This is a genomic window from Pseudodonghicola xiamenensis DSM 18339, from assembly GCF_000429365.1.
GTDB classification, from domain to species: Bacteria; Pseudomonadota; Alphaproteobacteria; order Rhodobacterales; family Rhodobacteraceae; genus Pseudodonghicola; species Pseudodonghicola xiamenensis.
The window spans coordinates 2,238-59,908 of sequence record NZ_KE386894.1 but is presented as its reverse complement, the minus strand read 5'-3'; the positions used below and the strand labels follow the sequence as shown (position 1 = coordinate 59,908).

The 57,671-nt window shown below is 64.7% G+C and carries 47 protein-coding genes (1 of these 47 only partly in view); 11 read left to right on the top strand and 36 right to left on the bottom strand.

What is annotated here, in order from left to right; genetic code table 11:
- The 17 genes from cas7e to G455_RS0122855 form a co-directional block, all read right to left on the bottom strand.
- Window positions 1-273 carry the beginning of a type I-E CRISPR-associated protein Cas7/Cse4/CasC gene (gene cas7e / locus G455_RS0122940; protein ID WP_028095716.1) on the bottom strand. The gene continues 792 nt to the left of window position 1, outside the view, so 273 of the gene's 1,065 nt are visible here — the first part of the coding sequence; it begins with the start codon at window positions 271-273; the stop codon falls past the left edge of the window.
- Window positions 270-761: a type I-E CRISPR-associated protein Cse2/CasB gene (casB, locus tag G455_RS0122935; RefSeq protein ID WP_028095715.1), complete on the bottom strand. Its 492-nt coding sequence runs from the start codon at window positions 759-761 to the stop codon at window positions 270-272. Before casB ends, cas7e begins: the two co-directional genes overlap by 4 nt.
- Window positions 758-2,209, bottom strand: coding sequence for a type I-E CRISPR-associated protein Cse1/CasA (gene casA, locus G455_RS0122930; protein ID WP_028095714.1), 1,452 nt, complete (start codon window positions 2,207-2,209; stop codon window positions 758-760). The genes casB and casA overlap by 4 nt, the downstream gene beginning before the upstream one ends.
- 73 nt (window positions 2,210-2,282) lie before the next feature.
- Window positions 2,283-4,778: a CRISPR-associated helicase/endonuclease Cas3 gene (locus tag G455_RS25395; RefSeq protein WP_035367257.1), complete on the bottom strand. Its 2,496-nt coding sequence runs from the start codon at window positions 4,776-4,778 to the stop codon at window positions 2,283-2,285.
- Between the two features lie 319 nt (window positions 4,779-5,097).
- Window positions 5,098-7,032, bottom strand: a complete 1,935-nt coding sequence (locus G455_RS0122915; protein ID WP_028095713.1) for a vWA domain-containing protein — start codon at window positions 7,030-7,032, stop codon at window positions 5,098-5,100.
- A gap of 10 nt (window positions 7,033-7,042) precedes the next feature.
- A complete protein-coding gene (locus G455_RS0122910) occupies window positions 7,043-8,419 on the bottom strand; it encodes a serine/threonine-protein kinase (RefSeq protein WP_035367255.1) in 1,377 nt (458 codons plus the stop codon).
- Between the two features lie 9 nt (window positions 8,420-8,428).
- On the bottom strand, window positions 8,429-8,701 hold the full coding sequence (locus G455_RS0122905) for a hypothetical protein (RefSeq protein ID WP_028095711.1): 273 nt from the start codon (window positions 8,699-8,701) through the stop codon (window positions 8,429-8,431).
- Window positions 8,702-8,710: 9 nt separating this feature from the next.
- Complete coding sequence (locus G455_RS25390) at window positions 8,711-10,378, bottom strand: formylglycine-generating enzyme family protein (RefSeq protein ID WP_051312719.1); 1,668 nt, start codon at window positions 10,376-10,378, stop codon at window positions 8,711-8,713.
- Window position 10,379: 1 nt separating this feature from the next.
- A complete protein-coding gene (locus G455_RS0122895; protein ID WP_028095710.1) occupies window positions 10,380-11,570 on the bottom strand; it encodes an ABC transporter permease family protein in 1,191 nt (396 codons plus the stop codon).
- The gene (locus G455_RS25385) at window positions 11,567-12,289 is read right to left on the bottom strand and encodes an ATP-binding cassette domain-containing protein (protein ID WP_051312718.1); all 723 of its coding nucleotides are present in this window, start codon (window positions 12,287-12,289) and stop codon (window positions 11,567-11,569) included. The genes G455_RS0122895 and G455_RS25385 overlap by 4 nt, the downstream gene beginning before the upstream one ends.
- Complete coding sequence (locus G455_RS25835; protein ID WP_051312717.1) at window positions 12,286-13,617, bottom strand: trypsin-like peptidase domain-containing protein; 1,332 nt, start codon at window positions 13,615-13,617, stop codon at window positions 12,286-12,288. Before G455_RS25835 ends, G455_RS25385 begins: the two co-directional genes overlap by 4 nt.
- Window positions 13,614-14,756 carry a serine/threonine protein kinase gene (locus G455_RS25375; RefSeq protein ID WP_051312716.1) on the bottom strand — a complete coding sequence of 381 codons (1,143 nt, stop codon included), beginning with the start codon at window positions 14,754-14,756 and terminating at the stop codon, window positions 13,614-13,616. Before G455_RS25375 ends, G455_RS25835 begins: the two co-directional genes overlap by 4 nt.
- A gap of 8 nt (window positions 14,757-14,764) precedes the next feature.
- Entirely contained in the window at window positions 14,765-16,105 is a 1,341-nt protein-coding gene (locus tag G455_RS25370) for a PP2C family protein-serine/threonine phosphatase (protein ID WP_051312715.1), read from the bottom strand.
- Window positions 16,106-16,108: 3 nt separating this feature from the next.
- Complete coding sequence (locus G455_RS25830; protein WP_051312714.1) at window positions 16,109-16,723, bottom strand: FHA domain-containing protein; 615 nt, start codon at window positions 16,721-16,723, stop codon at window positions 16,109-16,111.
- A gap of 41 nt (window positions 16,724-16,764) precedes the next feature.
- On the bottom strand, window positions 16,765-18,321 hold the full coding sequence (locus tag G455_RS25825; RefSeq protein ID WP_084437180.1) for an FHA domain-containing protein: 1,557 nt from the start codon (window positions 18,319-18,321) through the stop codon (window positions 16,765-16,767).
- Window positions 18,322-18,395: 74 nt separating this feature from the next.
- Complete coding sequence (locus G455_RS0122860; protein ID WP_154664481.1) at window positions 18,396-18,815, bottom strand: hypothetical protein; 420 nt, start codon at window positions 18,813-18,815, stop codon at window positions 18,396-18,398.
- Window positions 18,816-18,929: 114 nt separating this feature from the next.
- Window positions 18,930-19,556: an RND family efflux transporter gene (locus tag G455_RS0122855; protein ID WP_161629418.1), complete on the bottom strand. Its 627-nt coding sequence runs from the start codon at window positions 19,554-19,556 to the stop codon at window positions 18,930-18,932.
- Window positions 19,557-19,858: 302 nt separating this feature from the next.
- Between G455_RS0122855 and G455_RS0122850 the strand changes: the two genes are divergently transcribed.
- The 3 genes from G455_RS0122850 to G455_RS0122840 all read left to right on the top strand — a co-directional run bounded on the left by G455_RS0122850 (window position 19,859) and on the right by G455_RS0122840 (window position 23,048).
- Window positions 19,859-20,476 carry a hypothetical protein gene (locus G455_RS0122850; protein WP_154664479.1) on the top strand — a complete coding sequence of 206 codons (618 nt, stop codon included), beginning with the start codon at window positions 19,859-19,861 and terminating at the stop codon, window positions 20,474-20,476.
- A gap of 2 nt (window positions 20,477-20,478) precedes the next feature.
- Window positions 20,479-21,234: an FHA domain-containing protein gene (locus G455_RS0122845; RefSeq protein WP_028095705.1), complete on the top strand. Its 756-nt coding sequence runs from the start codon at window positions 20,479-20,481 to the stop codon at window positions 21,232-21,234.
- 92 nt (window positions 21,235-21,326) lie between these two features.
- A complete protein-coding gene (locus G455_RS0122840) occupies window positions 21,327-23,048 on the top strand; it encodes an alpha/beta hydrolase (protein ID WP_240474641.1) in 1,722 nt (573 codons plus the stop codon).
- 69 nt (window positions 23,049-23,117) lie between these two features.
- On the opposite strand, the gene G455_RS0122835 is transcribed toward G455_RS0122840, so the two are convergent.
- The 11 genes from G455_RS0122835 to ectA form a co-directional block, all read right to left on the bottom strand.
- Complete coding sequence (locus G455_RS0122835) at window positions 23,118-24,155, bottom strand: zinc-dependent alcohol dehydrogenase family protein (protein ID WP_028095703.1); 1,038 nt, start codon at window positions 24,153-24,155, stop codon at window positions 23,118-23,120.
- 134 nt (window positions 24,156-24,289) lie between these two features.
- A complete protein-coding gene (locus G455_RS0122830) occupies window positions 24,290-26,086 on the bottom strand; it encodes a sigma-54-dependent Fis family transcriptional regulator (RefSeq protein ID WP_051312712.1) in 1,797 nt (598 codons plus the stop codon).
- Between the two features lie 106 nt (window positions 26,087-26,192).
- On the bottom strand, window positions 26,193-27,497 hold the full coding sequence (locus G455_RS0122825) for a sigma-54-dependent transcriptional regulator (protein ID WP_028095701.1): 1,305 nt from the start codon (window positions 27,495-27,497) through the stop codon (window positions 26,193-26,195).
- Window positions 27,494-29,287: a sensor histidine kinase gene (locus G455_RS0122820; RefSeq protein WP_028095700.1), complete on the bottom strand. Its 1,794-nt coding sequence runs from the start codon at window positions 29,285-29,287 to the stop codon at window positions 27,494-27,496. The genes G455_RS0122825 and G455_RS0122820 overlap by 4 nt, the downstream gene beginning before the upstream one ends.
- Window positions 29,287-29,658: a DUF1850 domain-containing protein gene (locus G455_RS0122815; RefSeq protein WP_028095699.1), complete on the bottom strand. Its 372-nt coding sequence runs from the start codon at window positions 29,656-29,658 to the stop codon at window positions 29,287-29,289. Before G455_RS0122815 ends, G455_RS0122820 begins: the two co-directional genes overlap by 1 nt.
- Window positions 29,655-31,751: a TRAP transporter permease gene (locus G455_RS0122810; protein ID WP_028095698.1), complete on the bottom strand. Its 2,097-nt coding sequence runs from the start codon at window positions 31,749-31,751 to the stop codon at window positions 29,655-29,657. The genes G455_RS0122815 and G455_RS0122810 overlap by 4 nt, the downstream gene beginning before the upstream one ends.
- Before the next feature lie 69 nt (window positions 31,752-31,820).
- A complete protein-coding gene (locus G455_RS0122805) occupies window positions 31,821-32,768 on the bottom strand; it encodes a TAXI family TRAP transporter solute-binding subunit (protein ID WP_084437179.1) in 948 nt (315 codons plus the stop codon).
- 334 nt (window positions 32,769-33,102) lie between these two features.
- Window positions 33,103-34,527 carry an aspartate kinase gene (locus tag G455_RS0122800; protein WP_028095696.1) on the bottom strand — a complete coding sequence of 475 codons (1,425 nt, stop codon included), beginning with the start codon at window positions 34,525-34,527 and terminating at the stop codon, window positions 33,103-33,105.
- 10 nt (window positions 34,528-34,537) lie between these two features.
- Window positions 34,538-34,930: an ectoine synthase gene (locus tag G455_RS0122795; protein ID WP_028095695.1), complete on the bottom strand. Its 393-nt coding sequence runs from the start codon at window positions 34,928-34,930 to the stop codon at window positions 34,538-34,540.
- A 31-nt stretch (window positions 34,931-34,961) separates the two neighbouring features.
- Window positions 34,962-36,248: a diaminobutyrate--2-oxoglutarate transaminase gene (ectB, locus tag G455_RS0122790; RefSeq protein WP_028095694.1), complete on the bottom strand. Its 1,287-nt coding sequence runs from the start codon at window positions 36,246-36,248 to the stop codon at window positions 34,962-34,964.
- Window positions 36,249-36,280: 32 nt separating this feature from the next.
- Complete coding sequence (gene ectA / locus G455_RS0122785; RefSeq protein WP_028095693.1) at window positions 36,281-36,835, bottom strand: diaminobutyrate acetyltransferase; 555 nt, start codon at window positions 36,833-36,835, stop codon at window positions 36,281-36,283.
- Window positions 36,836-37,060: 225 nt separating this feature from the next.
- On the opposite strand from ectA, the gene G455_RS0122780 reads away from it, so the two are divergent.
- Window positions 37,061-37,561: a MarR family winged helix-turn-helix transcriptional regulator gene (locus G455_RS0122780; protein ID WP_028095692.1), complete on the top strand. Its 501-nt coding sequence runs from the start codon at window positions 37,061-37,063 to the stop codon at window positions 37,559-37,561.
- Between the two features lie 37 nt (window positions 37,562-37,598).
- Here G455_RS0122780 and G455_RS0122775 read toward each other — a convergent pair whose 3' ends face one another.
- The 6 genes from G455_RS0122775 to G455_RS0122750 form a co-directional block, all read right to left on the bottom strand.
- Window positions 37,599-38,780, bottom strand: coding sequence for an MFS transporter (locus G455_RS0122775; protein ID WP_028095691.1), 1,182 nt, complete (start codon window positions 38,778-38,780; stop codon window positions 37,599-37,601).
- Window positions 38,777-39,244, bottom strand: coding sequence for an ArsR/SmtB family transcription factor (locus G455_RS25355; protein ID WP_240474640.1), 468 nt, complete (start codon window positions 39,242-39,244; stop codon window positions 38,777-38,779). Before G455_RS25355 ends, G455_RS0122775 begins: the two co-directional genes overlap by 4 nt.
- Window positions 39,245-39,263: 19 nt before the next feature.
- A complete protein-coding gene (locus G455_RS0122765; RefSeq protein ID WP_028095690.1) occupies window positions 39,264-39,851 on the bottom strand; it encodes a zeta toxin family protein in 588 nt (195 codons plus the stop codon).
- A complete protein-coding gene (locus G455_RS0122760; RefSeq protein ID WP_028095689.1) occupies window positions 39,848-40,204 on the bottom strand; it encodes a TA system antitoxin ParD family protein in 357 nt (118 codons plus the stop codon). The genes G455_RS0122765 and G455_RS0122760 overlap by 4 nt, the downstream gene beginning before the upstream one ends.
- A gap of 190 nt (window positions 40,205-40,394) precedes the next feature.
- Window positions 40,395-41,906, bottom strand: a complete 1,512-nt coding sequence (gene adiC, locus G455_RS25350) for an arginine/agmatine antiporter (RefSeq protein ID WP_035367251.1) — start codon at window positions 41,904-41,906, stop codon at window positions 40,395-40,397.
- Between the two features lie 12 nt (window positions 41,907-41,918).
- Window positions 41,919-44,219: an Orn/Lys/Arg family decarboxylase gene (locus tag G455_RS0122750; RefSeq protein ID WP_028095688.1), complete on the bottom strand. Its 2,301-nt coding sequence runs from the start codon at window positions 44,217-44,219 to the stop codon at window positions 41,919-41,921.
- 415 nt (window positions 44,220-44,634) lie between these two features.
- Between G455_RS0122750 and G455_RS25345 the strand changes: the two genes are divergently transcribed.
- Window positions 44,635-45,666: an alpha/beta hydrolase family protein gene (locus G455_RS25345; RefSeq protein ID WP_035367250.1), complete on the top strand. Its 1,032-nt coding sequence runs from the start codon at window positions 44,635-44,637 to the stop codon at window positions 45,664-45,666.
- Here the strand turns inward: G455_RS25345 and G455_RS25340 are convergent.
- Window positions 45,663-46,763, bottom strand: coding sequence for a helix-turn-helix domain-containing protein (locus tag G455_RS25340; RefSeq protein ID WP_051312711.1), 1,101 nt, complete (start codon window positions 46,761-46,763; stop codon window positions 45,663-45,665). The genes G455_RS25345 and G455_RS25340 overlap by 4 nt on opposite strands.
- Before the next feature lie 112 nt (window positions 46,764-46,875).
- Between G455_RS25340 and G455_RS0122735 the strand changes: the two genes are divergently transcribed.
- From G455_RS0122735 to G455_RS0122715, 5 genes are all read left to right on the top strand, one after another.
- Window positions 46,876-48,390, top strand: a complete 1,515-nt coding sequence (locus tag G455_RS0122735; protein WP_028095687.1) for an alkaline phosphatase — start codon at window positions 46,876-46,878, stop codon at window positions 48,388-48,390.
- Window positions 48,391-48,495: 105 nt separating this feature from the next.
- Window positions 48,496-48,915 carry a hypothetical protein gene (locus G455_RS0122730; RefSeq protein WP_028095686.1) on the top strand — a complete coding sequence of 140 codons (420 nt, stop codon included), beginning with the start codon at window positions 48,496-48,498 and terminating at the stop codon, window positions 48,913-48,915.
- Window positions 48,908-49,606, top strand: coding sequence for an ATP-binding cassette domain-containing protein (locus G455_RS0122725; protein WP_051312710.1), 699 nt, complete (start codon window positions 48,908-48,910; stop codon window positions 49,604-49,606). Before G455_RS0122730 ends, G455_RS0122725 begins: the two co-directional genes overlap by 8 nt.
- Window positions 49,603-50,928, top strand: coding sequence for an FtsX-like permease family protein (locus tag G455_RS0122720; protein WP_229861810.1), 1,326 nt, complete (start codon window positions 49,603-49,605; stop codon window positions 50,926-50,928). Before G455_RS0122725 ends, G455_RS0122720 begins: the two co-directional genes overlap by 4 nt.
- Window positions 50,925-51,422, top strand: a complete 498-nt coding sequence (locus G455_RS0122715; protein WP_084437178.1) for a copper chaperone PCu(A)C — start codon at window positions 50,925-50,927, stop codon at window positions 51,420-51,422. The genes G455_RS0122720 and G455_RS0122715 overlap by 4 nt, the downstream gene beginning before the upstream one ends.
- A 201-nt stretch (window positions 51,423-51,623) precedes the next feature.
- On the opposite strand, the gene G455_RS25820 is transcribed toward G455_RS0122715, so the two are convergent.
- A complete protein-coding gene (locus G455_RS25820; protein ID WP_154664478.1) occupies window positions 51,624-56,375 on the bottom strand; it encodes a cadherin-like domain-containing protein in 4,752 nt (1,583 codons plus the stop codon).
- A gap of 245 nt (window positions 56,376-56,620) precedes the next feature.
- Between G455_RS25820 and G455_RS0122705 the strand changes: the two genes are divergently transcribed.
- A complete protein-coding gene (locus G455_RS0122705) occupies window positions 56,621-57,493 on the top strand; it encodes a LysR substrate-binding domain-containing protein (protein WP_028095682.1) in 873 nt (290 codons plus the stop codon).
- The last annotated feature ends 178 nt before the right edge of the window (window positions 57,494-57,671 follow it).

Below are 57,671 nucleotides of genomic sequence, written 5' to 3'. Positions count from 1 at the left end.
GGCCGCGGCCCGCGCAGCGGTGTCGGACGCGCCGCCCTCGATCAGCTTGCTGAGCAGACGCTCATAAAGCCGCTTGGTGCGCACGCCCATATTGCCCTGCAAATCCAGCGCAAAAAACGCGCTTTCCCTGAGCGCCCGTTTCACCGATTGCGACGACATCCGCAGCCGCGGCGCCCCGCCCACCATCGCCTGCTTCGGACGCCCCTGATCGTCACGGTTCGGGTTCGAGGGGCCGTAGCTTGTCAGCAGGTGGAATTGCACAAAGGTCGTCATTCGGTCGTCTCCTTGACTGCGTCGGAGGGGGCCTCGGCCCCGAAATAGTGAAAGCACCAGCGGATGCGGGTCGCATCGTCCCAGCGCCAAAGGTCGGTGGCCAGGGCCGCCACATTACAGCGCCGGTCCGCCATCGCGATGGCCCGGCGCAAAAGCGCGTCCCGTTCCTCCCCCTCGGCCCGCATGAGCCGCTGGAAGCGCAGTTCTGACAGCACGCCATCGCCCAGCCGCCGTGCCAAGGGCGCGCTGTCATGCTCGCGGATCTCGGCCAGAAGCCGCACCAGACGCGCCAAGGCTTCGGCCTGCCGGGGCCCGGCGTGGATCTGCTGCGCCAGGTCTTGCACCGCCCGCTCGCTCAGCGCCTCCACCGGCCCGGCACGGCGCAGCCTGGCGGCCAAGGCACGGGCCTGCGCGCTGTCGCGGGCGCCGATATGGACGCGCCACCAGCCCAACACCGTCTGGCCGAAACTCTTGTGATCCTCGCTCATGCCGCCTTCCCCTTTTTCGCCACCGGAACCTCAAGCCCCAGTTGCCCGAACATCTCTTTGCCCAGCTTGCCGTAGCCTTTGAATGCCGTGGCCAGAAACTTGCGGGCCTCTACGATCTGCTCCATCCGCTTGGTGTCGCGCAGGGCCAGCTCCGGCAGCGCCAGCGCCTCGAACTGCGTCAACGCCTGCGCCCGCAGATCGGCCAGCCAGAGCGCGGACACATCCGCCCCCGCGATCATCGCATCGACCCGCTGCCGGAATGCGCCCTCGGTCGCGGCAAAGAACGCCTCGCGCTCGGCCTCGCGGGCCTCGCCGCCCGCCAGGACCGGCTCCAGCGCCCCGCGCAGGGCAACCGCCGCCGCCTCAGCCGCGCGCACCATCCCTTCAAGCCGCCACTCGGCCTCGGGCTCGAGACGCAGCAGCGGCTGCTCCGACCAGATGAAATCGCGCGGCTTCATGTTGTCCATCGCCCAACCCGCCACCACCACCGTGCCCGCGCCACCGCGTTCACGCAGCATCAGGCCCAGCTCTCGTGTCTCGCTGGTGGCCGACCCGGCGATCACGCCCAGCCAGTTGCGATAGCCAAATCGCCCGGCACGCGGATGCACAGGCAGCCATTCCTCGCCCGGCTTCATCCGGTAATAGGGGCTGAGCGGATGCTTCCATTTGGCGTAATTCGTGCCCCAGGGCCGCTGCACCACCCCAACGATCTGCCCGTCTTCCGCCACCAGGCGCAACCGGCGCGGCATCCCGAAGAATGCCTCAACCCCATAGGTCTTGCCCTCGGGCGGAAAGGTCTCAAGCCCCTTGTCGGAAACCCGCGTGGGTCGCATCCACGGCAGGTCCTGAACCTCTCCCGGCGCGCCGTAGGGCACGTTCGCCCAGATCAGCGGCCAGAGGCCCGCTTGCGGGTCGATCAGCGTGACCAGCGGCCCGCCCCCCCGCATCGAGGTGCGGTTGCCCGCCCCGCCCGAGGGCGCGAAGGCCTGGAAGGCAAAAAGCGCCATCGCCGCAAACGGCAGATCGAGCGCGCCGTAGCGGCCGCGATGCACCATCAGGTCGGCGTTGTTCTTCGCCGTGCTGGCGCCGGCACTGTCGATGAACAGCATGTCCACCGCATTCGGCGCGCCCTCCAGCGGTTCCAGATCCTGCAAGAACCTCGGCCCCTCTCCCAGCAGGTTGAAGGCGGGCGCATAGGGCGCAAGCCGCGCCTTCAGCCGCGCCGGATCGGGGTCCTGGCGATCCTCCCAATCCTCGACATCCCGCGGCGGATCGGCCAGAAACAGCAGCCCGATCAGCAGCTCATAGCAGGCCAGGTTCAGATCCGGGCGCGGCCAGTCGGGCCGCAGGATCGCCGTATCCGCCATCTGCCAGGGGGCAATCACCCGCCGGGTCCCATCCATGCAGATCACCGGGATCCAGGCGTCTTCAATCAAATTCAGCGACATGAAAACCTCGCGCTATGATTGAGAAAAAACCACCTCGCTCGCCTATAGTAAAGCTGAGGATTATCTTGCGTGGTCAACTTTTTACCTCCAGGACCAAGCCCATCTCAGTCTCATAACGCAAGCCCGGGCAGATCGTGCCGTCGCCGGCCACCGGGCAAATCCGCAAGGCCGCGCGCTTCCACTCCGGCCAGTCCCGGGTCAGCGCGACGATCTCGGGGGCATCCTGATCCGGCAGGTCGAACCGCGCCAGACGCTTGCGACTGGCTGACACTTCGGACAGGGCCCAGCCCTCGGACCCCGCGATCCAGGGCTGCAACCCGCCTGCCCCGTCGTACCGCGCCAGCACGAGAGTCTGTTGCTCTTCTCCAAGCCGGGTGGGATATCGGGCGTCATCATTCGCCCGCCCGCCAGCACGATAGCCGGCGGCGAAATCGACGATGTTCTGCGCCGCATGGCCGCGGGCGGCAGCACCCTCCCCTTCGGTTCGGAGCTCAGCAGCCTCCAGTGCCTGCGGCACATCGCGCGCGCCGGCGCCATGCACAGCCTCGATCAACGCGCGCAGCCCCGAAGGCGCGGTGATTTCGCCCACACGGAACAGATGATCCGCCGTGCGCCACTGATCCGCCAGCGGATAGACAAAGGCCCCGCCACCCAGGACACCCTGAAGCCAGCGATCATCGGACACCTGCGCCGGATCGGGCGCCAGCACGTGCAAGATCGGTGCCGGCACCGGGCGTATGGCCTGCGGGCGTTCGGCCATATGCCGCCACAGCCGCCCGGCCCGCTGCACCAGCGCCGCCATCGGTGCCAGATCACTCACCATCACGTCGAAGTCGAAATCGAGCGAGGATTCCAGAACCTGGGTTCCGACCAGCACCCGACCCGCGCGGCCTCTGCCGTCTTTCCCGAACCGGCCTCGGGCCGCCGCCTCGATGCGCTTGCGATCGCCAAGCGCAAAACGCGCGTGCAGCAGATCGGCCTCGATCCCAGCCTCCTGCAGGGCCTGTACCGCCGCGATCGCATCATCCACGGAGTTGCGCACCCAGACACAGGCCGCCCCGCGCGCCGCCGCCCCGGAAATCACCTCGACAGCCTCGTCCATCCGCCCGAGCCGCACCACCCGGACCGGCCCCTTCGACCCGGTCGCCTGTGGAAAATCCGAGACCGCCGCGCCCCCCGCCACGGTCAAGGCCGGATAGGTAGGGCTCGGGGCCTGTCCGTCATAGACCGCCAGCAGCTTTGCCCGCTGCGCCACGGGCAGCGTCGCAGTCAGCAGGATGGCCGAGCCACCCGCCGCCCGATGCATCCGCAACAGCGCCTCCAGCTCGGCCCCGATATAGGGCTCCCCCAATTCATGCACCTCGTCGACGATCAGGATCTTGGACGACAGCCCGAAATAACGCAGTGTCTGGAATTTCACCGGCAGCACCGCCAACAAGGCCTGGTCGATCGTGCCCACACCGACATCGGCCAAGAGCGCGCGCCTGCGGCTCTGCGCCAGCCAGTCGGTACAGGTCACATCGTCGGGGCTGTCGGCGCGGCCCTGCTGGATGTCCCGGAACGCCACCGACAATCCCGCGCGCCCATGCGCCAAGGTCACCCGAGGCGCGTCGAACATCCGCCCCACCACCCCAGCCGCGCGTTCGAACATTGCATCCGCCGTGGCCATCGTCGGCAGCGCGAAGAACAGCCCCCGCCCCTTGCCCGCGGCCAGCATCCGCTGCGCCAGCAACAGCGCGGCCTCGGTCTTGCCGGCACCGGTCTCGTCCTCGATCACCGCCAGCATCGGTCCCTCCGGCAGCGGCACCTGCGCGCAGGCCTCCTGCATCGGACGCGGCGCGAAATCGAACAGCGGCCCCTGGCGCAGATCGCAGCCACCAAGCCCCGCACCTTCCACCGCCTCGACCGCCGTCAGGCGGGCCTGGGCAAGATAGGCAGACAACGGCATCGCCTGCGCATTCGGCGCAAACCAGTCCGTGTTGGATCCGATCCAATCGGCGGTGGTGCACAGCCCTGCAAGCCACCAGCTCAGCCTCTGCGCCTGTTCCAGGGACAGCCCATCGAGCGAAGCCCCAGGCCAAAGGGCCGCAAAGGCCGCGATCACCTCGCGCGCAACGGCCACGCCGGTTCCAGCCAGTTTCAGCGCCACGTCTTGCGGACCATGGCGGGCCGGATGGTGGCGCCCGATCGGCAAGGCCAGATCGGAAGGCCGCCCGTGGTGCCCCGCCACTGCCGCATAAAGCGCGGCACGGCGATGGGGCGCACAGCCGAGACGGGTTGCGAGCAGATCATCGTGATGGCGCAACAAGACCTCGCTCACCTGCCAATGACGAGGGCCCCCACCTGCCGCCTCGCCGCGCAGCATGGCACGAAACCCTTCGCTGATCTTGCCCAGATCGTGCAGCGCGATCAGGAACACCAAGGCGTCCCGCTGGGGAGCATCAAGGCCAAAAGGCGCGATCAGCCGTTCCGCCACCGCAGCCACATCCAGCATGTGATAGACCGCTGGATGCTCCACCCCGCCCACATCCGGGGCGCTCTTGCCCGGCCAGTTCAATAGGTCCCGCATGTCAACGCCCCTTCAACCCCAGGGCGAACCTAGGCCCAAGCCCATACCCATCGCAAGCTGATCGCCAGGGCAAGGACAGTCATCGGATGGAAACCATAGAGCTTGGCCCTGTGACACCGGCCAGCCGTTATACAGACCATCAGCAGGGCCAGATGAAAACCGCCGGCCCTTCGCGCGCGGCCATCTGCGGGCTGGCCGGGTCAGAATGACAGGTGAACTTGGTCCGAACCTCATGAGTACCGGCAAAGGCCGCCTGCCTGAGGCTATCGGCACAATCGCGGATGGCACGGGCCGCGCATCCCTCAATCAACGTCATGGATCAGGGCAAATCGTCCAGCGGCATCGGATAAACCAGCGTCGCGGCGTCGCTGCCTGCCCCCATGTAATCGACCCAGGCATCCGTTGCCTCGTTATAGCGCCGATAGCGTTCGATCTTTTCGTAAAGCTCATTCACCACGGTCTGTTGTTCCGAGATCGACATCCTCACCCAGTCATCTTCGGTAATCGCCATGATCCGCGATTTATAAGGCAACCCGTCGAGATATTCGTCGATCGCCACCGCCTGTGCGAGACTGCCCGTCGCCCGTCCGGCGATCTGCTCGGGACGACGGCTCATGTCCGCAGCCGCGCCCAGAACCTGGGCAAAAAACTTGTCCGGGTCGATCACATTTTCCTCGGCCTTTTCGATGATCAGCCGCAGCGCCTGCTCAAGATCGCTCAATTCCAGTTTCGAGATCAGCAGCCGGATCGACAGCGGCTTCAACCCCGTGCGCTCGAAATCCCGATCGGCGACGACCGCCTCGAAGACATCGGGCGCCCTCACCCTGGTCTGGGTTCCAAGATAGGCAAGCTGCATCGACCGGCCGACCGAGGCCAGCGGACTGTCATCGGCGCCACGCGGCTCCGGCGCATCGCCGGGCGGGCCCCGGAACCCGACAACCTGATCCACGATCAACTGCGCCACCCCGCGCGCGCTATCGCGGTACTTGTCCGGATCGCCCTTTTCGATCGGGAAATAGAGCGGCGGCAGATTGGGCAGGCTGGTCAGTTCTCGATATGCCGCCTCGGCGCTGGCATGATCGTTCTTGCCCCGCGGCGTGCGCAGATGCATCACCGCGATCGCGGCACCGAGCCGTTCTCGGACGATGGAATTCAGGCCCGCCGCGCTCAGGCCCGTGGTGGACAACTTATCGTTGGCCTCACGCGGGCCGGCATCGGTGACCAGCACGATGAAGCGCGCTCCGAAGCCCTCCCAGTTCATCGCCGAGAGCGCGTAGTCGACCCCGGCATAGGCGTCTTCCCGGAAATTGACCGAGCTCTCGCGCGCTTCCGCCATCCGCGAAATCCCTTCACGGAACTTCTGGGGTGACTGCCCGTCCTGCAGGTTCACGAAGGTCTTGGCATCGTATTCCAGCCCCGGCGCGGCCTTGAGGTTGTCCCGATACCCGATCAGCCCGAAGGAAATCACATCCCCCGCATTCGACCTGCTGACCTGATCGAATATATCCTCAAGCGCGTCGCGCGTCGCGTTGATATAGGGCTGCATGGAAACCGTGGTATCGACCACGAACACCACCGCGGCCCGGTAATTTTCCCGGATCGCCCCCTCTCCCTGCGGCGCCGGGGCGATCAGCGCCCTGTCGGCCGGAGCCGCCCGCGCCACGGCAACCTTCAGAAGATTGACGAAGGCACCGTTTTCGAACACCGCCTCCTCGGACTCCAAAATCGGCATGACATAGAGGTTCTTGCGCAGATCGACCAATTCGCGCGGGCCCAGAGCCACCAGCGTCTCGGACGGTGCACCGCCACGTTCCGCGATCTGGGCCTCTTGCCGCAATTGCCCCGCGTCGTACCCCGGCTCTTCGGATTCCACCACATCATAGGCACTGTCGAAATCCTTGAAGAACAGCACCCGACCGACGTTTTCCGATCCTTCAAAGGTCGCGACGATGTTCTGTTTCCAGTCGATCACCGCGGTCTCGGGCAACCAGAAAAGCCCGGCGCCGCCATCGTCCGGGCCCACCTGTACCCAGCCCTCCTGACGGCCATAGACCCAGAGCGCCTGAAGCGACAGCACGCTGCCCCCGCCACTTGTTCCCGGCGCCGCATAGCGCGGGCTGCCTTCGCGCACCAGGACACGCTGATACAGCGTCGACTTCCCTTCCATGATGAGAGGGGTCTGGGCCTGCGAAGCCACTGGCACCACGCCCTCCATCAGCGAGATCAGCAGGGTAACCAGATGAAGACGGCGCATGATGTATCCTTTACTGTGAAAGCCGGCTGAGGGCGCGCTGCGCCTCGTCCGAGCCGAGAGCCGCGGCCAGTTTGTAATAGCGGCGCGCGGCGGCCGGGTTCGGCGCCGCGAACGGCGAACTGGCCGTGTCGTAGGTTGCCGGGTCATACATCCGGGCGATCAGGATCGCGGCGCGCTGACGATCCGGCATCGGATTGGCCGCATCGCCCTGGTAGGCCATCAAGGCCGCCAGAGCCGCGTTCAGATTCTCGGTCGTTCCGCTCTGGATCAGCGTCGTGACCTCGCGCAGCGGATCGTCGGCCGCAAGGGCCTCACGCGCGGTTTTGACATCCTCGCCTGGTCCGCTCTGCGCCCGGTCCAGAGAGAGCGTCACGCTGCCGACCAACACCGCGGCCACCAAGCCCGCCACCACCAGGACCGGGATCAATATCCGATCCCTCGGCACGGCGCGGCCCGTCGCCTGGGCCTGTTCCGGCGCCGTCATGCCCTTGTCCCCGGCCGGTTTGGCACTGTCCTTGCGCGGAGGTTGCGCGCCGAGCTGTCGCTTTTCCTCATCCTCGAGCGCGGTGGTGAACAGCGCCGACAGCTCGGTCACTCGATCCGCCGGATCCGCCTTCAGCATGGCCTCGAGCGCACGCGCCAGAACCGGGGAGATCCGCGGATCCGAAATCTCGATGTCCGCGCGCCGGAATTCCAGCGCAGAGAACCCCTTGCCCTCGCCCGGCACCGCCAGCCCCGCGGCCTTCATCAGCACCAACCCCAGAGCGTAGACATCGGTCGCGCCCTGGGCCTTGTTACCGAACAGACCAAGCTGTTCGGGCGCGCAATAGCTGAGTTTGCCGGCGAAACTATCACCGATGATCGACTTTTCCGATCCGACATCACTGGAGGCCAGACCGAAGTCGATCAGCTTGGCGTTTTTTATATTTTCGTTTACAATAAGTATGTTGTCCGGAGCTATATCGCGATGAACAATGCCAAGCGCATGGATCGCCTCAAGCCCACCGGCCAGCCGCAGCCCCAGAGCGAGAACATCGGCCGAGGCCAGCCGGGCGCCTTTCTTGATGTAATAGGACAATGGCTTTCCATCGGCATATTCCATCACCAGAAACAGCCGGCCATCATTGTCCAGCAATGTGGTCTCATAACCGATTACCGCGTCATTGCGCACCGACCGCAACAGGTTGGATTCCCGCCGAAACAGATCTACCGCACGCTTGTTGGCCGCGAAGGCCGGCGTCATGACCTTGACTGCCACGGCATGTCCCGTCGCCACATTCGTTGCCCGAAAGGTGGCGCCCATCCCCCCTTCGCCAAGCAATGACTCGATCCGGTAGGTATTCTGGATCAACACCCCCGGCTTCAGACCAAACACCGAATGTTCCATCATTTTTCCTTATCCCTGCGGCCGCCCACGCAGGGCAAAGGCCGCATGTTTGGTGAAACGTCGAATATCCATGATTTGAAAACAGATGCCGGCAAAAACGCAGGACATGGTAATTCCGAATACAATGAAAAGTATGCCACCCAATATCTCAAGAACACCGGTCCCGGGCACCGACGCAATACCGCGGATAATCATTGCCCCCACATAACATGACATCAGAACCATTATCGCGGTCGCAATCCAGATCAATATTTCAAGAGACTTATTCAAAGCATCGCGCATAGACGCCTCCTATTCCTGCTTTGCAAATTCGATGGCGACATCTCTGAAAGCGCCCGAAATGACGGAGGGATCGGCAAACCCTTCGCGGCGGCGCAAATCGAGATGTTCTTCAAGCAACGTCATGCACGATACCCGGCGCGCCGATCTCTGCCTCATGTCCGGCCACATGAAATCCAGTTGCCGCTGCAACAGATCGGCGGAATATTCCGAGGCGAGCCCTTCGACGAAATTGGCGTAGTCGATCACATTCCCCATCGCCTTGCCATCGAGCGCGTTGAACTGATCCAGCGCCGCCTGCCGCTGCTCGCGCACCTCTTGCAGCAGTTGCGGATCGGCACTGTTCAGCGCGTCGCGTTCCATCAGATCGTAATCGGGCAGCAGCAGGCCGATCGCCAGCGCGTTGAGATAGCGCTGAACAGCCTGATCGCAGACCAGAACCGAAGAGGACATGATCAAGCGGATCGACCGGTCGCGCTGGGTGTTGCGTTCCGCCTGCGCCGCATCGAGAACCGCCCGGATCCGTGCGATCTGGCCCCGTTCGCGTGCACTGGTGGCCCTGTCGGACAGATCGGCCAGCAGCGCCAGCGCCTCCTGTTCCGTGGCGGCGGCCTGCGTCCCCGGATCCGGCTGCGCCAGAGCGTCGAGCGCGGCAATCATCGCCTCGCCCTGCTCGGGCGAAGTGATCGCCAGCCCGGACAGGACCAACCGGGTTCCCGTATACCGATCGGCGGTAGGCTTACCCGAGATGGTATCATAGGGGGGCACCTCGAACCGGGTGGCCAATGTCAGGCTGCCGATCGGTGTCCGCGCATCGCCGCCGCGTTTGACATATCCGCCGACCTGGCCGTGCAGCCGCCCATGCCGCACCATGGAAAACGGCGTCTCGACTATTTCCGCGGCATTCCCCAGCATGTCGTGCAAACCGATCGGATTTGGTTTCAGCGTCCCGATAATCTGGAGCTTGCCGCTGGCGCTGTCAGCGCCACCATAAGCGACATATTCTGAAATCTGTTCCCCCTCGCCCAGCACTGGCAACGGAGACCGGAACAGCGCATCATCAAGTGTCAGTCCACCCCGGGCCGCATATTCCCATTCGTCCTCTGATGGCAGACGCAAAAACGCCCGCGTCTGCCCCACCATCGGCAGGAAATCTGGATTTTCCGCCATCAACCACAGGGTATATCTTTGCGCGAAAAGGTCATAATCCAGCTTTGAATGATCAACCGACGGAACGAAATCACGTTTTCTCGGCTTTTTCTCCGGACAGGTCGATTGCATCACAACGTCGTATTGCGGCGCGGCCAATTCATATTTCGACATATAGAAATACCCCTTGGCCAGACCGCCCCCATCCGAAAACGGTCCAGAGACGAAACTGCGGCGCACTCCGTCCAGAAACGGCTGGGCCTCGTCCTGCCGCCCCAGCACGACCGTGACATCGCCGATGGCCCCGTCTGGATTGGGCGTATCAACACGCCGGAACGCCATCGCCCCGCCACAGGGCATCGGCAGGATCAGATCGGTTTCGGCAGGTTGGGGATTGTAATAACTGTCCTTCCACTCGACATCCTGGGCGCGCGCCGCACCGCCCCAGATGGCGAACAGGCAAAGGCCCGCCGCCACAGGACCGAACGCGCGCGGCCCCAGGTATTTCACCACCGATCCCGGACCGAACATCCTATCCCTCCGTCAATATCTCTGCCGCGTCGATGCCGTCGATCGCGCGCATGGCCCAAACGGCGGCCGACACCGCGATCAGCCCGCCAAGAAGAAGCGTCGCCGCAATATCCGGCCCGCCCAGATGCGCGACCGCCTCGGCGCTCGATCGCCGGAACACCCCGTTGATCCCCAAGATGATGAGCTCGCACAGCGCCAGCGTCAGGATGATCGCCCCATTCACCAGCACGACCGCCTGCACCAGCGGGATCATCCGGCGCGCCAGGGGCCGCATCCCCAGCAGGGCCAGCAGGCTGAAGCTGGGGCGCTGACGTTCGACCATCCCGCGCAGATTGGCGGCAGTGGCGGCCCAGAAGCCGGCCAGCGCCAGCGTGGCAATCCCGGCGTAGAGCATCGACAGCGTGCTTCGAAATCCAAGCAACAGAACCGCATTGGTCGCCCGCGGCCGGGTTTCAATCCCCTGTGCCCGCAAGTGCTGCGCCAGAGGTTCCAGATCCTCGAGCCCACGCGCGAACAGGCGAAACGAGGCGAAAGTGTCGGGCAGCCGCCGCGGTGCCTGCCAGTCCTCTACCGACACGGCGGCGTCGTCGCGAAAGCGCTCAACAGCCACCATATCCTCGAGCGAGACAAGCGCCAGATCGCGCCCGTAGCGTTCTGGAGGCAAGATCGCCACCACGCGCAAAGGCGCCCTTGCAGTCTGCCGGTCGCCACCGATATCCCGACCGATCAACAGTTCAAGGTCCTGCCCGGCACGGATGTCCAGACGTGCCGCCAACGGGGTGGACAGCGCCACTTCGCCTTGTCCCACGATACGCCCGGCGCCGACCAACGGATCCCCCGGCGCGGTCGGCATCAGGGGAACCGATCGTTCAAGCCGATGCGCCAACGGATTGCGCATCGCATCCGCCAGGGCGTTGATGCTGCGCGTCGCGGGCATGACGAACCCCACCTCGCGCCGCGCGGCGAGTTCCTCGAAGAATGCCGCATCGTGACGCCCCGAACCGACGGCAATGATTTCACGATTCATCGGATCCTCGACCAACCGGTCCACCATCGCGTCGATCACCCCGTTCTTCAGTGCGAGGATCAGCAGAAGCGGGGTCAGCCCGCCGATCAGCGAAGCCACGAAACACAGCGCCGCCAACCAGTCGCGCCGCATTTCACAAACCGCGATATGGATCAGATACCTCATGCCGCGATCTCGCCCTGAAGCTGGTCGGAGAACACGCTGAGCAGCACATTCGAACTGTCGCGCTCCAACCGATGGTGCAGCTTGGGAAGCGTTGCGAACACGCCCTCTCCAACCCGGTGCGAGGCGAGGAGCACGGCGGAACCTGCCTCCCGCGCGAGGCGTGAGATGATGCCTTCGACTGCCTCGACATTGGCCGGATCAAGCGCTGAAACCGGTTCGTCCAGCAGCACCAGCGCCGGCCGGGCCAACAACGCCCGCGCGATCGAGACCCGTTGCCGCTGCCCGACCGAGACCTGATCCGGAAACCGCGCGCACAGCGCCGTTATGCCCAGCGTTTCCAGCAGATGCCCGCGCCACTGCGCATCTGGCGAGGCATTGGCCAGCCGCAGCGGTAGATCAATATTCTCGCTCAGCGTCATGAATGGCACCAGACGCGAGGTTTGCAGCACCAAGCCCAGCCGATCCGGCGGCGTCAGTTCGGCCCGCCGCCGCGACACGTCTCCGATGTCGAGATTTTCACCGCAGAGCCGCAGCCTCCGTCCCGGCAGCTCCCCCGCGGGGATGGCTCCGGCGAGCAGCCCCAGAACCGTGCTTTTCCCGGCACCGCTGGGCGCGCTCAACTGGCGCAGTTCTCCCCGCGCAAGCTGCAGATGTTCGACGACAACCGCGAATTCCCGCCCCAGCCGCACCCCGAGATTGCGCGCCTCGAGAACCGTCATTTGCCGCCCCCCTGCAGGCTGCGCAGCCGGATGTTCAGCCCCCCCAATGCGATCCGCGCACAGGAATTGATCTGACACGGCTGATGCGGGGCCAGACGCTTGCCGTTCACGAAAGTCCCGTTGGTCGAACCCAGGTCACTCAGCGACAGTCTGCGTCGATCAAGCCGCAGCTCCGCGTGGTTCCGGCTGAGCATTTTGTGATCCAGCCGGAGCTGCGCCTCCGCGCCGCGCCCGATCACCACCCCTTTGCGCAATTGCTCCGGGCCCAATGATCGCGTCTCGCCGGTCTCGGTCTGCAGCTCCAGCACGGCATGGCCCGCGACCGGGTCGCGGCGCCTCTCGGCCCGCACCCCGGAGCTTGCCCCAGTCTCTCCAGTCGCCGTGCCCCGGCGCGCCACCGCGATGGCGCCGCCGGTCAGCACGATCAGCCCGATCATTCCCGCCACGATCCAGACCGTCCAGCTCCGCGCCTCTCCATCCGGCGTATCCGGCGCGGTAACCAGGACACCACCGGCCTCGGGCACCGCCATCGCTTCGGCCTGCCGGCACGTGTCGGCGCTGCGCGCGAACGGCACATGCTGGCGCTGCAGATAATCGAGGATCGTCGTCGAGGAAGACGCCCAATAAGTATCATTCGCCGCAATGCCATCGTCGGTGGAAAAGGTCGCGACCTGCGTATTCAACCCGATGACCTGGCCACAGAGATCCAGCAACGGACCGCCAGAATTGCCCGGATTCAGCGCCGCAGTGTGCTGCACGATATCCAGCGCCTGGCCACGCCGTCCCTCCCAACTGGCCGTCATGAGCTTGGAGACCGTCCCGGTGGTTAGCGTGGTTTCGAAAAAGGCCACATTGTCCAGGCTGATCCCCAGATTGTCCGAGGTGCCGGGATATCCCAGCGCTGCCACCGTCTGCCCCTTGCGCGCCTCATACCCGGCGATCGGCAGGGTCCTGAGCCGGTGCCCCTTCTGGCGGGGTTCCAGCGCGCTGAGCCGCAATACCGCAAGATCCAGCGGTTGAGACACCTGCGCCAACTCGGCCTCATAGGCATAAAGAACCCCATCGTTCATGAAACCGACGAGCAGCTCCCTGGCGCCGCGAACGACATGGGCATTGGTCAGATAATACCAGCCCTCCCCGTCGCGGGTCGGCGCCAGAACAAAGCCCGAGCCCATCGCCATCTTGTCAGCGCGCCGAGCGAGGATCCGCCCCATCGCCGGGTCGGCCCTTCTGACAAGTTCTTCGAACCCCTCAGCCTGGGCGCGCCCGGGCAGAGAACCCAGCAACAGCATCCCAACCAGCGACAGGAAACGCATCATGATCTTCATCGCGCCGCACTTTCGGGAAACAGGGCCAAAGCCGCGGAAAAGAGCGCCAGGCCGAGGATCAGCCCGACCACCAGAACGACCCTTGGGTCGCCTCCGGACCGTTTGACGGCGGGCGGCGGCAGAACCGGCGCCACAGACGGGCCATCTGCAGACAGGCCATCCGCAGACGGGCCATCTTCGGACAGGGAGAACCGCCCGACCGCCCCTGCCGTCATCCCCTCAAGCCACTGCCGGTAGGCCCGCGCCGACTGCGGCCGCTCCGCCGGCCAAAGCGCGCATCCGCAATCTATCAGTTCCAGCAGCCTGTCACTGTAACCAACGGCAACGCGGTTCCGCTTCAAGGCGCTGCGGATCGGCACATAGGGATCTGCGCGCGTCTCGGCCATCGCCTGCATCCGAACCAAGGCGTTCGGCGGCGCGGCCCGGGTGATGATCTCGTAGATCATCACCGACAGCGCATAGAGATCGGTCCATGGCCCCTCTTTGAGCCCGACAAAACGACGTCGCAACGAGACCGGGAACTGCTCCGGCGCGGCATAGGTCCGGCTGAGCATCGAGCCCGCACCGCGCCCGGTATCCCCCCGGGCCCGCGCCGCGCCGAAATCAATCAACACTGGCATTCCCCTGGGGTCGATCATCACATTCGCCGGTTTGATGTCACGGTGCAGAAACCCCGCGGCATGAACCGCGCCGAGCGCCCGGCACAGGGTTGCGATCAGATCAAGGATCAGCGGTTCGGGAATATGGCCCCGCGCCCGGATCAGCCGCGCCACGACGCGATCCAGCGGATCGCCGCCAACGAAATCCATGACACAATAGGCGGTGCCGTGCTTTTCAAAGGCACTGCGCACCCGCACCAGCCCCGGCTGGCGCGGCAGATCGCGCAGAATATAGGCCTCTTCCAGAAAGGCCCGCAGCCCCATGTCGAACAGGCGCCGCGCGGCGGGGGTCGGCAGCGCCGCCACCCCGCCCCCCGCGATCCGCCGCGCCGTATCCGACGGGAAATATTCCTTGATCGCAAAGCGCCCGCTGCGGCCCGGCAAGGTCGCCAGATAGGTGATCCCGAAGCCGCCCTGCCCGATTGCCTCGCCCAGGACGAAACCGCCGATCATGGTGCCCGCTGCCAGGTTCTCAGACATCCCCCCTCCTAATCAACAACTCGGCCCAAGTCGCCCGCCGCCCCGGCGGCAAAGACCGGCTCGCGCCCCTCACGCCCGGGCCGCAGCATCGGACGCGGCGAGGTCCGTAGCCCGGCCTCGACATCCCGCCCCTCTGCGCCCTCCACCGCCTCGGGATCGCCAGGATTGTCCGGCCGTTCCGTGGTGTCAGAACCGGTGGCGGCGTCGGGGCTGTCGTGGGGGGCGGATCTGTCCAGATCGGTCGCCCCCGGTTGCGGCCGACCCGCCGGCGCAACCGGCACTGCACCGTCCTTCACCGCGTCAGGCGACACCTCCGTGCCGGTGGGGGGCCTGGCGCTGTCCTCGCCCTTGATGATCGTCTCCTGCGCTGCGTCAGCCTCGTGACCGCCAGCGATCACCCGACTGTCGGGCCCCGGATCGGTGGCGACGACCGGCGGCGCCGGCACGCTCGCCGGCCCTGAGAACACCCCCCAGAGCATCACCAGCACCGCCAGCACCGCCACGCCGATTGCCAGTCCCCAGCGACGCGTCAGACCTGTCGGCGCGCCCTCGGGCAAGGCGAACAGGCTGTTGCTTGACGCGCCGTTGCCGCGACCCGGATCATAGCGATAGACCACCACCGTGGTGTTATCCTGCCGCGGCTGCCCCGCCGCTTCGACCGCGTTGAGAAAATCGGCGCAAAGCTGCGTTGCGCCGGTACGATCCTGCTGCGACAGCACCTGAACCATCTGGCGTTCTGACAGGGTTTCGATGCCGTCGCTGGCCAGGACCACCACGTCGCCACGGCGCAACTGGATCGCATTGCAATCGACCAGAGAGATGGCATCGCCGATCAGCGCCGAACGCAGGGCATTGCGCTTGGGATGGCTCTGCGCCTCCTGCGCGGTCATCTGACCGGCGCGCACCAGCTCGGTCAGTTCGCCATAGACCGAATGATCGGCATTCAAACGGCGCAGCCCCCCATCGCGCCACAGATACAGCAGGCTGTCACCGACACTCAGCCAACTCAGCCGGTCTCCCAGCTTGATCACGCTGAGCAGGGTCGAGCCCATTCCGGCAAGCCCAGGCTCCTGGCGGACCCGCCGCGCCAGGGCGGCATTCGCAGCCTCCATCGCCTCGGTCATGCGTTGGCGCGGATGCGGGGTGCTCGATACCGCGATGCAATGATGCTCGAAGGTCTCAAGCACCAGGTTGGATGCGATTTCTCCACCGACATGGCCCCCCATGCCATCCGCCAGCAGGATCAGCAGATCCGTGGCGCGATCGACCGGAGGCGGGGGAACGATGCGGAACGCATCCTCCTGAGCGTCCCGCGCGCCCAGGCTCTGCATGCCTGCGACAATGTCCATGAATTAACCGTCGGCACCGGGCTTGGCGTCGATCACATCGGTCCAGTCGAAATCGGTATTGCAGAAGGCGACAAAGCGCACGCGGGTCACCTTGCTCAGTTGCAGGGTCGTATAATTTTCCAGAGGCATCGGCACCGCAACGATCTGCCCATTCATCCGCGTGACATTCTTCCCGGTGCCCGGCACGATCAGAAAGCTGCGCGTTTCGTCATCATAGATGATCCTGACATGATCGGTCGCCGAAATCAGCGTATCGCCGAAGGGCAAGGAAACCCGTTCATCCGACGACCGACCGACCGAATTCATGCCCGCCCCGATCGAGGCCGCATGCCCGGTTCCGGGCCCGGCAATGACAACCAGCCAACCGGTCACCGGATCGGTGACATGGTGCGGGTCCAAGCTTTCGCGCCCGAGGCCACCGATCGCGATCATCGTCTTGTCGGCCCCCTCATCGGCCAGAAGCTGGGTCTTTCCCTCGCCGATCGTGCCCTCCTGGGCTCCATCGCCCCAGCCCTGCACCGTTTCGGTGAATTCGTCATGCCCCACGCCAGTGTCGAAGTCGGCGTCATCATCATGTTCCAAACCTTCGAGCCAACTGGTCTTGTCGTTTCCGCTCATATCGGTCTCCTCGAATATTGCGGTGGGGAAATTGCGGCCACTCAGGCCTGGCTGAAGCGCAGCTTCACCGCCCCCAATGTGATCACGTCCCCAGCCCGCAGGGGGCTCGCCGCAGTCAATTTCTTGTCGTTCAGCTTGGTGCCGTTCAGGCTCCCGGCATCGGTCAATACGAAATGCCCGTCACTCTGCTCTCGGATTTCCGCATGCAGACGCGATACCGAGTCATCGCCGATCACCAGATCGCTGCTGGCCGAACGGCCGAGCGTCGCACGGCTGCTGCGGACCGCCAGCCGTTCGCCGGTGTCCTCGCGCAGGACATAGGCCAGTGCGGGCTGCGGCGATACCGGCGGTGTGCCTGCGGGCAGCGACGGCTCTTCCCCGTCTCCATCGTCGCCCAGACCTTCCTGCTCTTCCAGCTCGCTGCCAGAGGAACGAGACATCACCACGGCCACGATCAGCGCCAGCAGCAACAGGATGACACCGCCCCCGATCAGCAACCAGAGCTTGGGGATACCCAGCCAGGTGCCGTCGATCAGCCCCGCATACCAAGCCTGCGGTGCCCCGCTGTCCTGAACCGCCGGCTGGTGACGCAGCTCGGCCGGGACGAAGCGCACACGAAGCGTTTCCGCTTCCATCGCCGCCCCGCCTCCCGGAACCGGGCGCTGCAGGGTCACGGTGATATCGGTCTCGACCGGCGTCCCTTCCGGCACGATCAGGCCCGAGCCCTTTAGCGCATTGCCGATCCCGGCGACAAAGCTTTGCAGTTCGTCATTCGCCATATCCGCACGACGCAACTGCACAGCCTGGGCGATGCCCTGCGTGCCCTCGCTCAGCAGCGACAGATAATCCATCCCGGCGCCGTTGACGGGATCGCCAACCGGGCGCCACAGCATGCCAAGCGCCGATACCGTCACCCCCTGTTCGATCGCCGCAGCGGTCACATCGGACACGTCGCGTTCGCCCTCTTCTTCACCATCGGTGATAACGATCAGGTTCTTGAGGATCGCTGTCTGATCCTGTCCCAGAATACCGACAGCATCGCGGGCATAGGTCGCGATCCGCGTGTTGGTGCCGCGAAGTTCCAGCCCCGCCACGACCTTTTCGATCAGCTCGCGGTCCCGGGTGAAATCTGCCAACCGCTCCAGCGATTCATTGAAGCCGTAAAGCGCGATCCGCTCGCTCGTCGGCAGGCTGCGCAGGAAATCGGCGATCAACTGCCGTTCGGTGTTCCAGGTGGCCTTGCGACCGCCGCCCGGACCGGGCGACAGGTCGATCAGCACCAGCGTTTCCGAAAGTTCGACCCCCGGCGCCAGCTTGGCCATGGACCTCTCTAGGGTGAAAACACCTCTCGCCCCATCCACATCCTCTCTCGAGATCGTCCCGCGCGTCATGCTCGGCGGCACCCGCAAAATGCAGCTGTCTGCCGGCGCGGGGGCTGCGGGATCGCAATCCACGATCGGCAGGCCGCTGGCCGGAGACCGCAGCGCCGGCCGGTCGCCCTCGGCAGATTGCTCGGCCAGGGCTCCGCCCGACAGGGTCACCGTCAGGGCCACCGGGATCAGGACCGTTCGAAATAAAGACGTGAAGGGTATTGCCATTATGCCATTCTCAGATGTTTCGCCAAATATCCGGGGACGCGGGCCGGCCAAAGCCGCACCCGCGGCCAGTGGCCTTACCGAGACAAGGCGCGAATTGCGGCGGACACGCGGTTCAGTTCGGCGCGCGCCACGCTGGGCGAGGTCCCCGCACCGACATCGGCGCGGATCTGCACCAATTGCCCATCAAGCTGATTAAGCTGTGCCAGTTTATCCGGCTGGTTGGAGAATTTCCCACGCAACGAAGACGTTTGCGCACGAAGGGACGAAATCTGAGAGGTCAGCGCCTTGATCTCGGCGGAATTCGAGGCACTTTGATTGCGCAGGGTCGAAATCCGTGCGGACGCCGCATTATTCTGGCGCACGATGGCCGCCGCTTCGGCATCTTTCGACGCGATCTGACGATCATATTCTCCGTTGTTGAGATTCTTCACATTATCAAACAGATGTGCCGTTTCGGGATCCGTGGACCCCGAACAACCGGCCAGCACGATCACGCCAGGCAACAGAAGACGACGAAAGACACTGTTATTCATTCCAATTCTCCAGTTCCGACAGCCGCAATCGCAGCCCTAATCGCCCCGGCGAAATTCCCTGCGCCGGGGTCGCGATCACTGCGCAAGCGCAAGCAACTTACGATTGCGTTCCAGACGGCTGCGGGTCGATGCCGCGGCGGCGGTCAGCGTTCCCAGTTGCCCCTGCCCCTGGGCCTGGGCCGCCTTCAGATCGCTTTCGGTCTTAGCCATGTTCTTGGCAGAGCGGTCCAGCGCCGCGCTGACGACCTTGCGGTTCGAGTTGATCGCAGCAAGACGCGCGTCGTATTGCGATTGGCTGATCTGCTTGCCCTCGACCTGCCGCCGCAGCGACCGAAGTTCTGCATTCTGCGAACTCACCACCGCGCGCAACTGGGTCTCCACCCCGCCGAGCTTGGCGCTCACACCGCGCAGGTTCGCCAGGACCTGATCACGCTTGACCAGCTCAACCTTCTTTTGCGCCGCCTTCTGCCCAACGGAATTACCATAGGCCCCCCCGGCGACAGCACCAACGGCGGCCCCCTTGGCGCAATCCTGGCCGTTGCCCCCCATCAGCAAGACCAGACCACAGCCGATCGCGGCCCCCGCCAGCGCCCCTTCGACGGTATTGCGCACGATGATATTGCCAGTCACCTGGTTGAGGCTCTTGGTGTCGGCCTCCAACTTGCGCTCAGCCTCTGTCTTGTTGCTCGACGCCGCCAGCATGGCCAAGGGCGCACCGCCGGAAACTCCCCCTCCAGTTGTACCTTCGGTACAGCCAGATATCGCAAGCGCACAAATCAGCATCACGCCAGAAACTGGTTTCCGCATGAATTCCCCCAAAAGAAAGTAAATCCAAATTTCCCGTGAATCACTTTTAAACACAAAGTCGTTCACATCAAGATATTAACCGGAAAAGTCAGAAAGCAGATATTTTTCACAATAGAAATGATGCCTAAAATTCAATCAGAACGATTACCACCAGACCCGGTTGACACAATCGGGCGAACAACGCCTAGTAGTGTCAATTGTCGATTTCCGAGGCGCGATCCATTCAAATGCGGCGACACTCTCCACCATCAAAACAAACATACCTTACGATTTTTATGCAAATCAGCCGACCGTTCAGGAAAATTGCCGATATCGCCGCGGGCTTCAACGATATCGTCTCGGCAATCGCCACCATTGCGGCCCTTCTGGGCACCGGCAGTTCGCTGGGCAGCAAATCGCTGTCGGGGCTTCAGGTCGCGCATCTTCCCTTCGCGCTGCGCCTTGTGGCTTATCTGATCATCGCCGCAGGGCTCGGCTGGGCGCTTGGCAGTCTGGTCAAACTGTCCTCCCGCCTTCCGACCCGCGGCATGCGCCCCATTTTCGTCGCCCTGTCGACACTGGCCTTCGCCGGACTGGTGGCGGGCGCCGGCTCCTGGCTGATCGGCGCCCCCTCTGACCGTGACCTCAGCCGCTGGCTCAATATCGTGATGCCGTTGCTGGGCGGATGTATTGCCCTGCGTGCAACGGTGCATCGCTTTTCCGCTGAATTCGGCGTCGTCGGAAAAAGCGAAATTCTGTTTAGAAGCAATACAATACTTCTCTTTACAATCAGCCTTGCCATCGTGTTGGGGTTTCAGGAATTGGGGATGACTTGACCATGCGTGGACTCCTCGATGAAAAGGCGGCGGCAAAACTTCTGCTGGCCGCGGCGGTGATTGATTTCTGGGTTCTCTATCTGCTGGCCAGCCTGCTGGCCGATCCGCTCAGAACCCATGTGCCGCTGCTGCGTTTTGACTTCAGCTCAGCCGTCATCTTCCTGATATTGCTGCCGATCTCCTGGGTTCTGTCCGAGCTGATCCTGCCCGGCATCACCATCGGACGGCTTGCGCTGGGGCTCGGCATGGCGACCCGCGACGGCGGACGGCCATCCTTTGCGCGGCGCAGCGTGCGTTTCCTTGCCAAACTGTCCATCCTCGGCCTCAGCGGTCTGCGCTGGGACCGAACTGCCGGTTATAACCGCGTTGCCCAGCTTGTCTGGCTGTCACCGATGTCGAACGCCACGGCACAACCGCCGGCACAATGGCGCCTGGCCTTTCACAGCGGCGCCTATCATGGCCGCCAAATCGCGCTCGGCAAGCTCGCGGGCTTCACCCAAAGCGGTCAGATCCGCATCGGGCGCGATGCGGCCTGGGCCAACCTGAAACTTCCCGACGGCCAGATCTCCGGTCGTCATTGCCAGATCCGCATTGCCGCAAACCGGATCGAAATTCGCGACGGCTCCGACGGCAAAACGCGATCGGCCAATGGTACCTTTCTGGGGCGCAAGGAAGTGCCGCCAGATCGCTGGGTCATCTGGGATGGCCTTGAACCGCTGCGCTGCGCCGATGTGCAAATTTCGCTGCGCCGGACCTAGCCTTGCCACAGCGCGGATCACCGCCCGCCCACAGGCGTTCCCCCAAAACGCCGTGACAAAGGCCGAGCGGCGATCTGGACACAGTCGCGACCTTGTGGCTTTCTGCCCGGGCCCCGAGACCCAGACAAGAAAGCAAGATCATCCTCATCAAGCACGACCAGACGCCGACGCTGGCCGGCCCCGCCCGCTTCCTGTCCGGGCTCGGGCTCTGTCTTGCGGCGCTGTTTCTCATGGCTTCGCTGACGCCCTCCCTGGCCCCCCGACCGCCGGTCCTGCAGGGGGTGGCCAGCGGGATCATCGCTGCCATCGGCTATGAAATCGGTCTGGCTATCGGCGGGCTCTGGCGGCTGCTCGAGCTGCCGCAACCGCGCGGGCCGCGGCTGATCCGGCTGCGGTTTGGCGCGCTGGCCCTGACCGTGCCGGTGCTTTTGGTTGCGTTTCGGGAATCGACGGCCTGGCGCAACGCCACCCGGCAGGTGGCGGGCCTCGCCCCGCTCGACCAGGGCAATACCCTCACCATCGCGGCGGTGGCGCTGTCGGTGGCCTGCCTTCTGTGGGCGCTGTTCCGGCTGTTCTGGGCGCTGACCCGGCGGATCGAAACACCGCTGCGCCGGGTGGTTCCCTATCGCATTGCCCAAGCGACCAGCCTGATACTCGGGCTTGCCATCTTCTACCTCGCGATCGAAGGCACCGCGATACGCTATGCCTTTCGCGCCGCGGATTCGACGATGGAAGCCGCCGACCGGTTCATAGACCCGGACCTTCCCCGCCCCGAGACACCGCAGAAGACCGGCAGCCCGGCCTCCCTGATCTCCTGGGACCAGCTTGGCGACACCGGGCGGAGCTATATCGCCACCGCGCCGAGTGCCGAGGAGATCGCCGCGCTCAAGGGCGCCCCGGCGCTGGCGCCGATCCGGGTCTATGTCGGGCGCACCGCCGCGCGCAGCGCCCAGGCACGGGCCGAACTGGCGCTCAGGGAACTGATCCGCGTCGGCGGCTTCGACCGGTCGGTCCTGGTGGTGGTCAGCCCCACCGGCACCGGCTGGATGGATCCGGATGCCTTCGACACGCTGGATTTCCTGATGGGCGGAGATGTCGCCACCGTGGCGGTGCAATATTCCTATCTCAGCAGTTCACTGGCATTGGCGGCCCACCCCGAGCTCGGTGTCGAGCAGGCGCAGGCGCTGTTCGATGTGGTGCATGATTACTGGTCCGGGCTGCCCAGGGACAAGCGGCCGCATCTCTATGCCTTCGGGCTGAGCCTCGGGGCCTACAACAGCCAGATGACGCTGCCGCTGCTCGATATGCTGGGGGATCCGATCCAGGGGGCGCTCTGGGTCGGCTCACCGTTTCTCAGCCCGATGTGGCGCTATGTGCAGGACCAGCGCTGGCCCGACAGTCCGCCCTGGCATCCCCGGTTCGGCAACGGGTCACTGGTGCGGACGATGACGCAATTCGACGGCCCCGCCCCGCAGGCCACCCCCTGGGGGCCGATCCGGCTGATCTTTCTGCAATATGCCAGCGATCCCATCCCGCTGTTCAGCCTTGGGACCGCGCTGCGCCGGCCCGACTGGCTGCGCTATGACCGCCCCGCCGACGTGTCGCCCCAGATCAAATGGGTGCCGGTGGTCAGCATGCTGCAAACCGCGCTCGACATGCTGATCGCGCTGCAGGTGGAACGGTTCGGCCATTACTACGTCGCCGAAGATTACCTGCCGGCCTGGCGCGACCTTCTCGATCCCCAGGGCTGGACCGCCGAGACGACCGACCGGCTTTTGACCGCCTTGAAGGCTCGCCGCGCCGCGCGGGACTGATCGGCCACAAACGCATCCGGCCGGGAACGCGTCAGCATCCCCGGCCGGACATCTTCACGGATCGAACGCTCAGGCGCTCAGGATCACTTTCATCGCCTTTTCACGGGCGGCATTGCCGAAGATCTCATAGGCTTCCATCATCTCGTCAAGCTTGAAGCGGTGCGTCACCAGCTTGGAGGGATCAACCTTGCCGTTGCCCAGCGTCTTCAGCAGCATCGGCGTGGTGTTGGTGTTGACCAGCCCCATGGAGATATTGATGTTCTTGATCCAGAGCTCTTCGATATGCAGTTCGACCGGGGTGCCATGGACGCCGACGTTGGCAATGTTGCCACCGGCAGCGACAATCTTCTGACAGGTGTCGAAGGTTGCCGGCACGCCCACCGCCTCGATCGCCACATCGACGCCCTTGCCATCGGTCATTTCCATGATCCGGGCCACGGCATCCTCGGCCCCAACCTGGATGGTATCGGTGGCACCGAACTGCCGCGCCAGCGCCAGCCGCGCAGGATCCATGTCGATCATCACGATCTTGCCCGGCGAATAGAATTGCGCGGTCAGCAGCACCGACATGCCCACCGGGCCGGCGCCGACGATGGCGATGGTATCACCCGGTTTGACATGACCGTATTGCACGCCGATCTCGAACCCCGTCGGCATGATGTCCGACAGCATCACCAGCGCCTCTTCATCCGCCCCTTCCGGGATCGGGTAGAGCGAGTTGTCGCCATGCGGGATACGCACGTATTCGGCCTGGGTGCCGTCGATCAGGTGACCGAGGATCCAGCCGCCGTCCTCGCAATGAGCATAGAGGCCGCGCTTGCAGTTGGCACATTTCCCGCAGGAGGTGACACAGGAAATCAGCACCGCGTCACCGGGTTTGAAGTTGGCAACGGCAGAGCCCACTTCCTCGACGATACCAACCCCTTCGTGACCGAGCGTGCGGCCTTCGGTCACCGCCGGCACATCCCCCTTGAGAATGTGCAGATCCGTGCCGCAGATCGTCGTCTTGGTAATCTTGACGATCACATCGGTGGGTTTCTGAATGCCTGGTTTTTCCTTTTCAACCCATTCCTTGTTGCCGGGTCCCTGATAAACGAGAGCTTTCATGGCAGAACCTCCTGAGCGCTGTTTGCATACTTTTGCATGCGAACAATACTGTCCCGGCAGGCCGATGAGAAAGAGGCGCAGCAAGGGGCAATGTGTCCGATTTTCGGACACATTGCCCGGAACCGGGGCCCGGATCAGCCGCGCAGCCCGTATTGATCAAGCTTCAGGTACAGGGTCGATCGCGCGATCCCCAGCCGTTTCGAGGCCCGGCTCAGGTTGCCTCCGGCCTCGGACACGGCGCGCGCGATCAGTTCCCTTTCGCAATCCTGCAACCTCTGCGGCTCCGCCTCGACCCCGCCCCTCACCTCCTGCGGCAGATCCGACAGGTCGATGACCCGGGCCCCCTCTCCGGCATGTTCCGCTTCTAGCGCCTGGACCAGATTGCGCATCTCCCACAGGTTGCCCGGCCAGTCATGCGCCCGCAGCCGCTCCAGTGCGGCGGCGGTGAAACGCAGCGGGCGGCGCCCTTCGGCGGCCATCTCCGCTGCGAAATGGCGCAGCAGCACGGGCACTTCTTCGCGCCGCGCCACCAGCCCGGGCAGACGGATCACCGACCCCGCGCATCGCAATTGCAGATCGCGCAGCAGACGCCCCTGTGCCACCGCTTCGGACAGCGGCTCGGTGCTCAATGCGATCACCTGCACCGGGACCCTGCCGCCACGCCCCAGCCGCTCCAGCGCCTGCGCCAGCGCAGGCTGTGCCGCCGCCGGCGTCCGCGCCGGTTCGGACAGGCACAGGGTGCCGCCGCGATCACGTTGCGCCAGCAGCCCGCCGCCATCGCGCAGATCGCTCTGCAACTGCTCGGCCTCCAGGGACGTGCAATCCAGCATCTCGAACGGACGGTTGCCGCTGGCACCCGCGAAATGCAGGGCCCGGGCGAAACTGCGCTTGCCAGTGCCCGCCGCCCCCTCGACCGTCAGCGGAACCGCATGGAAATAGAACTTGCGGGCCGTCACACAAAGCGGCGCCAGCACACGGCTGCCCTGGGCGATCCGCTTCAGGCTCAGCCGCTCCTCCTCCGGCGCGACCGGTCGGCGCTGCCCGGTCGCAGAGCGCAGCCGGACGACCAAACCCAGTGCACCGTCCCTGGTCTGCAGCAGGTCGATATCGGCGCCGGGAAGCGCCTGGCGCAAATTGTCGGCCCAGCTTTCGGCCTCAGCATCGCGCCCCGAGGCGGCGATCCGGCTCAGCATCTCGGGCTCGGGACCGCCGGCTTCGCGCATCGCCCGGCCGAAAGCCTCGCTCGACCAGACCCGCTGCCCGAACCGATCGAGCAGCATCACCTCCTCGCCGTGGCCGCCCCTGCGGTCCGACAGCAGCGCGTCGATCAGGTCCCGATGCCGAACGATGTCCTCGGTTCGCAATATCTGTTCGATCTGTGACGCGGTCGAGGCAGCAAGCGCGCCGGCTGTCCCGAACCCCGCCCCCGGCGCCCCCGAGACATCGATCACCCCCATCAAGGCCCCATCAGCCGGATCGTGCAACGGCACCGCCGCGCAGGCCCATTGCCGGATCGCCTCGCAATAATGCTCGGCTCCCGAGATGGTCACCGGCTGCCGCAGATGCAGCGCGGTGCCGATCGCATTGGTGCCGATCGCACTTTCACACCAGCGTCCTCCGGGCTGAAGATTGTTCCGCTCTCCCCGCTGCCGGACATGAGAGGCGCCGGCTGCATCCATGACCACACCTTCAGGATCGCACAGCAGAAGCATGGCATCGCTGTCTCCCAGCATCGCGCCGAAGCGGCGCAACACCGGCTCGGCCGCGGCCCGCAGCCGGTCGTTGCCGCCCAGGACCCGGTCGAACTCGGCTCCCGAAAGACTGGGCGCATGCGCCAGATCGCCAAGCCGATCCCCGGCCTCGGATCGCTGCCACGACCCCAGCACAAGATCGCGGACAGCCGGGGCGCCCCTATCACGCAGCTTGTTCATCGGTGCGATCCTCTCCCCAGCCGAATGATCGGGACACCCTTTACAGGCGCCGGGCCACTGTCAAGCGACGCCCGTGCCGCAGGCGGCTATCGGCCTCCGCCCCTGCTCAGCTCCGGATGCCGTAACGGCTGATCTTGTCGTTCAGCGTGCGCCGCGCCATCCCCAGCGCCTTGGCGGCGCGTTCGGTATTGCCGCGACAGCGTTCCAGCGCAAGCTGGATTTCCCGCGCCTCGAAGGCGGCGACGCGGTCGGCAAGGCTTTCCGGCGCGCCGACCGGCGCGACGGTATCCTCGGGCAGGTCAAGCCCGAGGGCAAACCGCTCTGCCAGCGCCTTGAGTTCACGCACGTTGCCCGGCCAGGAGCGGCGCAGCAGCCGCTGCTTCAACGCATAATCCAGAGGCATTGGCGGCCTGCCATGACGTGCCGCGGCCAGCCCAGCATAATGGCTGAAAAGCAGCACGATATCCTCGCCAAGCGCGCGCAGCGGCTCCACCGCGATCTCCGCCCCGGCAAGCCGATAGAACAGATCGGGCCGGAAACTGCCGTCGAGGGTGAGCGAACGCAGATCGGCCTTTGACGTCGCCACGATCCTCAGATCAAGCGGGATCAGCCGGTTCTCCCCCAACCGTTCCACCGCGCGTTCCTGCAACGCCCGCAACAGCTTGGGCTGGATCGCCGCCGGCATCGCCTCGACCTCGTCCAGCAGCAGCGTCCCGCCCGAGGCGGCCTCGAGCTTGCCGGGCTTGTCCTGCGCACCGGGAAAGGCACCGACGACATGGCCGAAAATCTCGATCTCGAACAGGCTTTCGGGCAGTGCCGCGCAATTGACCGCAACGAAGGGCCCGGCGGCGCGGGCACTGCCGGCATGAAGCGCGCGGGCCACCAGCTCCTTGCCGGTGCCGGTCTCGCCGGTGATGACGATATCCAGATCAGTCGGGGCGAGCGCGTCGATCCGCGCATGCAGCGCAGTGATCGCGGCGGATTGGCCCAGAAGGCCGCCCTCTTCCGCGCGGGCGATCTGATCCTGCAACCGCCCGATCTCGGCCCGCGCCGCGCGGGTCCTGAGGCAGCGTTCGATCACCGTCAGCAGATGCATGCCGTCATAGGGTTTTTCCAGGAAATCCTCGGCGCCCGCGCGCATCGCCTGCACCGCCTGCGCCAGATCGCCATGCCCGGAGATCATCACCACCGGACAATCGGGATCGCGGTCGCGCACCGCCTCGAGCACCGCCTGCCCGTCCATCCCAGGCATGCGCAGATCGGTCAGCACCAGATCGGGCCGGCTGGTGGCTGCCAGCGCGGCGCGACCATCGGCGAACCCCTCGGCGCGATGCCCCGCCGCCTCGATCAGATCGCAAAGCGCGTGGCGGTGATCGCTGTCATCCTCGACCACATGGATCAGCGCGGTCATTCTGCGGCCTCTTTCGTCTCAGTCCCATCGAGCAACGGCAGGATCACCGAGATCTCGGTTCCCCCGCCCGGGTGTGACCGGATGTCCAGCCGCCCGCCGAATTGCTGGACCACCTCGAAGCTGATCGCAAGCCCAAGGCCCAGCCCCTCGCCGCCGATCTTGGTGGAAAAGAACGGCTCGGTCACCCGGGGCAACACATCGGCCGGGATGCCGGGGCCATTGTCCCACACCGAGAGGATCAGCTCATCCGCCTCTTGCCGGACCGCCAGTGTCACTTCGCCATGGCCGGGCTCCACCGCCTCGATGGCATTGTGCAGCAGGTTGACCAGCACCTGCTCCAGCCGGGCATGCCCCGCGCGTACCATCGGAGCGCCCTCTGGCGCCTCGAACCGGGGATGAATGCCCGCCGCATCGGCACGCGGCTTGGTCAGCGCCAGGGCGGAGCGCGCCACCTCGACCACCGGCACCGGCGACAAGGGCGCCGCCTCGCGCCGCGAGAAATTCTTGAGATGCCTGGTCATCCGCTGCATCCGACGGATCAGCCCGCGCGCCGATTGCAGCCGCGCAGCGGTCTGTTCGGGCGCCCGCGACAGGCTGAACTCGGCCGCCGTCAGCGTCGCCTCCATCGCCGCCAGCGGCTGGCTGACCTCATGCACGATGGCGGCCGACATCCGGCCGAGCGCCGCCATCTTCTCGGATTGCACCAGCGTCGCCTGGGTGGCGCGCAGATCGGCCTCGACCCGGGCGCGCGCCTCGATCTCGCGGCCGAGCTCGGCGGTGCGCTCGCGCACCTTGCGTTCCATCACCTCGGTCTGATGAAGTCGCAGCGCGATCAACCGTTGGCGGTGACGGCGCAGATCGGCCAGCCCCAGCCCCAGCAACCCGGCCAGCAGCACCAGCGCCGCAGTCGTCCCGCCCGCCGCGCGCGCCGGCCACAGCGGGGTCGCCGCCAGCAAGCGCCAGCCCTGTTCGAATGACGGGCTGCGCAGGGTGGTGGCGCGGCCCTGCCCCTCGATCGTCAACGTGCTGCCAGAGGTCAACAACGGCGCCGCGCGCTCCAATTCCGAACTGTCATAGAGCCGTGAGGCCCCCAGCCGCGCCCGCACCGGCGCCGGCAAGGGCGTCAGCGGGCGATAGCGCCAGCCGGGGATCGACGACATGAAAACCACATCGTCCTTGTCGGTAACGGCGATCCGCTGACCAGTCTCGGCCCAGGATTGTTCAAGCGGGCGCAGGTCGATCTTGACGACCATGACCCCGCGCACCCCCAGCCCCGGATCGTCGACCCGGGTCGCGATGAAATAGCCGGGCTCTCCGGTGGTGACGCCGATGGCATAGACGGCGCCGTTGCCGGTGGCGCGCGCATCGGTGAAATAGGGACGAAAGCTGTAATCGTGGCCGACATAGCTGTTCGGCGTGGTCCAGTTCGACGAGGCCAGCGTGACCCCGTCCGCATTCAGCAGATACAGCTGTTCGGCCCCGGTCTGGGCCACGATGCGTTCGAGATAGCGGTTGGCTGCGTCAATCGCGGCCAGTTCGCCCGGACGCGACAGCGCCGCATGGATACGGGCATCCTCGCCGGTGACACGCGGCAGATAGCGAAAGCGGTCGATCTCGGTCTGGATGGCGCGATGACCGACCAGCAGCCGCTGCTCCAGCCCCTGACGCAGCTGCGACAGCGCCACCTGCCAGGCCAGAGCGCCGCACAGCAGCGCACCGATGGTCACCAGCAGCAGCCGCAGCCGCCAGACCGATCCGATGCGGCGCAGAACCGCGCGCCGGCTGACCATCAGTCCGCGCCAGCGCAGGGCGCCACGGTGACCGGCGCGCCCGAGGTGGCGCCGATCTGCAGACAATCAGCAGCGCAGAGCGTCCAGGCCGAGGGGGTCTTCCCCGAGGCGGCGAGAACCAGCGACGGCACCGGTGGCAAATCCGGGGTCCAGACCCACCAGCCGTCTTGAAAATAGCCACCGGGGCCGGGTTCCATACCCGCCCCCGATCCCTTGACCGCAGCCCCGACCAGATGCAGCCGGTGATCCTGCGTCACCTCCCAGGTCTCCCGCCAGGCCTGACGCTCGACCGAATGGGTCCATTCCAGCGTGAACTGCTCGCCGCTGGCCAGGGCGAGCATCGTCGCCCCCGCCATCAGGCAACCGGTCATGCCGACACCGCGGTCCGACGGCGCCACAGCAGCAGGCCGAAGAGGATGACAAGGCCAAAGCCCAATTCATCGGTGATCGGCAGCGCCGCGACCAGCGAGAAGGCGGCGACGAGAGCGATGCCGCGCTCCCAGATCGCCAGCGGACGACCCAGCCAGCCGATCACGCAGGTGCCCCAGAGCGCCAGGGCGATCAGCGCCTTGACGATGATATAGGCCACCGCCGGCCAATAGCCGATGGCGTCGGCCAGGGTGCCGCCGTCCTGCAGCATCAGCGCCGGGGTATAGACCGCCATGAAGGGCACCACGAAGCCGGCGGCGGCCACCTTGATCGCCTCGAAGCTGATCTTCAGCCCGCTTTCCTTGGCGATGGGCGCAGCGGCAAAGCAGGCCAGCGCCACCGGCGGCGTCAGATCGGCGAGGATGCCGAAGTAGAAGACGAACATATGGCTGACGATCAGCGGCACGCCAAGCGCCAGCAGCGCCGGTCCGGCGATCGAGGAGGTGATGATATAGTTCGGGATCGTCGGGATCCCCATGCCGAGGATGATACAGGTGATCATCGTCAGCACCAGCGACAGGAACAGGCTGTTCTGCCCGACCGAGACGATGAACTGGCCAAAGGTATTGGCGGCCCCGGTCAGGGTCATCACCCCGATGATCACGCCGACCAGCGCACAGGCGATCCCCACCGGCAGCGCGGTCTTGGCGCCCTCGGCCAGGCTGTCGCGGCAGACACCCAGGGTCTCGCGCCCTCCCTTGAACAGGACCGTGGCCAAGATCAGCCCAGCCAGGACCAGAAGCAGGGCGTTGATGCCGAACTTGAAGAAGGCCGAGGCGCAGAGCCCGAGGAACACCCAGAAGATCACCCGCACCGCCATTGACGACAGCCCCATGGCGATCGAGGCGCCGAGGATCAGCATTCCGGTCAGCGCCAACCCGATGGTGCCTGCGAAAAGCGGCGTGTAGCCCGAGAAGAGAAGCCAGACCAGCACCGCCAGCGGCAGGATCAGATACCAGCCCTCTTTCAGCGCCTTGCGGGCCGAGGGCAGCTCGTCCGCCGCCAGGCCGCGCAGGTTGCGCTTGCCGGCCTCGAGATGCACCATCCAGAAGGCCCCGGCGAAATAGAGGATCGCCGGCACCAGCGCCGCCTTGACGACCTCGACATATTGCACGCCGAGCGTTTCGGCCATGATGAAGGCAACCGCGCCCATCACCGGCGGCATGATCTGCCCGCCCATGGAGGAGGTTGCCTCGACCCCGCCGGCGAAGGCCGGACGATAACCGAAGCGCTTCATCAGCGGAATGGTGAACTGGCCGGTGGTCACGACATTGGCGACGCCCGAGCCCGAGATGGTGCCCATCAGCCCCGAGGACAGCACCGAAACCTTGGCAGCCCCGCCCATCCGGTGCCCGACCAGCCCCAGCGCCACATCGGTGAAGAGCTTGATCATCCCGGCCTTTTCCAGGAACGAGCCGAACAGGATGAAGAGAAAGATGTAAGTGGCTGAGACATAAACAGGAATGCCATATATGCCTTCGGTGCCATAGGCGATCTGCTCGACCACCTGCTCGAAAGCGTAACCACGGTGATTGAGCGGCGACGGCAGGTGTTGGCCGAACAGCGCATAAGTCAGGAACAGCCCGCAGATGATCGGCAGTGCCGGCCCCATCAGGATCCAAGCGGCGACGAAGACGCCGACGACGGCGATACAGCCGACGATCAGGTCAAGGGTGTTGGGGTCGCCGGCGCGGAACAGCAGCGGTGTGTATTCGATCCATTGATAGGCAGCCACCCCCACCCCGGCGAGCGCGAACAGCCAGCACAGGGTTTTCGCCACCGGCCCGAAACCGCGCCCCAGCGCCAGCAGCGGAAAGCCGAGCGCCATCAGGAAGGCGACGTGAACGGCGCGCATCACCTGGCTGGGCAGGTCGATGACATGGGCGGCGATCGAAATCTGATAGACCGAGAAGGCCACCGCCAGCCAGAACAGGAACCGGCCGACCGGCGAATTGGGAAAGCTATCGGCGAGCGGATCATGGATCTCGTTCGCTTCCTCGGCGCGCGATTTGGCCGAAGACGTGGGTGCTGTCATGGTGTCCTCCCGGAGTGACGACGGCCCGGACCAGCCGGGCCGTCTTTCTTTGGGCAATCCGCCCGGGCCTTACATCAGGCCCTGTTCCTTATAATATTTGATGGCGCCCGGATGCAGCGGGATCGGCGCATTCTTCACCGCCTTGGCGATGTCGATGGCACCAGCTGCCGCATGAGCCGCCTTCATCTGATCGAGATGTTCGAACAGAAGCTTGGTCATCTGATAGGCCAGTTCGTCCGACACATCGGCGCTGGTCACCAGGATGTTGGTGATCGCCAGCGTCGGAACGTCGGCATCCTGCCCGGGATAGGTGCCCGCGGGGATCACGCCTGCCGCATAGGGCGCGCCAAGCTTTTCGGCGACTTCGGCGGGCACCGAGACGAAAGTCACATCCTGGGTCGAGGCCAGGTCTTTCAGCGCAGCCGAGCCCAGACCCGAGCTTTGCAGCGTGGCATCGAGCTGGCGGTTCTTCATCAGTTCGACGGATTCCGCGAAGGGCAGGAATTCAACCTTGCCGAGATCGTCATAGCTCATCCCCAAGGCGCCGAGGATCTTGTGCGCGTTAACCTCAGTGCCGGATTTGGCGGCGCCGACGGACACGGATTTGCCCTTCAGATCGGTGACCGTCTTGGCGCCGGAAGCGGAAGAGGCGGCGATCTGGATATAGTTCGGATAGATCGCGGCGATGGCGCGCAGCTTGGTCAGCGGCTTGGTGAAACCGACTTCGGTATTGCCCTCATAGGCGTCCTTGACCGAATCCCCCAGCGCGAACCCGATCTCGCCCCGGCCCTGCTGCAGCAGGTTCAGGTTCTCGACCGAGGCCTTGGTGGACTGCACCTGAGCGCGCGCGTCCGGGATGTTCTTGGCATAGATATCAGCCAACGCCACACCCAGCGGATAATATACCCCCGAGGTGCCACCGGTCAGCACATTGATGAATTCGGTCGCCTTGGCCGCCGGAGCGGACAGCGCGACGCCGCCGGCGATAAGAGCGCCGAGCGCGAGTGTTCTGATCATGATGGTCCTCCCAAAGACAAATGCGTTCATGACACGCAGTGCGCATGACTTTGATAAAGGAAATCTCGTCGCACAACCCCGTCAGGAAGGCATTGGCGCATTTTCCGCGCGGGGTTTCGCCCCGCGCCTGGCAGAAATTCGCCCCGCCCGGGCCCGTCATTGTCCCCTCGCCCACCGATGGCACGACGGCGCCCGCCGGCCGCGTCGTCGCGGGGCGTGACACCGTCAAGGTCCTGTTCGTCTTGGGGATCGCGGTGGCAAGGCACGCCTTGCCGCGCCGGCTTGCCAGCGCTCCGCCGCACGGTCTGCGGTGCGGAGCGCCACCGCCTTCTTGTCAGGCCGCCCGCGACAAAGGCGGCTCCACCGCCTCCACCAGCGCGGCATGCAGCGCCGCGATGGTGGGTTTCAGCGCGTCGCGCTCCAGGATGAACTGGACATCCACGTTGCGCGGCCCCTGCGAAGCGCCAAGGGCATAGAGCCCCGCCGCCGCGATCGCCTGAAGCCCGTCGGTCAGCACCGACAGCCCCGACAGATCGCGTCCGATCGCCGAGGCCATCGCCAACGGCCGGGCCGAGACCTCGGCGGTGGGATAGGCCCGGGCCAGATCCTTCTCCACCTGCCGCATCACCTTGAGCGAAGCATCGAGATAATGGGTGATCGTGTTCGCATTCGAGGTCTTCGACACGATCCGCACGTTGTGCCGCGTCAGGATATCGAGGATCGTGGAGTCATAGCCCTTCACCCCGACCATATCCTGTTCGAACACCTCGAGCGCCACGATATCGAGCCCGGTGATCATCTCGACCGCAGCGCGGTCCGCCGGCCTGTCGTCGATCAGCGTGCCCGGATCGTCGGGCTCGAAGGCATTGGTCACGCGCAACGGCACATCGGCCTGGCGCAGCGCCTTGGCGGCCTTGGGGTGGATCGCCTCCATGCCCATATTCGACATCTGGTCAGCCACATCGTAATTTGTGTGCCCCAGCTTGCGCGCCACCTCGGACCCCACCAGCTTAGGGTCGGCCGAAGACAAGTGGAATTCCTTGTGGATGATTGCCTCCCGCGCACCGGTCAGCGCGGCCAGACGCGAAAACGTCACCTCGGAATATCCGCGATCGAATTCACGCATCAGCCCCTCGATACATTGCGCATAGCCGGTGACGATGGGCATTTCGCTGCCGATATCGAGATCCGCCATCGCCCCCGAGATCCGCGCGTCGAGCGACACCTCGCCCTGATCGCGCCAGCCCGACAGATCGACAAAGCGGGCATTCACCCCGGCGCGCTGCAACAGCAGCGTCGCGACAAAGGCGGAATGCGCCTCGCCCAGACCGGACAGCAGCTCGCGCACCTGCAACAGATGCCCGGCCAGACGAAAATGCCCGTAGGCGCAAAGACGCTGCAGATCAATCAGACAGTTGCGCGTGCCCTCGATCCGCTCGGCGACGAAGGCATCGGCCTGGGCGATATCGGCGGGATGGTCCAACACCGCGTTATGCGCCCCGATCATCGCGTCAGAGACGCGGGCCAGCGCATCATGCCAATCATGCGCCCCTTCGGCATCCGCATAACGCGCATAAACCCCGGGTGCGCCGGACTTCTTGTGTTCGAGCAGCAGATCGGTGATGCCCCCGAAGGCGGAGACCACGAAAACCCGCCCATAAAGCGCCGCCCCCTCTCGCCCGCCGACAAACAGCGTGTCGCGCAGCTCGTTGAGGCGGGACATGCTGGTCCCGCCGATTTTCTCGACCGTATGCGTCATGCCGATCGCCTTACGCCAGCTCTTCCGCCGGGGCGTAGGACCCATCCTCGCGGTGCACTTCGGTGCCGGTCACCGGCGGATTGAAACAGCAGGCCATATGCAGCTCTTCCTCGGCGCGCAGGATATGCTTGTCATGCAGGTTCAGCGCATACATCACCCCCGGCTTGATCGCATGGGTCTCACCGGTCGCCAGATCGGTGATCGAGCCCTTGCCGGCCATGCAATAGACGCTTTCGAAATGGTGCTTGTAATGGAAGGTATGTTCGGAGCCGGCCTCAAGCACGGTGATGTGAAAGGAAAACCCCATCCCGTCATCGGCCAGCAACATCCGGGTCGAGGTCCATTGCGCATCGGCCACATGGCGGTCGGTCTTCTTCAATTCGTTGAAATCGCGAACAATCATCTGTCTCTCCTTGGATATGTCTTGGTCAGGATCAGGCCGCGGCCCGCTCCGCCAGCGCGCCGCGCGTGGCCTCGAGCAGAATGTCGAAGCCTTCGCGCAGGATGGCATCAGGGGTGGTCAGCGGAGCGAGGCATTTGACGACCTCGTCCCGGGCACCGGAGGTTTCAATCACCAAACCTTTTTCATAGGCGCGCGCGCAGATCGCGCCCGCCAGCTCTCCCGAACCGACATCGACGCCCTGCATCAGCCCCCTGCCCTTGAGCCTGGCCCCCTCGATCAGGTCGGCGACTTCCTTGAAGGCCGAGGTCAGCATCACCGATTTCGCCGCCAGCTCGGCCTCGAAAGCATCGTCCGCCCAGAATTTCTCGATCGCCACGCGGGCCGTCACGAAGGCATGGGTATTGCCGCGAAAGGTGCCGTTGTGTTCGGCCGGCTTCCACACGTCGAGTTCGGATTTGATCAGCAGCGCAGCGAAGGGCAGACCGAAGCCCGACAACGATTTCGCCTGTGTCACCATATCCGGCTTGATGCCGGCCCGCTCGAACGAGAAATAGCTGCCGGAGCGACCGCAACCGGCCTGGATGTCATCGACAATGACCAGTGCGCCATACTTGCGGGCCAGGGTTTCGATGCCACGCATCCAGGCGTTGGAGGCAACGTTCAGCCCGCCTTCGCCCTGGATCGGTTCGAACACGAAAGCCGCCGGCGCGTCGATGCCCGACGAGGGGTTGCCCAGCAGGCCGTCGATCACCTGAAGCGTGTCGACATCGGGCCCCAGCGCGCCCTCGAACGGCATATGCGTCACGTCATTCAGCGATCCGCCGCCGGCGCCACCCCGTTTCGACGCGTTGCCGGTCAGCGACAGCGCCCCCATGGTCATGCCGTGAAAGCCGTTGGTGAAGGCGACCACATTACGCCGGCCAGTGACCTTGCGCGCCAGCTTGATCGCCGCCTCGACCGCGTTGGTGCCGGTGGGCCCGGTCATCATCACCCGATAATCCATGCCGCGCGGGGCAAGGATGTTTGCCTCATAGGCACGCAGGAAGGCTTCCTTCTCCTCGGTGTGGAAATCGAGCGCATGGGCCAGACCATCTTGCGAGATATGCTTGACCAGCGCCGCCTTCATGTCCGGGTCGTTATGCCCGTAATTGAGCGAGGAGCAGCCGGCGAGAAAGTCGATGTAACGATCGCCCTCGGCGCTGAACAGCTCCGAGCCCTGGGCGCGGGCGAAGGATGCCGGGAAGGCGCGGCAGTAAGAGCGGGCCCCGCTCTCGCGACGGTCATAGATGGATGTGTCTTGTGCCATGTCTCTGGGCATGGGGTCTCCTGATGTTCGAATGAGGGGGAGGGTTACGCGGCGCGCTCCAGCGCAGACTGTCCGGCCGGCAGGGTGATCGTCACCATATGCTCGGTGTCATGCGCGCCATCGAAATGCGCCTCTTTCTCGAAATAGGGCGCATTTTCCAGCGTCCCGCCGATGATGCGGGAAAAGCTGCGAAACAGCCCCCATGAGGCGTCATTGTCTTGCGTGATCGTGGTCTTGAGCGTTTCGGCATCGGCGATATCCTCGCGCCCGATCAGCTCGAGCAGCATGGCCTTGCCAAGCCCGAGCCCACGCGCCGCTTCGCCGACAGCCACCTGCCAGACGAAGAAGGCGTTCTGCTTCGGGATCATGTGCCCAGAAATCCAGCCAACGATCTGGCCGTCCATCTCCGCCACGACGCAAGTGTCGCGGAAATGATCGGCCTGGATCAGATTTGCGTACATGGAGTTTTCGTCGAGCGGCTTGCACGCCCGCACAAGCGCCCAGATGGCAGCGCCGTCGGTCGGTTCCGGTCGGCGCAGCCGGGGCGCGGCGCCCGAACGGGCCGGCGCGGCTTGCGTGTTGACCATGTCAATCGGCATAAATACGGCTCCATTTTGTTCGCTAAACGAAGTATTACATCGCGACACAAATTTCAATAACCGAAGCTAATTTTCCTCATATCGGCCACGATATGCGTCTTTAAGGGACATATAACCAATGAGAAGCGAAGCTTTTACCCCGACATATCATTCGACAGACAAAGCATAAACGGGAAGTACTTCAATGATTGAAGGATATGCCCCGATATGGCAGATTGAGCCGCCATGACCGAACACCACCGAGACAGAATCGATCAAAGCCTGATCGCCCTGCGCCGCATCCTGCGCGCGACAGAGCTTTACGAACGCGACCTGGCCCAGGCCGCCGGCCTGACCTCGGCGCAGTTGCGGGTTCTGCAGCTGGTCGGCACTTCGGGCAGCAGCACCCCAAAGGCGCTATCCTCGACGATGGGGGTCACTCAGGCGACCATCACCGCTCTGGTCGACAAGCTGGTGGCGCGCGGCATGGTCAAACGGGTGCCCTCGATCGCGGACCGGCGCCAGACCAATGTCGTCATCACCGAGGAAGGACGCAGCCGGCTGCAAGATGCACCCGACGCGCTGCAGCAACGCTATGTGCAGGCCTTCGCCAAACTGGCCGACTGGGAACAGGCGCAGCTTGTCGCCTCACTGGAGCGAGTGGCTGCCATGCTCGACGCCAAGGATATCGACGCCTCTCCGGTGCTGACCACCGGAGAGATCAACGCGGTCCGCGCCTCCGACTGACCAGAACGCCACTGACCGCCTCCGCCCCTCCGCGCGCTCAGCCGATGGGCTGGCGACGCTCGCGCAGGACCCGTGCGGCCAGCAGCAGCGCGGCGCCCAGCGGAATGACGGCCACCACCGCAAGCGATGTCATCGTCCGCTCCGCTCCGATGCGCTCGATCAGAAACGCCCCCACCGTCGGCGCCGCAGCGGCAGAGAACAGCATCGGTCGGGCCAGACGCCCCATCAGCGCGGCATAGCCGTCAGGCCCGAACAGGGCGAGCGGCAGCGCGCCGCGCGCGATGGACCACAAGCCGTTGCCGGCACCATAAGCGATCAGCGCCACCGCTGCGGGAAAGCCAGCCTGCAACCCGGCAAATCCGATCAGCACAAGCCCGGTCGCCATCCCCATGGTCCAGATCGGATGGTGCCGCCCGCGCCCCAGCATCTCGACCACGCGGGCGCCAACCTGCGCCGGGCCGATCAAAGTGCCCAGAGCGATCGCCGCTGCAAGGGAAGAGCCCCCGGCAGTCAGGATCGTGACCATATGGATCGACCAGATCGTCGACAACATCGTCAACAGAACGCCCGCGATCACGATGCAGAGGAACCGCAGATCCATCGCCCGCACGGCAGCGCCCCCCTGCAGTGAGATATCCGCCCGCGCAGCGGCGCCGGCAACACGCGGCACGAAGCGCCGGCACAGCGGCAGGGTCACGCACAGATGCAGCGCGGCATAGCTGAAGCAGGCCACACGCCAGCCAAAGCTTTCGACCAGCCAGGCCGAAAGCGGCCAGCAGACCGTGCTGGCAAAACCGCCCCACAGGGTCAGCTGCGTGATGGCCGCCCGGGCGTTCTGGCCGAAAGCGACCCCCAGAACGGAAAAGGCCGCGTCGTAAAGGCTGGCCGCCATGCCCAGTCCCAGCAGCCCCCAGGCCAGCAGATAGACAGCCGGCCCCCGGGCAAGGCCCAGCATGACCAACCCGGCCGCAAGGCAAGCCAACCCCAGCGACAGTGGCACCCGTCCCCCGGTCCGCCCGATCCAGCGCCCCACCGCAGGCGCCGCAAGCCCCGAGACCAGAAGCGCCACCGAAACGCCGGCGGACAGGAAGGCTGGGCTCCAGCCGGTATCGGCGCCGATCGCCTCCGCCAGCGGCGCCATCAGGTAGAAGGTGCTGCCCCAGGCCAGGATCTGGATAACCCCCAGCGCCGAGATGATCCCGGTCCGCGACAGGCTCATTCGGCCCGCTCCGGCCCTGCGGATGCGGCAAGGTCCCCGTCCCCGCATTCGTCAGCGCAACATTCATCCACCAGAAACCCGATCAGGCGGGTCATGGCCGGATAGACGGCTTGACACCAAAGCGTGTTACCGTCGCGCTCCTGTCGGACCAGCCCGACCTGCATCAGCTTTTTCAGATGATGCGACAGGGTCGAGGCCGGCATCCCGATCCGGCCCTGCACACTGGCGACGGGCAGGCCGGCGCGCCCCGCCCGCACCAGGAGCCGATAGATACGAAGCCGGGTGGGATTGCCGAGGGCATCCAGTTGCTGCGCTGCTGTTTCGATATTCATGGAAATAGATGGACGCCGAAACGCCGCCGCCGTCAAGCGCTTTTCCATGACCGCGTCGATATCCCCGTGAGGATTGCCGCCAATGTCCCTTACATCCACAGCACAACGATTTCGGCAGGACGACGACGACAATCGCAGCGCCGATGCGCGCTCAGATCACCAGATCGGCGGCATAGGCTGCCAGGATCCACTGCGGCAAGGTCGGGCTGGCCTTTATCAGCCGCCCAGAGGCAAAGACGAGCATCTGCCCCGGCGCCTGGTTGAGGCGGGAGTTGTCGAAGACCATACCCCTGTCGGCCTGCAGCACGGCCTCGCGAATAAAGGGCCGGCCACGGTCATAGCGCGCCCGGATCTTTTCCTCCGGAACATCGTGCCCGCCCTCCTCGGTCCGGGCCCGGACGCGACCGACCGACAGGTCGGGACTGTCGACACCCACATGCATGACAACGACAAGGTAACCGCGCGATCGGGCAGCCTTGATAATGTCGAGTTTGGAAGGATGCGAGAACACGGTTTCGGTGGCAAAGCTCCGCCCCGCCTCCAGCATGTCGATCCGCCGCGCCTCGGCAACCCGGGCGGCCCGGTAAGACGCCTGCATCGACAGATCGCGCAATTCGTCGCGCTGGATGATATCCGCATTGATGAAAGGACCCGCGAAGCTGGGCGCGACGCGGGTCTGGTAAAGGGTGGACTTACCGGCGCCGTTCGGCCCGGCAAGCAGGACAAGACTCGGCCTCATGCAGCGCTGTCTGTCTTTGCGTAAACGAGGTTGCCACCAGCATCGAGCCCGACCCCCCGGCCAAGCCTTTGACGCCGGGCGAAGAAGGCCTCTTCAGCGTCAGAAGCCTGCCCCATCTTCTCGGTGAAGGCATCGAGCCAGGCGATGTCTTCATCCTCACCCAATTGAGTGGTGTCGAGCTTGCCTTCGAGCGCAGCGATGATGCGGGCATAATCGAAGCTGTCGGAATGTTCGATCGCACGGCCAATCTTGAGCCAATGCGTAATCTGACCCGCCACAGACCGGCTTTGCAGCTCAGCCTCGCGGCGAACCAGGGCCATGATGTCATCGGCAAGCTTCACGGACTGGGCCATCTGCACCTCCTGCGCTGCGTTCTAGGTAGCAAAATGCCACCTAAATGTCAAGATCAAGGGGAAGTGCCGCGATCTTCCGCTACAGGTTCCATCTGCCGCAGGGGTCTGAAAAGTCCCGCGCCACAGTGGACGCGGGACTGTCGGGATTTTGGGGGAAGAGCCGACCCCTCCCCGATGCTGTCGGACAGGTCTACTGCGACGGCACCCCATCGGCCTGAACCTTGGCGACCGGTTGCGGCGACCGGGTGTGCAGCTTGTCCGAAGATTGCTCGTCAACCGAGACCCAGAACATCAGTGCCAGCGCCACCAGGGTGATCGTGAACGTCAGATACCGCACGATCCGCGGCACCTGCCCGCCGGTCTTGACGTCATGCGCCTCGACATGGCGCTTGTGGTTCAGTGCCATCGCATAGAACACGATGGTCGAGACCACGAAGATCAGCGACCAGCGCGTCTGCTGCCCGTCGGAGCCGACGATGGCCCAAAGACAATAGATCGCCCCGATCAGGCTGATGATCGTGTAGATCGCATATTCGTGGTGTTCGACCTTGTTGAAACTCAGCACCTTGAGGGCGATGGCCGAGTAGATATAGGGCAGCAGCGTCATGATCACCGCGATCGAGGCGATCTTGCCGAACTGCTCCGAAGCGGTGGGCGACATGGTGGCCAGCACCTGAACGCTCATCAGAACTGCCACGATGGCCAGACCCGCCGAGGGCACACCCTTGGCATTGGTGCGCGAGAACACATTGGGGAACAGCCCATCGTCCGCCGCGGCCTTGGCGCTTTGGCCGACAAGCAGGGTCCAACCGGCGAGCGAGCCCAGACAACCGACGGCCGCACAGATCGCGACGATATTGGCCGCCTCCGAGCCCAGCGCCATCCGCACAGCATCGGCAAAGGGCGCGGCAGAGGTGATCAGCTCGGCATTCGGGATCATCCCCATGATCGCAGTCGAGGACAGCACATAGCAGACCCCAGCGAGGATCACCCCGCCCAGGGTGGCGATCGGCACGTTGCGGCGCGGGTTCTCGACCACACCGGCCGAGACCGAGGCGGTCTCGACCCCGATGAAGGCCCAGAGGGTGAAGTTCAGCGTCGCCCCGATCGCCGTGAAGGAGCTTTCCCCCGAGACGTTCCAGCCTGCGGCGTAAGTGTCTGCCGAGAACCAGAACCAGCCGAAGATCGCCATGCCGATGATCGGGAACAGCGCCGCGACGGTGGTAAAGGACTGCATCCGCCCGACGAAACGCGGCCCGAGCATATTGGCGTAGGTGAAAAACCAGATGATCGCGATCTGGCCCAGCGCCAGCACCAGCGGGATTTTCAGCTCGGGAAAGAAATAGGTGAGATAGCCGAGTCCGGCAACCGCCAGACCGACATTGCCCACCACATTGGCCAGCCAATAGATCAGGTTGGTCTGAAAGCCCATGTAATCGCCAAAGGACTTTCGCGCGTAGGCATAGGGCCCGCCGGCAGCCGGATCGAGCGCGGCCAGCTTGGCGAAGACCATGGCTAGCGCCAGCGCCCCGACCAGGGTGATGATCCAGCCCACCAGCGCGATCCCGCCAATGGCGGCCAGGTTGGCGGGCAGCATGAAGACACCCGAGCCCATCATGTTGCCGGCCACCATCAGCGTCGCAGGCAACAGACCCATCTTGGATCCCGAGGAGGCCCCTTGAGAGGAAGTCGTGTCAGACATTGAAGGTCCTCCTCACTCAGCAGCTGCGGCGACGCAGAGGACGCGGTATTTGCCGTCCTCGACCTCGACCCCGTGGGTATCGTGGGCAAAGCCCGGGAACCGCTGATCGAAGGCCTCGAGCGCCTTCAGATAGGCCAGCAGCGGCCCGTCGGCGGGCCCCGCGTTCTCCCCCGGCATCAAAAGCGGGATGCCCGGCGGATAGGGCACCACCCCGGTCGCGACGATGCGCCCCGCCATTGCGTCGAGCGGCAGGGATTCGACGTGATCCAGCACCAGCTGCTCATAGGCCTCGACCGGGCTGAGTTCCGGCACCGGCAGGGTGGAGAAGCCCTGCGCCATGGCTTCCGTCGTCTTCAGCTCGGCCATGGCGGCGAACATCTCCTCGGCCAGCGCCTTCAGCCCCATGGCGCCATAGCGCTCCGGATGGGTCGCGACCAGATCGGGCAGCACTTCGCGCAGCGGGCGGTCGGCATCATAATCCTTCTTGAAGTTCAGCAGCGCATTCAGCAACGTGCCCCATTTGCCATTGGTGATCCCGAAGGAGAACAGGAACAGGATGGTGAAATCGGTGGTCTTCTCGACCACGATGCCCTGGGTATCGAGATAGGCCGAGACGATAGCGGCGGGAATGCCCTGCTCCTCCATCTTGCCCTGCGCCGACATGCCCGGCGTCATGATCGACACCTTGATCGGGTCGAGCATGCAGTAATCGTCTTCCAGCCCGTCAAACCCGTGCCAATCGTCATCGGGGTGCAGCACCCAGGCCGAAGCGTCCTTGGCCAGACGTTCCGGATCGGCGTTCTGGAACGCCACGCGGCTGCCGCCGACCTTCACGGTCTCGGGCTGGAAGGCGCCGAAGAACCAATCCCCCGCATCGAGGAATTCGGCACGCAGGCGAGCGATCATCTGCCGGAACGCGATGGCCTCGCCAATCGATTCCGACGTCAGCGTCAGCCCGCCGACCCCGTCCATCATTGCGGCACTGACATCGTTCGAGGCGATGATCGCATATTGCGGAGAGGTGGAGGCATGCATCATGAACGCTTCGTTGAACCGGTTGTGCGGAATCGGCTTGCGGCCGTCGCGTACATGGATGAACGAGGCCTGCGACAGCGCCGCCAGCAGCTTGTGGGTGGATTGGGTGGCAAAGACCGTCGGGCCGGAGCGGTCGCCGGCCTCGGGCGCACCATGCATGGCGAAACGCCCCTCATAGATCGGGTTGAACCGGGCATAGCCATACCAGGCCTCATCGAAATGCAGCCGGTCGACACTCTGACCGATCAGTTCCTCGACCCTGAGCACGTTATAACACAGCCCGTCATAGGTGGAGTTGGTGATGATCGCATGCACCGGGGTGAGATCATTGGCCTTCGCGCTCAGCGGGTTGTCGGCAATCGTGTTGCGGATCGCCTCGGCGGTCAGTTTCTGCGGATGGATCGGGCCGATCAGCCCCAGCCCGTTGCGCGAGGGCACCAGATAGGTGGGGATGGCGCCTGACAGGGTGATCGCATGCTCCACCGACTTGTGGCAATTGCGGTCACAGAGCGCGATCTGGCCACGGGTGACGCTGGCCATCATGATCACCCGGTTCGAGGTCGAGCTGCCGTTGGTCACCGTATAGGAGCGATCCGCCCCGAAGACGCGGGCGGCATATTTCTCACCCTCGCCGATCGGGCCAGAGTGATCGAGCAGCGAGCCGAGTTCCCCGACCGAGATCGACAGATCCGAGCGGAACAGTTCCTCGCCGAAGAATTCGAAGAAGGCACGCCCGGCGATATGTTTCAGAAAGGCGGTGCCGCCGGTATGGCCCGGGGTGTGCCAAGAATATTCATAGACGCTGGCGAATTCGGCAAGCGCCTTGAACATCGGCGGCAGAACCGTTTCGCGATAGCGATTCACCGCCGCGACCACGCGCCCGCCAATGAATTCCGCAGTATCCTCCAAGAGCCAGATGAAATCGTTCACCTGCTCCAGAACCGTCATCGGCAGTTCCGTCGCGGTCCGTCGCGAGGTGACCAGAAAAATCGGAATGGTCGCATTGCGGGCCCGCAGCATTGACAGCAGATTCTCGGCCTTGAGCTCTCCGTCCGCATCCGCAAGCCCCCAGTCGAGCAAGACGCATTGCAACCCCGCATCGGTCTGAATGCGGGCCGCTGCATCATCGGCCGAACTGGCCTCCGCGACTGTGACGTTGCGCTCTGTCAGATCGTCGATGAGTTTTTGCGCCGCATTCCCTGCGGCGCTCTGCTCTCCGAGTTCGCCGTGCGCGAACAAGACCTTGAGGCCAAGACGCCGTTCGACTGTAAGTCCCATCAAACTTTCCTTTATCTTACGTTCTTCCGGTCGCCCTGCCCTTCGCGGGTCTTCTGGCACGCAAGCTGAAAGCCGATCAGGATGTCGGCAACGCGACCTCGGGCACGAGCCCGGCACGACATGAACAGCACATGCCGCACCGGCCCGCGTTCCGACCAGAACTGCGCGCCCCACTCGTGTCAAGGTTGTGTCTACGTCAAACACCATCGCAATCACCGCAAATTTTAGAAAGAAGCCCCCCGGGACAAAGCCTTGCCACCGGTGCGGGCCAGGTCTCGCGCGCTCAGGGCATGTCCTCGATCCCGACAAAAGCGGTTCTCGATCGCGTTCCGCACGACCTCAATCGTGTTCGAGGTCTCTTCCCCCGCGCCAGGGCGTTACCCGAACCGGGTTCACACCATATGGGAGCCCACCGATGACCCTCATCCCCGCCCTCGCCGCCGCCCTGCTTCTGGGCGCGACCGCCCTGCAGGCAGCCGAGATCGGCCTTCGTCAGATCACCATCGACCCGGACAGCAGCCGGCCACTCGATTTGACGATCTGGTATCCGACCGACGACAGCGGCCCCTTGGAAACCCTTGGCGGCAACGCCGCCTTTTACGGCGTGCAGGTACACCCCGACGCGCAGCCCCAGGCTGGCCGGCATCCGGTGATCCTGCTGTCGCACGGCTATGGCGGCAACTGGCGCAATCTGAACTGGCTGGCGGGCAGGCTCGTGCCCGAGGGCTATGTCGTGGCCGCACCGGACCATCCCGGCACCACCACCTTCGACCGCAGCCCCGAACAGGCCTCCCGGCTGTGGGAGCGGCCCCGCGACCTGAGCCGCAGCCTGGATGCGATGCTGGCCACGCCGGAATTCGACGGCCTTCTCGATCCTGCCCGCGTCACGGCCATCGGCCATTCTCTCGGCGGCTGGACCGTCGCGGCACTGGCCGGCGCGCGTTTCGATCCGGTCCTTTTCGCACAGGACTGCGACACCAACCCGACGCTGCGCACCTGCGAGCTCTCGGAAGAACTCGGGCTGGGCGACTCACGCCTCGGGCAGGATCTTCACGATCCGCGACTTGCCGTCTTCGTAACCCTCGATCTCGGACTGGCACGCGGGTTTTCCGCCGACAGCCTCGCTCAGGTCGATATACCGGCGCTGGTGCTTGGGGCCGACATCGACATCGGCGGCCTGCCTGCTGTGCTGGAATCGGGCTGGCTGGCCGCCCACCTTCCCGCACGATCCACGCAGGAGGAGACCATCCCGGGCACGATGCACTTCAGTTTCATCCAACGGTGCAAACCCGGCGCCGAAGCCCTGCTCGATGCCGAGACACCGGGCGACGGCATCATCTGCCGCGACGGATACGACCGGGACCGCAGCGCGCTCCACGATGAAATCGCCCGCCGGATCTCCGGCTTTCTGTCACAGTCTCTGCCCCCTCGCCAAGCGCCTGACTAGACGCCGGCCCGCGCATCCCTCGCCCCGCGCCGCCAGTCGCTGGGCGAGCAGCCGGCCACGCGCCGAAACTCGCGATTGAAATTGGATTTGGTCTGAAAGCCGCAGTCGAACATGATGGCGGTGACCTGACGATCGGTCTCGGCAAGCAATTGCATCGCCTCGCGAATGCGCCAGCCGTTGATCGCCTGCGACACGTTCTGTCCCAGCTTGCGATTGATCGCCCCCGAGAGCTGCCGCGCCGGAACCGCCAGGCGCCGGGACAACCTGTCGAGGTTCAGATCGGGATCGCGATACAGCGCGGTTTCGGTCAACAGCCGATCCAGATCGGCCAACACCCGCTCGTCGTCGGGCGGGATGCCGCGCGGGACGATCTCGGGCGAGGGGTCCGGGCTGGACGCCGGCAGGGCGCTCTGTCCCATCAGGACCAGTGCCCACGCGATCAACGGCACCAGCGTCAGATTGCCCGCGCTCACCAGACGGGCGGCGTGGCTGCCGTCCCCCAGGCCGAAATCCAGCGCAATGGCCAGGTCGATCAGCCCGGAAAAGACCAACAGCCCGCCCGCCACCATCGCCGCACGGCCCGCCAGGGATGCATCGCCGAACCGCGCCGCCGTCAGCCGGTCCGGCCCCAGACGCCCATTGCGCAACAACAGCAAACCATAGGTGACAAACAGCACGAACAGCAGCGCATCTATCGGTGGATGCAGCCGGGACCAGAAGGCGGACAACAGCAAGACGATACCCGCCGGCAGGAAATGCAGCCAGCCCGGCACCCGGCCGGGACCGCGAAGCCGGGCAAAACACAGCCAGGCCGTGGCCGGCATCATGGCCGCGACAACCGGCTGGAGAAAGCGGAAGACCGCCGCATCGACGCTCCAGCGCAGCCCTACCAGGATCATCAGGATCAAAGCGACGGTCAGAAAAGCGATCACCGGGCGATCCTGCCGCGCCTGCCGCGCCAGGATGACACCAAGGAGGATCGCCAACAAAATTGCGACAACGAAAGGCAACGGGACCGATATCATATCAACCGCATATTGCACCGGGATGCGCGCCGCAACGGGCCAGACACAGCCCGGCCCGGACGCGGCGGACATGTCCCCGTTTCCCTGCCCGACCTACACACTCCTGTCACATTTCTGGTGTTAGGACGGTCGCGCAAAGTCGACCCGCCACCTTTCGAGCCGGGACAACTCCTTAGAGGACACCATGAAAACCACTTTTTCCATCTCGGCCATCGCACTGGCCGCATCACTGGCCGCATCAACTACTGCCATGGCTCAGGACCTGCCGCCGGTGCAAGCGTCGAGCGACTGGTTCAAGGCCGGCGAGACCACTGTCGAGGAAATCATCGCGCGCGCGCAGAATACCGGTCGCGCCAAGAACGTGATCCTGATGATCGCCGACGGCAACGGCATCGGCACCAACTATGCCACCCGCCTGTATGTCGGCCAGCAGCTTGGCAAGCTGGGCGAGGAGCATGTCCTGCCCTATGAGACGAACGGGTTCTACAACGGGATCGTCAAGACCTATAACATCAACGCGCAGACGCCGGACTCGGCCCCGACCGCGGGCTCGATGAACACCGGCGTGAAGCAACGGTTCAACATGATCAACGTCGGCGGCACCGGCATTCACAACGAATGCGATACCGTTGCCGGCAATGAGCTGACGACCTTTGCCGAAATCGTCGCCGCCGAGGGCAAATCGGTCGGCATCGTCACCACCGCCCGCCTGACCCACGCGACCCCGGCCGCCGTCTTCGCCAAGACCGCCAACCGCAACTGGGAAGACAGCGTGCCGGAAGGCTGCACCGCCCAAAAGGACATCGCCTCGCAACTGGTCGACGGGCTGAAATCCGGCCTCATCGACATCGCGCTCGGCGGCGGGTCGCGCTATTTCGTCCCCAAAGGGGCCGTGACCCCGAACGGCGGCAAGGGCCATCGTCCGGATGGCAAGGATCTTCTGGCCGATGTCGAGGCGGCAGGCATCCAATATGCCTCGAACCGGGCCGAGTTCGACGCGCTCGACCTGTCGCGTCCGATCTTCGGCATGTGGACCGACAGCCATACCTCCTATGAGGCCGACCGCCCGGCGGAAGAGCCCTCGCTGGTCGACATGACCAAGAAGGCGATCGACTTTCTGAGCCAGAACGAAGACGGCTACTATCTGGAGATCGAAGCCGGCCGGGTCGACCACGCCAACCACGCCGGTAACTTTGCCCGCACCGCCGCCGACGGTATGATGTGGACCGAGGCCGTCGCCATGGCCGATGAGATGACCGACGACAAGGACACGCTGATCATCGTCACCGCCGACCACGAACACGCCATCGCCTTCAACGGCTATTGCGGACGCGGCACCCCGATCCAGGGCCTGTGCTACAACGTCTCGAAAACCGAGATCGCCCATGCGGACGATCTGGCGCTGGCGGATGACGGCAAACCCTATTCGGTGATCAGCTATGCCAACGGCTCCGGCTCGATCCTGAAAAAGGGCGAAGGCGAGAATGACTATTCGGGCTCGCGCCCCGAGGTCACCCAGGAAGAGGCCATGGATCTGGACTATCTGCAGCAAGCCCTGGTCCCGATGGCCTCCGAAACCCACTCGGGCGAGGACGTTGCCGTCTATGCCAAGGGCCCCTGGGCGCATCTCGTCGATGGCACCCTCGAACAGAATGTGATCTTCCACATCATGAACTACGCCGTGCGCAACGGCGAATGATCCTGATGACATGACTTGTGCGGGGGGCCTCGAAACCGGGGCCCCCTGCTTTGTCCTCGCCGGGCCCGGATGCCCGGCGCAGAGCATACCGATGGAGACTGCCCCATGTTGACCCGCCGCGGATTTCTGGCCACCTCGCTTGCGGCCCCGATGCTGATGCGCCCCGCATTCGCCGACGAAGGCCCGATCAAGCTGCGCCATCTCTACGACCGCAAGGCCCTGTCCGATCTGGCGAAGTCCAGCGAAGGCAAGCGGATTTCCGTCGATGGCTACATGGCGCCACCACTCAAGGCCGAGAGCAAGTTCTTCGTACTGACCCGCAGGCCGATGTCGGTCTGCCCGTTCTGCGAGACCGAGGCCGAATGGCCGAACGATATCCTCGCCGTCTACACCAAGCGGATCGTCGACGTGGTTCCCTATAACGTGAAGATCGTCGCCTCCGGCTTGCTGGAACTCGGCGCCTACAAGGACCCCGAGACCGGATTTGTCAGCATGGTGCGGCTGTCCGATGCCAGCTATGGGTGACAGCCGACCTACGGGCCTGCCGCTGTCGGTCTCGGCGCTGGAGGTGCGCAGCCCCCGCGGCCGCGTGCTGCTGTCGCTGCCTGCGCTCGAGGCCCCTGCCGGGGCCCTGATCGGCATCCGCGGCCCCTCGGGCGCCGGGAAATCCACCCTGCTTTATGCGCTGTCGGGGCTGATCGGAGGCACCACCGGCGCGGTGCGCTGGGGACAGACCGATCTGCTCTCACTCTCAGCCGAGCGGCGCGCCGCCTTTCGCGCCCGGCACATCGGCATGATCTTTCAGGATTTCCTGCTGTTCGAAGAGCTCGACGCGCTTGGCAATGCCGGGATCACCGCCCTGTTCCGGCCCCGGGCAGAACGGCCATCGCTGCGTGCCCGCGCCGCCGAACGGCTGGCCCGCCTCGGGCTCGATCTCGGCGATCGCGGCGTCGGCAGCCTCTCGGGCGGGGAACGTCAGCGGGTCGCGATCGCCCGGGCCATGGCCGCCGAGGCGCCGATCCTGCTGGCAGACGAACCCACGGCCAGCCTGGACCGCGCCGCCGCCGACCGGCTGATCGACGATCTGGTGGCGCTGACGCGCGACACCGGTACGACGCTGATCGCGGTCAGCCACGATCTGCACCTGATCGACCGCATGGACCGGGTGCTGACCATCGAGGACGGCACCCTGACCAAAGACGGAGGCCCCGCATGAACGGTCTCATCACCGATACATGGGCCGGGCTGCCGCCGGTCGCGCAGGAAATCCTGTGGACACTGATCCTGTTGCTGCCGGCGCTGATCGCCGGCGGGCTGACCCTGCGCGGCTATGCCCCCTGGCCGCTGGTGCGTGCCATTATCAGGCGCTATCGCTGGCCCGCCGTCATGTTCGTTCTGCTGATCGCCATTTCGGTCGGGATGGGGATCGGCCTGCTGGCGCAGGAGCGCGGCCTGCGCCACGGCACTGCCAAGGCCGCCGACAAGTTCGATCTGATCGTCGCCGCCCCGGGCAGCGAGATCACCGTGATGATGGCCGCAGTTTTCCTGCAACCCACCGACATGCCGCTGCTCGATGGCCCCACCTATGCCGAGATAGCAAACAACGAGAACGTGGCGATTTCCGCGCCGCTGGCCTTTGGCGACAGCTTCGGAACCGCCTCGGTGATCGGCACCACGGCGCAATTCGCGCGGTATCTGGCTGATGACCGGATCGAGGGCCGGATCTGGCGGACCTCGACCGAAGCAGTTGCCGGTGCGCTGGTTCCGCTTGCGATCGGCGACAGCTTCACCCCGGCCCATGGCCATGGCGACGCCGCCGAGGGCGATGCCCATGACGGCGCACATCTGACTCTGGTCGGCCGGATGGCCCCGACAGGAACCCCCTGGGATCGGGCGATCCTGGTGCCGGTTGAAACCGTGTGGGAGGTCCACGGGCTGGCCAACGGCCATGCCACCGAACGCGGCGACCAGATCGGCCCGCCGTTCGACCCGGACTATTTTCCCGGCACCCCCGCCATCGTCGTCCATGCCGAAGAGCTCTGGGCCAATTACGCCCTGCGGTCGGACTTCACCCGCGACAGCCAGACCATGGCCTTCTTTCCGGGCACGGTGCTGGCAAACCTCTACAGCGTGATGGGAGATATCCGTCAGGCGATGTCGGTCATGGCGCTGGTCACCCAGGTGCTGGTGGCCGCAAGCGTGCTGCTGGGGCTGTTCATCCTGTCGCGGCTGTTCCGGCGGCAGATCGCGCTGTTGCGGGCGCTCGGGGCGCCCGCCCGCTTCGTCTTCGCGGTCGTCTGGTCCTTCGGGGCGGTGCTGCTGCTGACCGGCGCCGCGCTCGGGCTGCTGACCGGGCTCGGCACCGCCGCCGTGCTGTCGCATGTCGTCACCGCGCGCACCGATATCGTGGTGACCGCCCCGCTCGGCTGGAGCGAAATCCATTTCCTCGCCGCCTTTGTCAGCGTCACGCTGCTGCTTTCGCTGCTGCCTGCCGCGGTGGTTCTGCGCCATCCCGTGGTCGAGGGGCTGCGCGCATGATCGAAAGGACCAAACCGATGCGTCACCTCCTGCTCGTCGCCGCGCTGCTGGCCCCGGCTCTGGTCTCTGCCGAAGAGCGTCATGATCATCATCTTTCCGAGTTGCAGGGGGTTCGCGCCCTTCACGCCTGGACCCGCGCCACCGGCGCCGACAAAGCCCTGGTCTTCGTCGAGCTTGAGAACGACAGCCCCCGACGGATCGTGATCGAAGGCGCCGGCACCGATATCGCGAAATCTGCCGGACTGGTCGGTTTCCAGCTTGTCGATGGCGAGCCGAGCTATTCAGCGCTGCCGCCGCTGCCGATCGAACCGGGGCGGGAGATGCATCTCGATCCCAACGGGATGGCGATCCTGCTGACCGGGTTGACCCACGAATTGACCGAAGGCGAGGAATTCGACCTGCATCTGGAAACCAGCCTTGGCGAGCTGGAGCTCCATGTCGCGGTCGAGGCGGCGAATGCCAGCCAACACAGCCACGCGGGCCACAGCCACTAAGGCGACCGGTCCGCCCCAGGCGCCATTCTGCCCCCCGGGCCCGGAAATCCCCCTTTGAACTTGAGGCAACTTCCGGCCCCACGCGTGACCTCAGTTGCCACATGCGCCAAAGCGAATTGCCGGCGAGAAACCCCGCCGGCCGCCAGCTCCCTCCCGCAAGACCCGTCCGACACCACAATCGGCGCCGGACGGGTCAAGAGATCAGATGAACTCAATATCGTTCAGCAGCAGCTCCCGGTTGGAAAGCCCCTCGACGATCAAGCTGGTGCCATTGCCGAAATCGAAGACCACATTCCCATCGACTTCGGCGGCATAGGTCCCGAGCACGTCCTCCACCGTCATCCCGCCCTCGGAGTTCCAGAGCTGTTCATCCAGCCGCAAGGTATCGGTGTCATCGGTAAAATCGACGATGGTGTCAGTGCCATATCCCACCGCGAAGACAAAGGTATCATTGCCGGCCCCGCCTGCAAGCTGATCATCTCCGGCGCCACCGTCCAGCAGATCATTTCCGCGTCCGCCCAGCAGAACGTCCTGGCCATCACCACCGTTCAGGACATCCCTGCCCCGGCCACCGAAGAGGATATCGTCATCGGCGCCGCCAAGCAGGGTATCGCCACCTCGCCCGCCGAACAGATGGTCCTGACCGGCATCGCCCCGCAGCAGGTCCTTGCCCGCGCCGCCCCGCAGCAGATCATCGCCGGTGCCGCCGCCGATCTGGTCATCCCCAGCCTTGCCGCAGATGAAATCGTCGCCGCCGAAACCGAACAGCAGATCCTCGCCCGTCGTCGCCGCGATCACGTCATTGGCGTCGGTGGCGCCGAAGGCATCGGTTTCGACATCAAGGGTGACATTGGCCGTCGCGGTGCCACCGTTGCCGTCGGACAGGGTGTAGGTAAAGCTCGCCTCGCCCTCGAAACCGGGGGTTGGGGTAAAGATCACCTTGCCGTCCTCGCTCAGCGTGACGGTGCCGTTCACCGCGTCCTGCACAGAGGTGATGGTCAGCGGATCGCCGTCGGCATCGCTGTCATTGGCCAGCAGATCCTCTGCCGCGATCACCAGAGCCACACCCGCCGTCGCCGTCAGGCCGCTGTCGTCCATGGCGATGGGATCGGCGTTCACCGCCGGAGCAGGGTCTGCCAGCGACACCACGGTGACCTCTTCGAACGAGGTCCCGGCGCTCTTCCAAGTGTAAAGCCCGAAGGTGCCGGTTGCGATCTGATGATCTTCGGTCGGATCGGCGAAGATCATCTCACCATCGAGATAGGCCGAAATCACCCCGTCCTTGATGTCGAGCCGCAGCTCGACCGTGCTGCCGGGGGTGTATTTGGCCGGCACCCGGTCCAGCACCTCTTCAATGCCGTCCTTGACATAGACCAGGTTCCACAGGCCGCCTTTGCTGTCGAGTTCGAGCTTATAGTAATTCGCCTCGTCCTGATAATGGAACACCAGGCCCAGCCCGTTGGCGGCATCGCCTTCCGGCGTCGCGATGGTGGTCTGCACCGAATAGTCGGCCCAATCGGCCGCCTCTTCCGCGTCATAAAGCGCGATGGTGCCCTTGCGCAGCACGTTGACGCCATCGCCCAGCGGGCTCCAGCGCTGTTCCCAGACGCCATTGCCGCCGCCGGTCAGCTGATCGCTGTAGATGTCCGACATCTGGCTCAGCGCGCCATCGGCGAGCTGCCAGTCCGAGCTGCCGATAGACCCGTCCTGGTCGATGATCCTCCAGGTGCCATCGGTCAGGCTGTCGGCGTCGAAGCTATCGTGCACCAGGATATCCTTGGCCTCGACGATATCGACCGCGACGAAATCGCTGTCGGTGCGGCCGCTGGCATCGGTGACCACCAGGGTCAGCCCTTCGGTTCCGATCGGCAGGTCCAGGGTGACCTGGGCGCCGGTGGCGATTTCCTTGCCGTCAAGCTGCCAGCTATAGTTGACGATATCGTCCAGACCATAGGAATCGGCGCCGTTCAGCGTGACCGAGGCGGTGCCGTCGCCATCCATGTCGAAGGCCCGGAACGACCCTTCCGCATGGGCGGTGAGCGAGACCTGCTGCACCAACACGTTGTCGAAGCTGGTGCCGTCCTGATAGTTCGAGAACACCCCGACGGTGCCGCCCGACAGCGGATCCGCGTCGATCACCGGGCCGAAGACGCTCTGGCCGTTCATGAAGACTTCGATCTGATCGCCCGCGACCACCACCTTCACGTCGATGTCGTCATCGAAGACATAACCCTTGTCGACCTGCGCCAGCACAGTCTCGACGCCGTTGTCGACCTTGATCAGCCGGCGATAGTTGCCGGCGTCATAGGTCTGGAAGCGGTAATAGCTGCCCTCGTCCTGATAGTAGAAATAGACGCCGAATTCGTCGTCGTCGGTGGAATGGGCGGTGGCCTCGAAGCTGTAATCGCTCCAATCCATCGCCTCCGCAGCGGTGTAGATCAGCATTTTGCCGGGGGTGTCGCTGACGTCGTAAAGCTCGCCCTGCGCCTCGTCCGCGCTGACCCCGTCCGAGGCATAGGTGCCGCGCACGATCCAGCTTCCCAGATCGTCTTCGGCATTGTCAAAGAGGCTGATCCCACCCGTGCCCCCGAAACTGTCGGACAAGGGAGCATCGCCCCCAAAGTCGAGCTGGAAACTCTGCGCGCCCTCGATCGCCTCGGTCAGGATGCCACCGGCGTTGACGCCGCCAAGCTCGGCCACCTCATCCGCGGTCAGCACCGCCTCGGTCAGCATCAGGCTGCTGATATAGCCCGACATGGTGGCGCCGTCGGTATTGTCGTTGAACAGCACGAAGCCCGCCTCGGGGTCGATCGCGTAATTGGCCAGCGTGCTGTTGTAATCGAAGGAACCGATCAGCGCGCCATCCAGATAGATGTTCAAGCCGGCGACATTCTTGCCGTCGACGGCGCCGGCATCCTCGACCGTCAGCACCACCCGGTGCCATTCGTCATAGCTGAAATCGCCGAAATAGGTGCCCGAGTTGCCGATCACGTTGCGACCATCGCCATAGCGGTTGGTGTTGACGAAAAGCTCTCCGTCGTCGGTATTGGTCGGGTCGGCCTGGAAGAAGGGGAACCAGTTGCCCTGCCCCGACGGCACCAGAACGTCGAAGGCGATGGTATAGCTGGTGAGCTTGGCGCCCTCCTCGGTCGCAAAGCCGGGATCGACCAGAAAGCCCTGGCCGCTGACCTCCAGCGCCGGAAAGCTCATGACGCCGGTGTCGCCATCCGCCAGCTTGGGCAGGTCCAGCGTATCCGTCGTGACGAACTCGGTCAGGCTGTCCAGCGACGGGGCCAGCGAACTGCTCCAATGCGCGGCGGTGCCATCGTTGAAGTTCTCCATCAGCAGAGTGTCGTCGGTGCTGACTACGACCAGAACGTCGTCGCTGTTCACCCGGCCCTCGGCATCGGTCACCTGCAGGGTGATCTGGTGGCGCCCGGCCTCAAGCTCGATCTCGGCGGTGGCGCCGGTGGCGATGACCTTGCCGTCGGCATCGAGCCAGTCATAGGCCGCGATCAGATCGCCATTCAAAGACTGGCCGGCGTCCAGCGTGACCGTGGCGGTTTCCGCACCCTCAGAGGCCTCGACAAAGACATCGTTGCCGGCATCCGCCTGCGCACGCAGCTCCGGCGTGCCGAGGTCGATGCCGGTGATCACCTCTTCATGTTCCAGATAGCTGCCGGTCAGCCCGTCGCGGCCGGGCTCCTCACTGTCGCGATAGCCTTCCATGTAGGCATTGAGATTGGCGAAATAGGTCTCGGTATAGACGGCGCTGTTGTCCGGGTCGATCGTGACCAGCCGCACCGCGCCATTGCCGCCGTTGCCGCCCGAGATCTCGGGCGTGACGCCGCCCTGATAATTGGCCAGCATCTGCAGGACCGTCGTGCCATATTCGGTATAGCTCTGCGCCGTTTCGGCACCATCGCCACCGATGATATGGCCGGAGAAGACAAAGCTGATGTTGGGGTATTGGCTGACCAGCTTTTCCCAGATGTCGGCGCCGCTGCTATGGCCTTCGACGTCCTTGCCCAGGCCGTAATCGGTGCCGGTGCCACCACCGTATTGGCCCAGCTCGTCATTGACGCCGGCATAGTCCATGTAATTGTGCGTGGTCAGGATGACCCGATAATCGAGATGGCTGTCCAGCACCTCGGAGGCCCATTCCAGCACGTCGTCGCGCGGTGAGAATTCCAGGCTCAGCACCATCCAGTTGGTGCCGTCGGGGGCGGTGAAGCTGTGATAGGTATTGGCGGCGCTGTCCGGATCGCCGTCATAGGTGCCGCCGTAGGTGCCGGAGTTGACCTCGGACTGATGTTCGACCGAGAAATATTCGTCCAGATAGGTGGCGCTGTGATCGCTGGCGCGGCCGCCGGTGCTCATGTCGTGGTTGCCCGGCAGCAGCGAATAGGGGATCACCCCGTCGAGGGTGCTGATCGCATCCGCGGCGATGTCCCACTGATAGTCAAGGTTGTTGTCGGTCACGTCGCCCACATGGGTGGCGAAGAGGATGTTCATCGACCCCGCATTGTCGGCCAGCCATTGCGTCATGTCGCCGAAGATGTGGTTCAGCTCGGGGGTCGAGGTATAGGTCTGGGTGTCGGGCAGCACCGCAACGGTGAAGGCGTTGTCGCCGGCCACCCGGGCGCGGAAGCTGTCGCTGATCTCGTTGCCGAGACTGTCGGTGGCGGTGACCGTCAGGTCGCTGTAATCGAGCAGCCCCAACACATCGAGGGTCAGAACCCCGTCCTCGATATGGGCATCGACCACCGCGCCGTTCGAATTGGTGACGCTATAGCTCAGCCCCTCGCCGGTGAAGTGGTCGGACAGCGTGATGGTGACCTGCGCCTGGCTTTGCTTGATCAGCAGGTGATTGATCGCCTCCAGCAACTGCGGCGGAGTGGCTTCATCCGTCGCCGAAGCCGCAACAGAAGAGGTGTCGATAGAGGAGGACATGGTGGATTCCCATATTCAGAAACGTAAAGAGTTCCCGCACCCACTAGCAGACCGACACGGTCCAAATGTGACAAACACCAAACAAACCATTGATTTTGCTATGTGTTTTTCCTATCCCCCATATAGAAACACGCCATACGCCAGCGCTGTCACAAAGGTGTCAACTGTTTCGATGTAGAGAGGGGGCCGCATGCGCCGAGCCGCCCGGCCCGACCTTGCCCAAGGCCACCGGAGCCATTGACGGCATGTCCACGAAACAGTTGAAAGCCTTCCACGTCGTCGCCCTCTCGGGTGGTTTTTCCCAGGCGGCGCGCGATATGGGCGTCAGTCAACCGACGCTTTCGGCCCATGTGCGTGCGCTCGAGGCGCGCTGCGGCGTGAACCTGCTCGAGCGCAAGAGCTCTGGCGTCGCGCTCAGCCCCGAGGGTGAGGAGCTGTTTCAGATCACCACCCGGCTGTTTCAGGCCGAACAGGAGGCGAATGCCTTCCTGCGCACCAGGACACGGCGCGACAGCGGCCATCTGCGCATTGCCGCCGATGGCCCCTATCCGGCGCTCTCGATCTTCTCCCAGCTCCGGACCGAGCGGGGAAACATGACGCTGACACTGGCCATCGACAATTCCGCCCGGGTTCTGGAACGGGTGCTGGACCGCCGCGCCGATGCCGCAATCACTGCGCGCCGGCCCCAGGATGCCCGCCTGCATGGGGTCAAATTCCTCAGCACCCGCATTGGGCTGTGCCTGCCGCGAACGCACCCCCTGGCGGCACATCCCGAAGGCGTGGCGCTGGCCGACATCCTGGAGCAGACCTTTGTGATGCGTGAACGCGGCTCCCGCACCCAGGAAGTGTTCGAGACCAATCTGGCCGCCCATGGGCTGGCGATCCAGAGTTCGATCGCCGTCTCGTCGCGCGAAGGCATGCGCGAGGCGGTGCTGAATGGCATGGGCTGCGGCGTCGTCACCGATCTGGGCTTCGGCACCGATCCGCGGCTGGCCTTCGTGCCATTGCTGGATGCCGAAGAGCGTGTCGACGAATATGTCGTCTGTCTCGAGGACCGCCGCCATCAGCCGCTGATCCGCCGCTTCACCGCCGCCTGCCTGCGCCCCGCGCCGGGTTAAGACCAGCACTCGCCTGTATCGACCCAGCGCCATAAGGACCTTCTTGACCAACAGACACGCGCCCATGTCGAGGTAGAGTTGGACCTCGAATTCTGAACTGCTATCCTTCGGTTGCGATAGGCCAGACTGGACCCGCGTTGCGGCTGGACCTCGAATTCTGGACTGCTATCCTAAACGA

Coding starts and splice junctions, on each gene's coding strand:
- G455_RS0122780 (WP_028095692.1), top strand. CDS start 37,061: ATGACCGAACACCACCGAGACAGAATCGATCAAAGCCTGATCGCCCTG.
- G455_RS0122760 (WP_028095689.1), bottom strand. CDS start 40,204: ATGGCCCAGTCCGTGAAGCTTGCCGATGACATCATGGCCCTGGTTCGC.
- G455_RS25375 (WP_051312716.1), bottom strand. CDS start 14,756: ATGTCTGAGAACCTGGCAGCGGGCACCATGATCGGCGGTTTCGTCCTG.
- G455_RS0122715 (WP_084437178.1), top strand. CDS start 50,925: ATGATCGAAAGGACCAAACCGATGCGTCACCTCCTGCTCGTCGCCGCG.
- G455_RS25390 (WP_051312719.1), bottom strand. CDS start 10,378: ATGTTCGGTCCGGGATCGGTGGTGAAATACCTGGGGCCGCGCGCGTTC.
- ectB (WP_028095694.1), bottom strand. CDS start 36,248: ATGCCCAGAGACATGGCACAAGACACATCCATCTATGACCGTCGCGAG.
- G455_RS0122845 (WP_028095705.1), top strand. CDS start 20,479: ATGCGTGGACTCCTCGATGAAAAGGCGGCGGCAAAACTTCTGCTGGCC.
- G455_RS25820 (WP_154664478.1), bottom strand. CDS start 56,375: ATGTCCTCCTCTATCGACACCTCTTCTGTTGCGGCTTCGGCGACGGAT.
- G455_RS25830 (WP_051312714.1), bottom strand. CDS start 16,723: ATGAGCGGAAACGACAAGACCAGTTGGCTCGAAGGTTTGGAACATGAT.
- G455_RS25835 (WP_051312717.1), bottom strand. CDS start 13,617: ATGAAGATCATGATGCGTTTCCTGTCGCTGGTTGGGATGCTGTTGCTG.
- G455_RS25385 (WP_051312718.1), bottom strand. CDS start 12,289: ATGACGGTTCTCGAGGCGCGCAATCTCGGGGTGCGGCTGGGGCGGGAA.
- G455_RS25345 (WP_035367250.1), top strand. CDS start 44,635: ATGACCCTCATCCCCGCCCTCGCCGCCGCCCTGCTTCTGGGCGCGACC.
- G455_RS0122855 (WP_161629418.1), bottom strand. CDS start 19,556: ATGCTGGCGGCGTCGAGCAACAAGACAGAGGCTGAGCGCAAGTTGGAG.
- ectA (WP_028095693.1), bottom strand. CDS start 36,835: ATGCCGATTGACATGGTCAACACGCAAGCCGCGCCGGCCCGTTCGGGC.
- G455_RS25370 (WP_051312715.1), bottom strand. CDS start 16,105: ATGGACATTGTCGCAGGCATGCAGAGCCTGGGCGCGCGGGACGCTCAG.
- G455_RS25395 (WP_035367257.1), bottom strand. CDS start 4,778: ATGCGGGACCTATTGAACTGGCCGGGCAAGAGCGCCCCGGATGTGGGC.
- G455_RS0122800 (WP_028095696.1), bottom strand. CDS start 34,527: ATGACGCATACGGTCGAGAAAATCGGCGGGACCAGCATGTCCCGCCTC.
- G455_RS0122725 (WP_051312710.1), top strand. CDS start 48,908: ATGGGTGACAGCCGACCTACGGGCCTGCCGCTGTCGGTCTCGGCGCTG.
- G455_RS25340 (WP_051312711.1), bottom strand. CDS start 46,763: ATGTCCGCCGCGTCCGGGCCGGGCTGTGTCTGGCCCGTTGCGGCGCGC.
- G455_RS0122735 (WP_028095687.1), top strand. CDS start 46,876: ATGAAAACCACTTTTTCCATCTCGGCCATCGCACTGGCCGCATCACTG.
- G455_RS0122835 (WP_028095703.1), bottom strand. CDS start 24,155: ATGAAAGCTCTCGTTTATCAGGGACCCGGCAACAAGGAATGGGTTGAA.
- G455_RS0122895 (WP_028095710.1), bottom strand. CDS start 11,570: ATGAGGTATCTGATCCATATCGCGGTTTGTGAAATGCGGCGCGACTGG.
- G455_RS25825 (WP_084437180.1), bottom strand. CDS start 18,321: ATGGCAATACCCTTCACGTCTTTATTTCGAACGGTCCTGATCCCGGTG.
- G455_RS0122795 (WP_028095695.1), bottom strand. CDS start 34,930: ATGATTGTTCGCGATTTCAACGAATTGAAGAAGACCGACCGCCATGTG.
- G455_RS0122910 (WP_035367255.1), bottom strand. CDS start 8,419: ATGGAACATTCGGTGTTTGGTCTGAAGCCGGGGGTGTTGATCCAGAAT.
- casA (WP_028095714.1), bottom strand. CDS start 2,209: ATGTCGCTGAATTTGATTGAAGACGCCTGGATCCCGGTGATCTGCATG.
- G455_RS0122905 (WP_028095711.1), bottom strand. CDS start 8,701: ATGCGCGATGCTTTGAATAAGTCTCTTGAAATATTGATCTGGATTGCG.
- G455_RS0122820 (WP_028095700.1), bottom strand. CDS start 29,287: ATGGTCAGCCGGCGCGCGGTTCTGCGCCGCATCGGATCGGTCTGGCGG.
- G455_RS0122720 (WP_229861810.1), top strand. CDS start 49,603: ATGAACGGTCTCATCACCGATACATGGGCCGGGCTGCCGCCGGTCGCG.
- G455_RS0122750 (WP_028095688.1), bottom strand. CDS start 44,219: ATGGGACTTACAGTCGAACGGCGTCTTGGCCTCAAGGTCTTGTTCGCG.
- G455_RS0122810 (WP_028095698.1), bottom strand. CDS start 31,751: ATGACAGCACCCACGTCTTCGGCCAAATCGCGCGCCGAGGAAGCGAAC.
- G455_RS0122830 (WP_051312712.1), bottom strand. CDS start 26,086: ATGAACAAGCTGCGTGATAGGGGCGCCCCGGCTGTCCGCGATCTTGTG.
- G455_RS0122805 (WP_084437179.1), bottom strand. CDS start 32,768: ATGATCAGAACACTCGCGCTCGGCGCTCTTATCGCCGGCGGCGTCGCG.
- adiC (WP_035367251.1), bottom strand. CDS start 41,906: ATGTCTGACACGACTTCCTCTCAAGGGGCCTCCTCGGGATCCAAGATG.
- G455_RS0122815 (WP_028095699.1), bottom strand. CDS start 29,658: ATGACCGGTTGCCTGATGGCGGGGGCGACGATGCTCGCCCTGGCCAGC.
- G455_RS0122705 (WP_028095682.1), top strand. CDS start 56,621: ATGTCCACGAAACAGTTGAAAGCCTTCCACGTCGTCGCCCTCTCGGGT.
- G455_RS0122730 (WP_028095686.1), top strand. CDS start 48,496: ATGTTGACCCGCCGCGGATTTCTGGCCACCTCGCTTGCGGCCCCGATG.
- G455_RS0122915 (WP_028095713.1), bottom strand. CDS start 7,032: ATGCGCCGTCTTCATCTGGTTACCCTGCTGATCTCGCTGATGGAGGGC.
- G455_RS0122775 (WP_028095691.1), bottom strand. CDS start 38,780: ATGAGCCTGTCGCGGACCGGGATCATCTCGGCGCTGGGGGTTATCCAG.
- casB (WP_028095715.1), bottom strand. CDS start 761: ATGAGCGAGGATCACAAGAGTTTCGGCCAGACGGTGTTGGGCTGGTGG.
- G455_RS0122765 (WP_028095690.1), bottom strand. CDS start 39,851: ATGAGGCCGAGTCTTGTCCTGCTTGCCGGGCCGAACGGCGCCGGTAAG.
- G455_RS0122825 (WP_028095701.1), bottom strand. CDS start 27,497: ATGACCGCGCTGATCCATGTGGTCGAGGATGACAGCGATCACCGCCAC.